Source organism: Anabaena sp. UHCC 0204 (genome assembly GCF_009711975.1).
Taxonomy (GTDB): domain Bacteria; phylum Cyanobacteriota; class Cyanobacteriia; order Cyanobacteriales; family Nostocaceae; genus Dolichospermum.
Window position 1 is genome coordinate 222167 of the sequence record NZ_VIKW01000001.1, and the last position, 57671, is coordinate 279837.

At 36.6% G+C, this 57671-nt stretch carries 47 protein-coding genes (2 of these 47 running past the window's edge); 27 read left to right on the plus strand and 20 right to left on the minus strand.

The annotated features are described in order from the left end of the window. Positions 1-1135, minus strand: the 5' portion of a protein-coding gene (locus FJR04_RS01030; protein WP_168490964.1) for a Coenzyme F420 hydrogenase/dehydrogenase, beta subunit C-terminal domain. It extends 59 nt beyond the left edge of the window; 1135 of the gene's 1194 nt are visible here — the first part of the coding sequence; the start codon lies at positions 1133-1135; the stop codon falls past the left edge of the window. A 313-nt stretch (positions 1136-1448) separates the two neighbouring features. On the opposite strand from FJR04_RS01030, the gene FJR04_RS01035 reads away from it, so the two are divergent. The 3 genes from FJR04_RS01035 to FJR04_RS01050 all read left to right on the plus strand — a co-directional run bounded on the left by FJR04_RS01035 (position 1449) and on the right by FJR04_RS01050 (position 5064). Continuing rightward, the gene (locus FJR04_RS01035; protein ID WP_168490966.1) at positions 1449-2189 is read left to right on the plus strand and encodes a THxN family PEP-CTERM protein; all 741 of its coding nucleotides are present in this window, start codon (positions 1449-1451) and stop codon (positions 2187-2189) included. Positions 2190-3150: 961 nt separating this feature from the next. Then, on the plus strand, positions 3151-4161 hold the full coding sequence (locus FJR04_RS01045) for an LD-carboxypeptidase (protein WP_168490968.1): 1011 nt from the start codon (positions 3151-3153) through the stop codon (positions 4159-4161). 534 nt (positions 4162-4695) lie between these two features. Next, positions 4696-5064, plus strand: coding sequence for a pentapeptide repeat-containing protein (locus tag FJR04_RS01050; RefSeq protein WP_168490969.1), 369 nt, complete (start codon positions 4696-4698; stop codon positions 5062-5064). Positions 5065-5297: 233 nt separating this feature from the next. Here the strand turns inward: FJR04_RS01050 and FJR04_RS01055 are convergent, their stop codons facing one another. The 5 genes from FJR04_RS01055 to FJR04_RS01075 all read right to left on the minus strand — a co-directional run bounded on the left by FJR04_RS01055 (position 5298) and on the right by FJR04_RS01075 (position 13418). Beyond that, positions 5298-6113, minus strand: a complete 816-nt coding sequence (locus FJR04_RS01055; protein WP_168490970.1) for a DUF1838 domain-containing protein — start codon at positions 6111-6113, stop codon at positions 5298-5300. 173 nt (positions 6114-6286) lie between these two features. Further along, the gene (locus FJR04_RS01060; RefSeq protein WP_168490972.1) at positions 6287-7093 is read right to left on the minus strand and encodes an ADP-ribosylglycohydrolase family protein; all 807 of its coding nucleotides are present in this window, start codon (positions 7091-7093) and stop codon (positions 6287-6289) included. Positions 7094-7340: 247 nt separating this feature from the next. Then, complete coding sequence (prmC, locus tag FJR04_RS01065; RefSeq protein WP_168491170.1) at positions 7341-8252, minus strand: peptide chain release factor N(5)-glutamine methyltransferase; 912 nt, start codon at positions 8250-8252, stop codon at positions 7341-7343. A gap of 162 nt (positions 8253-8414) precedes the next feature. After that, on the minus strand, positions 8415-9179 hold the full coding sequence (locus FJR04_RS01070) for a Tic22 family protein (RefSeq protein ID WP_168490974.1): 765 nt from the start codon (positions 9177-9179) through the stop codon (positions 8415-8417). A 498-nt stretch (positions 9180-9677) separates the two neighbouring features. Then, positions 9678-13418, minus strand: coding sequence for a hypothetical protein (locus tag FJR04_RS01075; RefSeq protein ID WP_168490976.1), 3741 nt, complete (start codon positions 13416-13418; stop codon positions 9678-9680). A 455-nt stretch (positions 13419-13873) separates the two neighbouring features. Here FJR04_RS01075 and FJR04_RS01080 point away from each other — a divergent pair, with 455 nt between their 5' ends. From FJR04_RS01080 to cobT, 3 genes are all read left to right on the plus strand, one after another. Beyond that, a complete protein-coding gene (locus FJR04_RS01080) occupies positions 13874-14572 on the plus strand; it encodes a Crp/Fnr family transcriptional regulator (RefSeq protein ID WP_168490978.1) in 699 nt (232 codons plus the stop codon). A 275-nt stretch (positions 14573-14847) separates the two neighbouring features. After that, complete coding sequence (locus FJR04_RS01085; RefSeq protein WP_168490980.1) at positions 14848-15558, plus strand: DUF2232 domain-containing protein; 711 nt, start codon at positions 14848-14850, stop codon at positions 15556-15558. After that, positions 15551-16654, plus strand: coding sequence for a nicotinate mononucleotide-dependent phosphoribosyltransferase CobT (cobT, locus tag FJR04_RS01090; protein WP_168490982.1), 1104 nt, complete (start codon positions 15551-15553; stop codon positions 16652-16654). Before FJR04_RS01085 ends, cobT begins: the two co-directional genes overlap by 8 nt. Here cobT and FJR04_RS01095 read toward each other — a convergent pair. Beyond that, positions 16651-17028, minus strand: a complete 378-nt coding sequence (locus tag FJR04_RS01095) for a hypothetical protein (protein WP_168490984.1) — start codon at positions 17026-17028, stop codon at positions 16651-16653. The two genes, cobT and FJR04_RS01095, sit on opposite strands and share 4 nt — an antisense overlap. Positions 17029-17426: 398 nt before the next feature. Here FJR04_RS01095 and FJR04_RS01100 point away from each other — a divergent pair, with 398 nt between their 5' ends. Next, on the plus strand, positions 17427-18575 hold the full coding sequence (locus FJR04_RS01100; protein ID WP_168490985.1) for an extracellular solute-binding protein: 1149 nt from the start codon (positions 17427-17429) through the stop codon (positions 18573-18575). Between the two features lie 2 nt (positions 18576-18577). Here the strand turns inward: FJR04_RS01100 and FJR04_RS01105 are convergent, their stop codons facing one another. After that, positions 18578-19108, minus strand: coding sequence for a hypothetical protein (locus FJR04_RS01105; protein WP_168490987.1), 531 nt, complete (start codon positions 19106-19108; stop codon positions 18578-18580). Positions 19109-19181: 73 nt separating this feature from the next. On the opposite strand from FJR04_RS01105, the gene FJR04_RS01110 reads away from it, so the two are divergent. Both FJR04_RS01110 and FJR04_RS01115 read left to right on the plus strand, forming a co-directional pair. Next, entirely contained in the window at positions 19182-20585 is a 1404-nt protein-coding gene (locus tag FJR04_RS01110; RefSeq protein WP_168490989.1) for an amidase, read from the plus strand. 285 nt (positions 20586-20870) lie between these two features. After that, complete coding sequence (locus FJR04_RS01115; protein WP_168490991.1) at positions 20871-21509, plus strand: histidine phosphatase family protein; 639 nt, start codon at positions 20871-20873, stop codon at positions 21507-21509. 211 nt (positions 21510-21720) lie between these two features. Here FJR04_RS01115 and FJR04_RS01120 read toward each other — a convergent pair whose 3' ends face one another. Continuing rightward, a complete protein-coding gene (locus tag FJR04_RS01120; protein ID WP_168490992.1) occupies positions 21721-23208 on the minus strand; it encodes a glycosyl hydrolase family 57 in 1488 nt (495 codons plus the stop codon). Positions 23209-23454: 246 nt separating this feature from the next. Between FJR04_RS01120 and leuS the strand changes: the two genes are divergently transcribed. The 4 genes from leuS to FJR04_RS01140 all read left to right on the plus strand — a co-directional run bounded on the left by leuS (position 23455) and on the right by FJR04_RS01140 (position 28803). Further along, the gene (gene leuS, locus FJR04_RS01125) at positions 23455-26034 is read left to right on the plus strand and encodes a leucine--tRNA ligase (protein WP_168490994.1); all 2580 of its coding nucleotides are present in this window, start codon (positions 23455-23457) and stop codon (positions 26032-26034) included. 216 nt (positions 26035-26250) lie between these two features. Continuing rightward, positions 26251-27444, plus strand: a complete 1194-nt coding sequence (locus tag FJR04_RS01130; protein WP_168490996.1) for an AAA family ATPase — start codon at positions 26251-26253, stop codon at positions 27442-27444. 17 nt (positions 27445-27461) lie between these two features. Next, on the plus strand, positions 27462-28415 hold the full coding sequence (locus tag FJR04_RS01135) for a hypothetical protein (RefSeq protein WP_168490998.1): 954 nt from the start codon (positions 27462-27464) through the stop codon (positions 28413-28415). A gap of 157 nt (positions 28416-28572) precedes the next feature. Beyond that, complete coding sequence (locus FJR04_RS01140; RefSeq protein ID WP_168490999.1) at positions 28573-28803, plus strand: hypothetical protein; 231 nt, start codon at positions 28573-28575, stop codon at positions 28801-28803. Between the two features lie 46 nt (positions 28804-28849). Here the strand turns inward: FJR04_RS01140 and FJR04_RS01145 are convergent, their stop codons facing one another. Next, the gene (locus FJR04_RS01145) at positions 28850-29875 is read right to left on the minus strand and encodes an ABC transporter permease (protein ID WP_168491001.1); all 1026 of its coding nucleotides are present in this window, start codon (positions 29873-29875) and stop codon (positions 28850-28852) included. Between the two features lie 386 nt (positions 29876-30261). Then, positions 30262-31875, minus strand: a complete 1614-nt coding sequence (locus FJR04_RS01150; protein ID WP_254445174.1) for an ABC transporter substrate-binding protein — start codon at positions 31873-31875, stop codon at positions 30262-30264. Positions 31876-32099: 224 nt separating this feature from the next. Between FJR04_RS01150 and FJR04_RS01155 the strand changes: the two genes are divergently transcribed. Beyond that, a complete protein-coding gene (locus FJR04_RS01155) occupies positions 32100-32675 on the plus strand; it encodes a thioredoxin family protein (RefSeq protein ID WP_168491005.1) in 576 nt (191 codons plus the stop codon). Between the two features lie 158 nt (positions 32676-32833). On the opposite strand, the gene FJR04_RS01160 is transcribed toward FJR04_RS01155, so the two are convergent. After that, positions 32834-33346: a hypothetical protein gene (locus FJR04_RS01160; protein WP_168491006.1), complete on the minus strand. Its 513-nt coding sequence runs from the start codon at positions 33344-33346 to the stop codon at positions 32834-32836. A gap of 359 nt (positions 33347-33705) precedes the next feature. Between FJR04_RS01160 and aroA the strand changes: the two genes are divergently transcribed. The 3 genes from aroA (at position 33706) to FJR04_RS01175 (ending at position 35902) form a co-directional block, all read left to right on the plus strand. Then, complete coding sequence (gene aroA / locus FJR04_RS01165) at positions 33706-35055, plus strand: 3-phosphoshikimate 1-carboxyvinyltransferase (RefSeq protein WP_168491008.1); 1350 nt, start codon at positions 33706-33708, stop codon at positions 35053-35055. 68 nt (positions 35056-35123) lie between these two features. Next, complete coding sequence (locus FJR04_RS01170; protein WP_168491010.1) at positions 35124-35504, plus strand: papain fold toxin domain-containing protein; 381 nt, start codon at positions 35124-35126, stop codon at positions 35502-35504. A gap of 20 nt (positions 35505-35524) precedes the next feature. Next, the gene (locus tag FJR04_RS01175; RefSeq protein ID WP_168491012.1) at positions 35525-35902 is read left to right on the plus strand and encodes a hypothetical protein; all 378 of its coding nucleotides are present in this window, start codon (positions 35525-35527) and stop codon (positions 35900-35902) included. Between the two features lie 2 nt (positions 35903-35904). On the opposite strand, the gene FJR04_RS01180 is transcribed toward FJR04_RS01175, so the two are convergent. Together FJR04_RS01180 and FJR04_RS01185 are read right to left on the minus strand one after the other, a co-directional pair. Continuing rightward, positions 35905-37500, minus strand: coding sequence for a WD40 repeat domain-containing protein (locus FJR04_RS01180; protein WP_168491014.1), 1596 nt, complete (start codon positions 37498-37500; stop codon positions 35905-35907). 30 nt (positions 37501-37530) lie between these two features. Beyond that, entirely contained in the window at positions 37531-38706 is a 1176-nt protein-coding gene (locus FJR04_RS01185; RefSeq protein WP_168491016.1) for a hypothetical protein, read from the minus strand. Positions 38707-38929: 223 nt separating this feature from the next. Between FJR04_RS01185 and FJR04_RS01190 the strand changes: the two genes are divergently transcribed. Continuing rightward, complete coding sequence (locus FJR04_RS01190; RefSeq protein ID WP_168491018.1) at positions 38930-40264, plus strand: NB-ARC domain-containing protein; 1335 nt, start codon at positions 38930-38932, stop codon at positions 40262-40264. Between the two features lie 94 nt (positions 40265-40358). On the opposite strand, the gene fetB is transcribed toward FJR04_RS01190, so the two are convergent. Beyond that, positions 40359-41135, minus strand: a complete 777-nt coding sequence (fetB, locus tag FJR04_RS01195; RefSeq protein WP_168491020.1) for an iron export ABC transporter permease subunit FetB — start codon at positions 41133-41135, stop codon at positions 40359-40361. Positions 41136-41207: 72 nt separating this feature from the next. Between fetB and FJR04_RS01200 the strand changes: the two genes are divergently transcribed. Continuing rightward, on the plus strand, positions 41208-42356 hold the full coding sequence (locus tag FJR04_RS01200; protein ID WP_168491022.1) for a DegT/DnrJ/EryC1/StrS aminotransferase family protein: 1149 nt from the start codon (positions 41208-41210) through the stop codon (positions 42354-42356). 86 nt (positions 42357-42442) lie between these two features. Here the strand turns inward: FJR04_RS01200 and FJR04_RS01205 are convergent, their stop codons facing one another. Continuing rightward, positions 42443-43186 (minus strand): DUF561 domain-containing protein, encoded by a 744-nt coding sequence (locus tag FJR04_RS01205; protein ID WP_168491023.1) that lies wholly within the window; start codon positions 43184-43186, stop codon positions 42443-42445. Positions 43187-43445: 259 nt separating this feature from the next. Here FJR04_RS01205 and FJR04_RS01210 point away from each other — a divergent pair, with 259 nt between their 5' ends. From FJR04_RS01210 to FJR04_RS01225, 4 genes are all read left to right on the plus strand, one after another. Then, positions 43446-46403: an S-layer family protein gene (locus FJR04_RS01210; protein WP_168491025.1), complete on the plus strand. Its 2958-nt coding sequence runs from the start codon at positions 43446-43448 to the stop codon at positions 46401-46403. 710 nt (positions 46404-47113) lie between these two features. Continuing rightward, positions 47114-48838, plus strand: coding sequence for a ShlB/FhaC/HecB family hemolysin secretion/activation protein (locus tag FJR04_RS01215; protein WP_168491027.1), 1725 nt, complete (start codon positions 47114-47116; stop codon positions 48836-48838). Positions 48839-48846: 8 nt separating this feature from the next. After that, positions 48847-49671, plus strand: coding sequence for a CemA family protein (locus FJR04_RS01220; RefSeq protein ID WP_371418243.1), 825 nt, complete (start codon positions 48847-48849; stop codon positions 49669-49671). A gap of 176 nt (positions 49672-49847) precedes the next feature. Further along, entirely contained in the window at positions 49848-51119 is a 1272-nt protein-coding gene (locus FJR04_RS01225; protein ID WP_168491029.1) for a hypothetical protein, read from the plus strand. A gap of 115 nt (positions 51120-51234) precedes the next feature. Here FJR04_RS01225 and FJR04_RS01230 read toward each other — a convergent pair whose 3' ends face one another. After that, complete coding sequence (locus FJR04_RS01230; protein WP_168491031.1) at positions 51235-51942, minus strand: molybdopterin-dependent oxidoreductase; 708 nt, start codon at positions 51940-51942, stop codon at positions 51235-51237. Positions 51943-52002: 60 nt separating this feature from the next. Continuing rightward, positions 52003-52596 (minus strand): cytochrome b/b6 domain-containing protein, encoded by a 594-nt coding sequence (locus FJR04_RS01235; protein WP_168491032.1) that lies wholly within the window; start codon positions 52594-52596, stop codon positions 52003-52005. A gap of 340 nt (positions 52597-52936) precedes the next feature. Here FJR04_RS01235 and nblS point away from each other — a divergent pair, with 340 nt between their 5' ends. Further along, the gene (gene nblS / locus FJR04_RS01240; RefSeq protein ID WP_168491033.1) at positions 52937-54901 is read left to right on the plus strand and encodes a two-component system sensor histidine kinase NblS; all 1965 of its coding nucleotides are present in this window, start codon (positions 52937-52939) and stop codon (positions 54899-54901) included. A gap of 116 nt (positions 54902-55017) precedes the next feature. On the opposite strand, the gene FJR04_RS01245 is transcribed toward nblS, so the two are convergent. After that, positions 55018-55389 carry a zinc ribbon domain-containing protein gene (locus FJR04_RS01245; RefSeq protein WP_168491034.1) on the minus strand — a complete coding sequence of 124 codons (372 nt, stop codon included), beginning with the start codon at positions 55387-55389 and terminating at the stop codon, positions 55018-55020. A 124-nt stretch (positions 55390-55513) separates the two neighbouring features. Between FJR04_RS01245 and FJR04_RS01250 the strand changes: the two genes are divergently transcribed. Continuing rightward, the gene (locus FJR04_RS01250) at positions 55514-56077 is read left to right on the plus strand and encodes a hypothetical protein (RefSeq protein ID WP_168491035.1); all 564 of its coding nucleotides are present in this window, start codon (positions 55514-55516) and stop codon (positions 56075-56077) included. Positions 56078-56146: 69 nt separating this feature from the next. Here the strand turns inward: FJR04_RS01250 and FJR04_RS01255 are convergent, their stop codons facing one another. Beyond that, on the minus strand, positions 56147-57055 hold the full coding sequence (locus tag FJR04_RS01255; protein WP_168491036.1) for an alpha/beta fold hydrolase: 909 nt from the start codon (positions 57053-57055) through the stop codon (positions 56147-56149). Positions 57056-57197: 142 nt separating this feature from the next. On the opposite strand from FJR04_RS01255, the gene FJR04_RS01260 reads away from it, so the two are divergent. Both FJR04_RS01260 and FJR04_RS01265 read left to right on the plus strand, forming a co-directional pair. After that, a complete protein-coding gene (locus FJR04_RS01260) occupies positions 57198-57509 on the plus strand; it encodes a carbon dioxide-concentrating mechanism protein CcmK (RefSeq protein ID WP_168491037.1) in 312 nt (103 codons plus the stop codon). A 92-nt stretch (positions 57510-57601) separates the two neighbouring features. Next, positions 57602-57671, plus strand: the beginning of a protein-coding gene (locus tag FJR04_RS01265) for a carbon dioxide-concentrating mechanism protein CcmK (RefSeq protein ID WP_168491038.1). 278 nt of this gene lie beyond the right edge of the window; only the first 70 of its 348 coding nucleotides appear in the window; its start codon is at positions 57602-57604; the stop codon falls past the right edge of the window.

Here is a 57671-nt window from a genome sequence, read left to right on the forward strand (position 1 = left end):
CCAACTTCTCCCCATGATTCCGCTTCACATACAAGTAATTTCTCGCAAAGTGGGAATCTATGGAAAATCTCGCATATTCCAGTCCTTTGGGTCCGATTTTATCTATGACGACTCCCATTAATTTCGCCGCCCACATGGGTAAAGTAACTGCTTGATCGTAAGCTGGGATGCTTTGCTGTACGGCGGGTTTCCGGTTTCCTTGGGACATGACGGGCTGGGTGTGGAGTTGGTCTTTGACGAGTTCGAGCATTTCTTTGCCTGTATCATTTCTGACTACTATCCATTGCCATTGGTAGGGTGCGCCCATATACCCGACGACGATATCAGCTAGGGAGTTGACGTAATCAAAGCAACTCATACAGGATGGGGCAAAGATGTCTTTGAGGACGTTGGTTTTTAAACCGAAGAAGGGGACTGTTTCTTCTGATCCGTCTTCGTGTTTAAAATGTACTCGGAAATCTTGCATGAATTCGTAACTGACTACTGTTTCGGGTGATCTGCTGGTGGTTTCTAGGAATTTTTGCAGCCCAGCGCGGGTAACGTTATCTACGCATGGTGTTCCGAGTACGTAGAGTTTTTCTAGTCCGAGTTTTTTCTCGACGGCTCGTAATGCTTGGATTTGACACCCTACTCCGATCACTAATAACCGTTTCATTCCTGATTTTTCGATTTCTTCTAATACGGATAGGTTGGGGGATAAGGTAGGTTTATTTACTTTTGCCGCTAGTATTTCTTCGGGGGTACGGGCGATGATGGGCATGGGTTGAAAGCGGTCTTCTTTGGTGTTTTGGACACAAACTACGCCTTCAACTAAGCCACGATTGAGCATTTCTATGGCTATGCTGCTAACTATTCCTGTCCATTGTGCGCCTTCTATGGGTTGTTGTTTTCTGGCGGACATCATTTCTTGATGAACTCCAAAGTAGAGTTCGTTTTCGTCTTCGAGGTTACGGGGGCGTTTATGGGTGGTGGTTTCTAGTTCGTCTATTCTTTGGGTAATGAAGGCGCAGGCTTCTTTGACGTAGTGGATATAGTAGGTGTCGCATAGTCCGCATTCGCTACAAAGTTCTTTGGCGGGGCGCACGCTTCCGGGTTTGAGGGCTTTGGCTTTTTTGTGGGATTCTATGGATGTCATTTATTTTGTTTATTTTTACTAAATATGGCTTTTATTACCTTACCGTTAGGGGTTGTGATGTGGGTGGTTTGATTTGGATAAGAGGTTTTTTCACGCAGAGACGCAGAGGCGCAAAGAAGAGCGCGGAAGAAGTAATTTTTGACTTATCTGAACAGTGGTAATTAAGTTTAGTTATTTGATTTCTTTATCTAAACTTCATAAAACTTTTATCTAAACTTTATGAATTGATTCAGTAAATATACAGATATGTGAAGTTATAATATAATTAAGCTTAAATTTTTTCACATTTCAACTAAAACGGAGAATAAAAGTGATGATAATTGAACATTTACTCAAAAACATCTCTTTAGTTGCTACTGCCACAGCAACAATAGGTATTTTTGCAAACTCAGCCAGTGCTTTAACTTTAAATAGTTCTTCTGGTACTTGGAGTAATACAGTAGGAGGTTCAGGTATAGTTACTCAGACGGTAGCTGGTGAAAATCAAGTTCGTTGGGGGACTCCACTAACAAATGATGGTAAATCTGGTTTAGGATTTACTGGGGTTGGTACTACAACTTTTAATCCTGGCGACACTTTTTTACTAGGTACACTTCGCCATTTCAATAATGCCCTTTTCGCGGGAACTGCTGCAAGTCAAACAAAACTGAATGTTAACTTAAATTTTAGCTCCCCTCTTACTACTGAAGCATTTGGTTTTGATTTAGGTATTGATGAAACACTCAACGTAGGACTTGCAAGTAATTGTCCTTATACCAGCACGACTCCTTGTTCTGATAAAATTTCTTTCCCTAATGCTTTCCCAGGAAACACTTTCAATCTTGATGGTACAGATTATACACTCGAATTACTAGGTTTTAGTAATACTCTTGGTGGTAATTTAGTCCAGGACTTCATTTCTCAAGAAGGTGGTACAAATAGTACTTATCTGTATGGAAAACTTACATCTGTAACACCTATATCAGTTCCTGAGCCTAGTAGTGCTGTGGCAGTTTTGGCTTTGGGTGCTTTGGGTGCTGGACAAGCCATCAAACGTAAAAAAGTAATCGCTTAATAGTCTGGTGTTGATAACAGCTAATTAAGAGAATGTTTTCAAAGTCACGGAAAGTATAATTTTGTTGTTATCTTGGTCTAATAACGTTTTTGGATGATATATTGCGTGGGAAAATAGGAAGTAAACAAAGCTCAAAGTAGATTTGAGTAGGTTTTATATAACGGTATGCAAACCATGAAATAAATTATCAAATCTTTATTAATAACCCTTCGGTTAATTTATCGAGGGGTTTTTTGCTGTTAAAATACATTTTCCATTATCCCACAAAACCGACTGAGAATTAATTCTCAGTCTCATAGCAAAAGTCTGTTTTAACAGACTGAATAAATATCAATCTTCATTCAGATTTAGCTAAATTTTGCTATTAGCCAAGAAATGAATTTGTTGGTGGTGGTAATATCATGATGATTGTGGAAGATGTTAGATGAAAAAAGAGCGATCGCTATTTCAATAAATATGCTATTTTTAGCATAAATAGGATATAAGTTAAGACAATTGCAAACAGAACCAATAAAACCACTGCAATGGGTAGAAAGTTCCCTAGAAGACCTCAAAAAGTTTCCTGAAGAGGTACAAGGGGAAATAGGATATGCGTTCAAGCTGTAGTTAATAAAAAAGTAAAAAATGAAATTTTACTTATGATTCAATCTCAAATTCAGCAGCATGAAGCAACGATAAATCTACTTGTACAAAATCTGATGGTTTTAGAACAACTAAAGAAAATGTTATGTACAATACAAAATCAAAATTCAATACCCAATACTCAACCAACAATAGATTTTAATTCAAATACAGAGTTAATAAGTAGGTGAACAGAAAAATTTAAAGGTATATAACGGTATGTAAAGTTGTCTCAATGCGATATTATGATTGAGTTTCAGCCATTTTACAAAGAAAAGTTCTAGACTGAATAAAATAATCTTACCAGAGTTACCCTGTAATTATTCAGCATATACTTTCCATGCACATCAACCGTCGTCAATTTCTCACCACATTGGGATTAACCACCATAGCTACCCAAATCCCTCCAGGTATAGCCCAAAATCCCCTTACTAACCTTAAACCACCACGATTAAAAATAGGCGATACTGTCGGCTTAGTTTCCCCAGCAAGTATCATTGAAACCCAAGATATAGAAGATGCAAAACAAGTCTTAAAAAAATTAGGTTTACAAATCAAAATTGGTACACATATTTTAGATCGTTATGGTTATTTAGCTGGAAAAGATACAGACCGCGCTCACGATATTAATACCATGTTTGCTGACCAATCTGTAAAAGCAATTATCGCCATGCGTGGCGGTTGGGGTTGTAATCGAATTTTACCATTACTTAATTATCCGTTGATTAGTAGGAATCCAAAGATTATTATGGGTTACAGTGATATCACTTCTTTGTTATTAGCTATTAATGCTCGCAGTCAATTAATTACTTTTCATGGTGCAGTTGCTACATCAACTTGGAATCAATTTACAGTTGATTACCTTAAACGTATCCTTTTTTATGGGGAATTAGTCACCATGGAAAATTCCGCCATACCCACGGGAAAAATAGCAGTAATTACCCCTGGAATAGCGAGAGGAAAATTAATAGGTGGTAATCTATCAGTTGTGTCAGCAATGCTAGGTTCATCTTATCTACCATCATGGCGCAAAAATATTTTATTTGTAGAAGATATTGGTGAAGATATTTATCGCATTGACAGAATGCTAACCCAGCTAAAAAATGCTGGTATTCTCAATCAAATTTCGGGTTTTATCTTTGGACAATGTACTAATTGCAAAGTTGATGATCAACCTGCATTTACATTAATGCAAGTATTAAAACAGCATATCACACCATTAGGAATTCCCGCTTGGTACGGTTCTATGATTGGTCATATTTCAGACAAATTTACAATCCCTGTCGGTGTAGTAGTAGAAATAGATGCTGATTATGGCCGAATCACGATGTTAGAAGCTGCTGTCATTTAACCGCTTCTTTGTCCCTAAAATCATGGCTAAAATTCTACTCTAATATTGATAGCTTCACTACCAACCCTAACGTCTTTATACTAAACGACTGCGCTATTTACTATTCAGCACTGTTTTGTTAGCTACTAACTGCTTGGAGTCATTTTTAACTAGTGTCAGTTAAGAAAGTGTCACTCTCTACACTAGCCATTTGGTGTTAAAAGAGATATCGTTAGTGAATGCAAGGAGTGATACCACTTCATCTTATATTTGTTACAAGTTCCCTCGCGCTGCTAATACTTTCTGTTATTTGAGTTGCGGGTTTCAGATGTCACAAAGATAGTGAGTTGGTAGAAAGTTATACGGGGAAACGCTTGAGTTAGAAAAAACTCAGGCGTTTTTCATGTGTAAAATAGTTATGTAAGTATAAGCGGTATGAATATAGTCGTAATTAATGATACTACTTCCCCTATCAACTGCCACCTGTCATCAATCACCTTTCCCCTGCTATATTCTAGAAATAGAGGTTTTGTTGCTCAAGTAGGTTAACAAGATATGGATACTGAGGAACTAAAACGGCGTTATGTTGCAGGAGAAAGATATTTTGTTTCTGCTAAATTAGTCAAAGCTAAACTAATTAATGCTTATTTACCTGGAATTAATTTGTGGGGAGCAGATTTAAGTGGAGCTAATTTGGCTAAATCTAAACTCTGGGGAGCAGATTTGAGTAGCGCAAATTTAGCTAAAGCGAATTTGACTAAAGCGAATTTATCTGGTGTTAATCTCACTGAAGCAAATCTTCGAGGCGCTAGGCTGCACTATACTAAGTTGTATGGAGCGAATTTACATGGTGCATATTATGACGAAAGCACCAAATTTCCTAGAAATTTTAATCCTCTTAGCCACAAGATGCAAAAGCTGTAATTAGGAGTCAGGAGTTGTAAGGGCGAAGCCCTGACGGGATTGGAAGCATTAGTATTCGGTGTAAGGGTAAGGGCGAAGCATTCGGACGATAAATTATCGGTTTTTTTCCATGTTTATTTTCCGAATGCTGATGCTTCCAGCACGCTTCGCGAACGCCCCTACAGGAGTCAGGAGAAGAAAGAAGAAGAAAGAAGAAGAAGGAACAAGAAGAGGGAAGAAGAGGAGTTTAATAACTAAGCTTCTTCTGGTGCTGTTATGGGGAATGTTTCTCCAGCTAAATAGGCGGAAAAATGCTTTTGAAAATAAAGCCAAGATGTCATGTCTTCTCCTTCCATATATGTTTTGGGTGCTTCTTTATATAAGGGAAGGCGGGTGTTGATTTCTTGTTGTAAAATTGGGTGTAATTCTGTTAAATTGCTGACTTTATTACCTATAGCACTGTAGATTAAATAACCAGGAAGTTTACCCATTTTCATCCAGGGCAACCATTGACCAATTCTATCCCAAGATAGACTTAATTGTGTGACTGAATTTAAGTCTGAGTTAACTAAATCAGCAGTGGGAACAGAGATTTTAAATAATTCTGCTGCTTGGTAGATTTCCCCTGGACAATAATCAGTAAATTCGGGATTTTCTGCTAAAGGGTTGGGATAATTAGGAAAGATATCAAATACAAAATTGGTTTTTTCTCCTTCTATCTGCACAGGTATTTTGCCTTTAAATTGACCTTGAACAGGACTATTGGCAACGTGCATGACTGGAACTATTTCATTTGTCCAAGGGTTTTCCCATTTATGTAAAATATCCTTTGTTTCTGGGTTGAGGTAATAAGTGAGTTCTCTAGAAGTAAAATCCCAGCTACCTTCACCAGTAGGAAAACAACGACTAACACTCATGCCGACAATTTTAAATAATAGTTGTCGTTTTTCTCCAGGAATAAAACTATAAATATTCCCAGTCCAAGTCAGGAAGTTAGACTCTTGAGAATCTAGGGAAGCACGAGTTTTAATCCATTGTTGAACATCTACTAATTGGGTTTGGCTTACCATACTAGGGGACTCCTATAGCTAAAAAATAATTGACAATTGAGAATTGATAATTGAAGGTTTAAAACCTCTTTATTAAAGAAAAAAAGGCTGAAAAATTCCTCTTTCTCAATTCTCACACTTGAGGACGAGGTAATTGTCAATTCTCGATCTGCTTTTTCCTGATCTTTGAGTTGTTAGGCGTAATACTGCAACATAAATTTATCAGTAACACGCCAAAGTCGTTCATCTAATTTTGATAATGCCCATTCGGCAATTTCTTGGGGTACACCACCATAAAAGGCTTCAGCGATACTGCCTGTAATACAAGCTATGGTGTCGCTATCACCACCAATGGAAATAGCATTACGAATTGCATCTTCAAAATCTGTAGATTCTAAAAAGGCGATAATGGCTTCGGGAACTGAATCTGGAGAGGAGTCGCTAAAGTTGTAGGTTGGTCTAACTTCATCTAAGGTAGGCTTTAAGTTATAGCCAAAGGAATTTTGAATGTAGGATTTGATTGTGGGTTTATCATAGCCAGTACGCGCCAAAAAGATGGCAGTAGCGGTAGCTTGTGCGCCTTTTATTCCTTCTGGATGGTTGTGAGTAACTTCTGCACTGCTTTGAGCTTCTTGTAAGACGGTGTTTAAGTCATCAAAGGCAGATGCTATGGGACTAACTCGCATTGATGAACCGTTACCCCAACTGTTGTAGGGTTCGGTGCTATTTGATTTTGCCCATTCTCGAAATCTATCACCATAACCAACTTCTGGATATTCGGAGTAGTATAATTTGAAGTTTTCGATATATTGAATTTGGTCAATATATTTGGTATTGTCGGGGAATGTGTCAGCGTTGAGAATGACTTCTGCCACGGCTACTGTTAGCACTGTGTCGTCTGTGAAAGTACATTCGTCACTAAACAGAGGAAAATCCTTAGTTTTGATATTGTGGAACTTATAGATAGAGCCAATGATATCACCAGCGATCGCACCCAGCATAATTATTTAAATTAAATTTGTTTTTCCAAGCTTATTACTGTGTTCTAGTGTGGCACAACTGTAAGCGATCGCTGACTTTATATTGCAATTGACACTAAATAGGGTTTACTGCAAAAGTTGTCGGTGACGACAGGGAACAGGGAACAGGGAACAGGGAATAGGGAATAGGGAAAACTTCTTAACAACTGACAACTGACAACTGACAACTGACAACTGACAACTGACTCCTTTAAAAGTCTTTGTGTGTCTAAGTTTTACCACTTTTCTTATACGCAATGGCAAAACGTTCAATCCCGGCTAAATCAGCATGAATAGAAATATGACAATAATTACCGTTATTTTCCAATAATTCTTTGACTATATCGGCTTGTCCCGCCATCATTTCAATTAACCACACCCCACCAGGACGCAAATAAGCAGGGGAAACTGCAATTAAATAACGAATATCATCTAACCCATCTGCACCACCATCTAAGGCTAAATGGGGTTCATGTTTAACAACTTCTGGTTGTAACGTCAAAACAGTATCGCTAGGTATATAGGGCGGATTTGATACCATGCCACTAAACTGACCTTTCAGTGATTCTAAGGGTTGCCACCAAGAACCCTGATAAAATTTAATCCGTTCCTCAAAACCCAAATTTTCAGCATTGGTTTGAGCAACTGCTAATGCGGCTGGACTAATATCTACTGCATGAATTGTGGTATTTGTCAATACTTCTGCTAATCCCAGAGCGATCGCTCCACTACCTGTTCCCAAATCTGCCCAATGTCCTGCTTTCATCTCACTGTTAGCAGCCGCAACAGCCAAATCAATCAAAATCTCTGTTTCTGGTCTGGGAATTAAAACTGCATTGGAAACTGTAAGTTGAAACTTCCGCCAAGATGTCATTCCCGCAATATACTGAACCGGTAAACGGTCATGTAATCGCCTTTGCCACAATTGCTCTAATTCTATAAGAGACAATTGTATGGGGATGTAATTTTCTATTTTATAAGATTCTAAACGCAGTGCTAAACGGTCTAAATTAGTTATTATTTGTAATAGCCAATCTACCTCAATAGGAGATATATCCGCAGCGATCGCAGCTTGAATTGCCGCATTTCGCCACTGCCAAATTTCTAAACCAGAAACTATATGATTTGGCTTTAACATCATAGAAGAAGGAGTCAAAAAGAAGGAGTCAAAAAGAAGGAGTCGTAGGGGCGAAGCATTCGGGCGATAAATTATCGGTTTTTTCCCAAGTTTATTTTCCGAATGCTTCGCCCTTACACTGAATGCTTCGCCCTTACACTTACACCGAATGCTAGTCAAGATTAACTATTTTTTTGGTGAATTTGGAACTAGAGAACGAATAAAGTCTATTGACTCCCGTGATGGAAACAAGAAGATTTTACTAGTGCTGGGATCATTGCTGCTATTGAGTGTGTCAATCACTCCATACAAATCTACTACCTGAATTTCTGTATTTGCAGCTTCTTGTGGTTTTGCTTTTTTGAAGGCTTCTAAAAGAGCAACTGCTTGTTCTTTTTCAAAATAGAAAGGAATAAAACGCTCATTTCCTTGGGGAATTGTCAAATAGCTATTCCCTTGTTTAAATTTCGGCACAAATAAAGGAATACCATTAAATTGCTGACCTGGTTTACCACCAGAAGTCAAAATAGTTCTAGCCGAATCAACCTGTTGTTTTGCAGGGACTAAGGTAAAAACTACCCCAGAATCTTTTTTCTTGTTATTTTCTACTACTAATTTATAGTAATCTGCCAAAGAAACAGGTCTAACTTGGATAGTGCTTGCTAATTGGGGATTTTCTTTTTTCAGCCGCCCATCTAGGAAACCTTGAGCATCTTTTTTACTAATAAAAAAGCCTATTTGGGAAATAGTCTTAGATTCATTTTTTCTGGAGATAACTACAAATTCTCCTTTAGGATTTGTCAGGGTAAAAACAGGTACTTCCTGTAAAGTTTTTACCACTTGCTCCTGTGGTAAAGCTATTGCTTGCAGATTATTCATACCCGAAATTCCTGCAAACATTACACTTCCTGCAAGACCTAATGTTACGCCCCAACGTACTAATAATTTCATAATTACTCCTCGTGTCGCTAATTTAATTAATGCCCGTAACTAGACAAATTGTGAGATTTATGGACTAATAGCTGGTTTTAGTTATATAGCAATCCATTGAATTTTTGAAAAACGGATGGTAGCTATTTAGGATCAACTATCAATTGTCAAAATGCAGTTTTTTCAATTCTTTTGGTAGTGATGATATTATCGCCTCTAAAAACTGAATATACCCATTAAAGTTATTTTATTTTTATTTTTGCTTTGATCGTCATTTTCATTACCCCACCTAAAAGCCTGAAAATCCCATTATATGGCCGTCCCTAGTACGGTGAGGACATCAAAGATGATGAAACTCTATCCACAAGAGGGTTTTACTCCAGCAATTCTGACTCTTGCTATATGTCTTCTCCCTGGAGAAGACATATCCTGATATTTTGAAATTGAATTCTATCTTAATGACGCTCTAATTAAATTTAACGTTCCAATAACTTTGCATCTCCAATAGCTACGTCATTTTTAGAAAGAAACAGGTTGACTTGGCAACAGATAACTATATGGTTCTTCTAGGGATTGAACGGTACTAGATTTAATGGCATCTAAATAACGTAGTAATAACTGGACTTGTTGAGAATTGGGACGATAGGAGAGATTACCTTGTTTTTCAAATAGGGGTGAAGAAACTGTACCTGCTGTGAGTGGCGCGATCGCTTTGTAGTCAGGATTTTCTTGGGAATTATGGGTAAGCCAAAGGTAATCTGAAGCCGCAGGAATTAAACCTGGTGGTAGTTCACCTTCCAAGAAAGCTAATAATCGCTGTTGGCAGATGCGGGTATTAATACCACGACTTTCAAATAATTGCAAGACTTCACCAAAGGATAGAGAACGGTTAGGTAATAATTTCAACAGTTCCCAAAAGAGGAAATAATCTGTGTATTGTTGTTTAGGTATGTCTAAAACTTGGGAATGCAAAGGTAACATAGTTAAACCTAATGCTACTCGACTACAATTGGGAGCGCCATTTTCACCAAGATATAAATCTTGAATAATCTTGGCGTTCGGCAGTTTTTGGCGTAACCAACGGTTAATAGTGCCGACTGAAGCCACACCACCGCTAAGGACTGCTTGATTAATCGCTTCGGTGGGAATACCACGGGCTACTAATAATTTATTGAGTTCTCGATTTAGACGACGGACAAAGGGGACAAAAACTTGACTTTCTAAATCTCGGCGTTGTAGTACCCAACGTTGATCAGCGAATTCTAGAGTAAAGGTTTCTTGATGCTGGAGAATCAACTTCAAAGCTAAAGCAGCATCTAATAAAGCTTGTCCTAGAAGAGAACTTTCTAGACGTTGTTGGAGACGAATACGGGCTTGTGTATCTGGTTCTCCCACTTTAGGTAGTGTCAAAGCTTCCAATCCTAAACTAGAAAATTGCATTTGGTCTAAACCAGGAATTGAAGGTTGCCAATGCCAAGGATTAGTATTAGCAGATTCATTAGGTTGACCAGGTTCACGGGGTTGGCGGGATTTTGGCGGTAGTAATAACTGACAGATAATATCCTGTTCAATGCCTTTACCAGAGTAGGCAAAATTGTGCAGCATGAAGTCTTTATGTGTCAATTCTCCCAAATTTGCGGGAATATCTACTAAAGTCATTTCTGTAGCGATCGCCCCAATATTGATGGCTAAGGTGTTACCGACAAGGGGATAATCGCTAGTTTTTAAAGGTTGTAAACCCTGATTTTGACTAATTTGAATAGATTGGCCATTAGCACTGTCTAATTCTGGCAGCAAACTAGCGATCGCTTCTTCAACAAAAAAGATTTGCTGGGGATGAGAGACAAGTTGACTGCTAAGAATCGCTTCCCGGACATTAAAACGATATTGTTCTGTCCAACTAGAGGGACAACTACAAATCACACCCGCGATGTTATTAATCACCCTAGAAAAAGTTGGGATATTCATCCCCACTGCATTAGCAATTAAAGCCGGTGTGGTGCTAGTTTGACTGGATCTGAGTGTTAATAGGAGTTTAGAGAGCGATCGCACTACCCAAATCAAGGGACCTGATGAAAATTCATTTAATTGCAACATTGGTTCCCATTTTTGTCTTTCTTGTTGATAGGGAACTGCTATTTGTAAATAAGGCTTTAATTGTGCTGAGTAAAGATGATGAGGCACGGATGATTGAGAAAACTCTGATCCTCCACTTTTTACCTGATGAGCGGCTGAATTAGTCGGTAAATAAACCTCGGCTGGTAAACGGAAAGATTGCTGAAAAGACGCATTACTAGTTTGATTTTCTGATGACCAATAAATGGGATAAACTACCAATTGAGATTGATTCAATAAAGCCGCAGAAATTCCCGTTGTTCCTAAATCAATTCCTAAATACCAAGTCCCATTTAAAGTATCTCTAGGAATAAGATCATTATTTTCCTCCTTGGGAACTGAGATTTGAGGAACAGTAATTGGAGGTTGTTCAATGGTGATTGGCGATGGTTGAATTGTGCTTACTGACGGGGAAACATTTTCTTCTATTTTTGCTTGTGGTTGAGGAGTATCTACTTTTTCATTAGTAAGTATAGTAACCGCATCAGCCTGACTTGTCGGTTCTGTCAATGTAGTTAATGGTTGATCAAAATTAGCTAAATCTTGATCTAATTGTTGCCGTTGTTTGTCATCTAATATAATCTCTGGAATACCAGAAATATCATCATCTGTCAAAGCTAGTAAATTTTCCTCTGAAGCAGCAATAACGTACTGTTCTGGTGTTGATGTCCTAACTTCTGAATTCACCTTTTCTGATAATACTTCCAATGCCGGTTGTTCATGGTTAGTATCAACCAATAAATCAGTCAGCACTGTAATTGTATTCTCACTACTTGGCTCTTCCAGCGATTTCTCTCCTATGACAACTTCTGTGACTGGGATTGTCTCTTCTGGTAAAGATGTAGTTTCAAGTTCTGGTGATTCACCCCAAAGACTTGGTAATAGCAGCGCATCTTCTGGCGGTTCTGCTGAAGTTGTAGAGGGAGCGATTTCCGGCAGATCAGAAGTAGTCAAATGGCTATTTTCTGGTGTTGATAACTCCTGATTAACAACTTTCTCTGCTTCTGGGAGTATGCTGTTACTAGAAAAAGATAAATTTAATTGGCTAACACTTTCCGCATTAAAGAAAGTCGCATAAAGTTCATCTACTTCATCTGTACTTTCTAACTGTAATTCACTGGCTAATTGTGGTTGATTTTGTGATAAATCTGTCTCCAAACTAATTGATTCTATTTCCGCAGGAGGAATTTCTGTTTGCACATCTTCTAAATGTGTTACTGCTTCCACCGGAGGAGACTGAGTTAATAATGGTGAGGCTGTTATTATCTCAGTATTTACATTCACAAGATCATGCTCATTAATTAGAGATTGCTGTTGTAAATATTGAGTCAAATTATTTAAAAAATTCGCCATCAACTGTTCACCTTGCATTCCCTGACTGTGCATTTTTGCTAGTGCTTGGGATAAGGACTGATAATAGGTGTTAATATTCCGTTCTAGGGCTTCAAAAACAATATTTACAGTTCCATCTAAAGAAAGCAAGCGTTGATCTAAATTCCGAGCTAAATTTGCTAACTGTTCTACCCGTTCGGCTGATTCTAAAATAGGTTGAATTGCCGAAGTAACTGCTTCTAAATTTTGCTGAGTAGGGTTAAATATGGGACTATTATTTGATTTTAAATGTGGCACTAACCGACCCATCAAGACTTCTAAAAATTCAGAAATCATCTGTTCTTGGTTTGCTAACTGCTGGTTTAAGGAATAGTTTTGCAGTCGCTTTTGTTCTAGTTGTCTAATTTCTTGAATCAGATTTGCTCTTTCTGCCAATAGCTTGGACAACTCTGCTTGCAAAGGCTGAAGCAAAATGTTAAATTCTTGTTTTAGTTGTGAAGCTTCTAGATTAGTTGGTTCTGGTGGAGATGGAGAAGACTGCAAAACTGGTTGGAGATCACCCTGTTGGGTGAATTGTGTCAACAGAGAGGAGAATGGTTGTGAGGGTGATGGATTAGTTGTTTCTACGGGCATTTCCGCTTCTGGAACTTTATCCTCGCCCAATTGAACCAAAAAGTCACGCACTCGTTGTAAAACCTCTTTTTCCTGTGGTGCTTGGTTAGACAGGAATTTAGAAAGACCTTTACCACTGTAGGATAGTAAGTGATCAATGTCTGCAATTAGTTGGTTAATTTCATCTGGATGGAAAGTCACGTTAAATTACCTTAGTAAGAAATGTACGTTGATTTGTCAAGGCTTGACAATTACAGCAACTTTGAGAGTTATTTGGAATTAAGGTATGGAAAACTTGGCTGATTCTATAACCATTTGTGGTAAATTATTGCTTAACTTATCTTTATCTGAGATGATGAATGAGAGGAAAAGTACATAGAATATACGGATATTCTCTTTATTAGTTGTCTAGTACATATAATTTCACATCTAAATGTATTTAGCGATATTAATTGTTAGGTTAATCATGTAGTAGTTCATTCATACTGAGAGAGTAATATTTGTGATAAAAACCCCCAGGTTGACTTTTTTGTGTAACATAGTTGAGTTTGATCTCGAAAAACCTCTGTTAAAAGCGGTTGTAGTTTGATAGCGTCAGTTTAAAATAACGATCTTATTGTTGTGATGATAGCAGCTTTAATAATCAAGATGTCCTAATGGAAGAACGATATAATACAAACAATACGGCTCACACATGGATGGTTTCATCTCCCTTTTTTCAAGGGTTGCCAGAATCAGGTGTGGAAAAAGCTCTTGTTCATCTTGTTACGCGCACTCACCCAGCCAATCAAGTAATTTTACTAGAAAATGACTGGGGTGGTTCAGTGTATTTTATTGTAGATGGATGGGTAAAAATCCGTACATACAATTTAGATGGGAAAGAAGTAACGCTGAATATTATTGGCAAAGGGGAATTATTTGGGGAAATGGCTGCACTAGATGAAGTTCCCCGTTCTACTGATGTCATTACTCTGACTCCGACGATGATTGCGAGTATGCCTGCTCAAGATTTTGTGAATTTGCTGCAAACAGAACCATTAGCGGGGCTGAGATTGGCACAGTTAATGGCTAGAAGGTTGCGACAAGTTAATAGAAGATTACGGCTGCGAGAATCGGATAGTCAATCACGGGTGGCGGATACATTGCTATTTTTGGCTGAGGGACAAGGAAAACAAGGTAATACGGGAACAGAAATCCCTAATTTACCTCATCGGGAATTAAGCAGTTTAAGTGGACTGGCACGGGAAACTGTGACAAGAGTGCTGACAAGACTAGAAAAAAAAGGTTTGATTGTGAAGGATCAAGATAGAATTTGTATTCCCGATTGGTCTGCTTTGGAAAAAACCATAGTTTAATTTAAGTAGGTGAACAAAAAAATTTGGCATTGCTGATAGCCTGCGTGGCGATAGCCATATTAGGGTATGAAATTGAAAAATCAATGATTTCAAACTCGTACTCTCTGCGCCTCTGCGTGAAACAAAATCATACTCTTAATCAGCAACACCAAAAATTTAAAGGTATGTGAAGAAAAGCAAAGCAAGCTGAAACTCTTTCCCCCTGCGCCCTGCGCCCTGCTCCCCTGCCTTATCCCCACGACAATTTTTAACACTCACCTACTTAGTGGTCTTGCATGAGTATTGTTGATTCCCTACCAGAAGAACCAGAGAAAGATCCATCTCCTGAATCTTCTCCTCAAACTCAATTACAGTCTCAACCTCTGAAAATTGAGAGTACCTTGAGGCTGGTGGAAACGGCGTTTTTAGCCAGTACGGCTAGTTTGATTTGGTTTATCAACTTTTATTTTCCTTTGGGTCCGGTATTGCGGGTATTTTTTCCTATTCCCATCGCTTTGGTATATTTGCGTTGGGGTAAACGTGCAGCTTGGATGGCAGCGGTGACTTCTGGGTTGCTGTTGGCTGTGTTAATGGGACCTGTTCGCAGTTTGTTATTTATCATGCCATTTGGCTTGATGGGTGTGCTGTTAGGGGCAACTTGGTATCGCCGCGTCTCCTGGATTGTTTCTATATCTTTAGGGACCTTGTTAGGCACTCTGGGGGTATTTTTTAGACTGTGGTTTTTGTCTGTGTTATCGAGTGAAGACTTATGGGTTTATGTGATTAACCAGGTAACGGAAATTATTGAATGGTTTTTCTTGAAGTTGGAATTGTTGACTACTCCCAATATGTTATTAATTCAACTAGGAGCGATCGCTCTAATTGTGATTAATAATTTTATTTATTTGTTTATAGTTCATCTGACTGCTTGGTTACTTTTGGATCGATTAGGAAATCCCATTCCTCGTCCACCTCGTTGGGTGCAAGTGTTGATGGATTATGATTAATATTTACACCCAAGTTCTCCAGGGGGAAGCATGGTTAAACCGCTATCGCGGTAGTTTACCAATATTTGCTTGTATTTTAGGATTTACAGAAACTGGTTTAATTCCTGGTATTTCTGCGGCTGGTTTGACTCCAGAAGATCGCCAATATACGGCTTGTGCTGATGGGGAATTTTTATATTATGGTGCTAAACATCAATTTCAGTATTCTCTCCCCCCTTTGACTTCTGGGGCTTCTCCAGTGCTGATTTCTCGGTCTGTGGTGGCGAATCTCAACATCCCTATTTATTTGTTTAATGCGGGTTTGGTAAAAACTCCACCTGTACCATTAATTGATTTGGGTGGTGCGCCGGCTAGGTGTTTAAGTCTGGGGGCGGCAATGGATATAAATACGGTTAAACATTTATTAGAACAAGGATTGCTTTGGGGTGATCAATTAAGTTCTCAAATCAGTTCACATGGATATTTAATTTTAAGCGAGTGCGTTGTCGGTGGCACAACAACAGCTTTGGCAGTTTTAACAGGTTTGGGGATTGATGCTGTCGGTAAAGTTAACAGTAGTCATCCTGTCTGTAATCATCAGCAAAAATGGGATTTGGTGCAAGCTGGGTTGGCAAAAATGCCCCCGTCAGTTAATCCTTTAGAACTTGTGGCCGCAGTAGGTGATCCCATGCAGGTTGTAGTAGCAGGAATGGCGATCGCCGCTAGTCGGCGTTGTGGGGTATTATTAGGTGGAGGTACGCAAATGTTAGCAGTTTATGCTTTAATTCAAGCGATCGCTCACACTTATTCTTTATCTTGGCAACCCGCAGAAATTGTCATTGGTACAACTCGTTGGGTAGCTGAAGATCCTACCGGAGCGACGGTTGATTTAGCCCTGAATCTCGGCAAAAATAATCTTCCTCCTCTGTTAGGGACACAATTGAGTTTTGCTAATTCTCGATATCCCCAACTTCGAGCTTATGAACAGGGTTTTGTCAAGGAAGGTGTTGGTGCAGGAGCAGCTTGTATTGCTGCCTCTTTAAGTCAAAATTGGCAGCAAAATCAACTTTTGGCAGTTATTGAAGCTCAACTAGAACAACTTAGCAGCAAGCCCTAATTAACTCTTTGTCTGAGTAATTGTTCTTCTAATGCAGCAATCCGATGATATGCGGCAGTTAATTGAGTTGTTAGGCGTTGAATTTGGATTTCTGGCGTTATTTGTCTATCTCTAACTTGATAATTTATTTCTGGATAAACAATACCATCCATGAGGATATCTTTATGCTCCATTACGGCATTGATATTTATTTGCTCCGTTAAATCATATACTTGGCTCTGTTTGGTTTCTAGATAGTTTTCTCTGACTGGTAATTTCTCTAAAGATGAATCTGATAAAGCTTCTGATAGCCTCATATCCAGCCTTTCAATTACTTGATAGATAGCTTCAACTTTCTGGCTTAATGTGAGGATTTGTTTTTCTAATGATTCCATTTAATACCTGCATCGAAAAATATTTACTCTATGTTATTCACTTTACTGACTATCTTCGCTATCCTTCTGGATTATTTAACTTTTTATGAATTTTTTGCTCCCGCGATTGTTGTTAAATTTTCAGTTATAGATATAAATCAATATTATTCATAAGTTAAGCTAGACTTATAATTTGTAGTTATACCTGTAGGAATTACGCAGAAGTCACGAAAGAACGTTCGTAAAGCGTGTCGAAGACATATCAAGAAGAAACGAACCACGAAGGAACGAAGGACACAAAGAAAAGAGGGTTTAAGAGATATTTTGCGTCAGTCTTCATCTGTATTTGAAAAATATGTAAATCTCTATTTTCGCTAAAAATGATTTAGGATTGCTATGTTCACTAAATTTCAAAATCAATGGATCGACGATCTTTTTTATTAGGTACAAGTACGTTAGCACTTTCTCAAGTCATAACTGGCTGCGGAACAAAACAGCAACCATCTCTGAGTGTACAGCTATTAAAAGGTTCTATCCCTAGTCAGGTAGTTAATCAGTTTCAGAAAACTTTAAACTCAGGAGAAAAGTTAAAATTCACCCCTGTTAATCAAATTCAGGATTTATTTAAACTCTTACAAACTTGGCAAAAACCGCAAACTAATAGTCAGCAAGAATGGACTCGTTATTTACCATTCAATCAAAATCAAAAATCATCTCCAGCAAATTTAGTGACACTGGGAGATTATTGGTTACAAGCAGCAATTACCCAAAAACTAATTCAACCGCTGGAAACAGCAAAGATCAAAAATTTATCTAATTTAAATGAAAATTGGCAACAACTCGTTAAACGAGATGAAACAGGCCAGATTAATCCCCAAGGTCAAATTTGGGGTATACCTTATCGGTGGGGAAATACAGTAATTATTTATAATCAAGAAAAGTTTAAACAGTTAGGTTGGTTTCCCACAGATTGGAGTGATTTATGGCGGAGTGAATTGCAAAATCGGATCTCTTTACTGAATCATCCAAGGGAAGTTATTGGTTTGGTTTTGAAGAAATTAGGAAAATCTTATAATACAGAAAATATCAACCAAATCTCTGAACTGGAAACAGAATTACAAAAATTAAATAAACAAGTGAAATTTTATGATTCTACAAAATATCTAGAACCCTTAATTACTGGGGATACTTGGTTAGCTGTAGGTTGGTCAAATGATATCATGCCCGTCATTAGTCGTTATCAAAGATTGACAGCAGTTGTTCCCCAATCAGGAACAGCAATTTGGGCTGATTTATGGGTAAGTCCTCAAGGTGTTGTTAATGATAATTTGCCATATCAATGGCTAGATTTTTCTTTGCAACCCAATACAGCTAAAAAAATTGTTTCATTAACTAAAAGCAATTCCCCTGTTGATAATAATATTGTTCCTGGAGATATCCCCAAGCCGGTACAGAACTTATTATTAACTAATGCGGAAGTTTTCGCCAAAAGTGAATTTATATTACCCTTAGCGCCTGAAGTCATGCAAAATTATGAAGCTTTATTTAGCAAGATGAAAAAATCGTGATTTCATAAAGAATAACGTAACCCGGCTTTGTTTTGATTATTCATCTGAATCCTACATAAAAAAGGACTTTTCGCAAAATTACAGGTGTAAGTTGCTAAAATTTCTCTTTGATAACTAAAAACTCGGATGTTGTAACCGGAATTGCTGGCTAAATTACCTAATTGATTGACAAAAACATATCTTTCTAAATAGTCTAGTAAACTCCAAATTTGCTGATTGACAATTAAATCTACTCGTGGTGATTCTGTTTCTGATTTTGGGTAAGCTATCCAATTAGATAAAAGTTTGTTTTCTGAATTTTCCTTAGCCCACCATAAACTAGGAACTGTCAACTTTTCGGGATGAATAGTTTTAGCGGTGATGATATTATCTTTTGGTTGGTTTAGTAAATATAACTCTAAAGGTGCATCTGAAGGTAAGGGGATATTTTCGGCATTTGATGGTAAGATAGGGAGAAAAGAACAAGTAGAAAAACTCAGAGTTAATAACAGTGGCAGTGATTTTTTGGGAATCCAGAAATTACCTTGCATCATACCTTCTCCTATGAAAATTTCTCGTCAATGTCTAACATTAAAAGTAACAAATCCGATTTGAAAATTTTTATCTATGAATAAAATTGATTTAGCATTTACCCCAGCTTTAGAGTTAGCAAAATTAATCCGGGTTCGGGAAGTTTCACCTCTAGAGTTAGTAGAAGTATATTTAGAACGAATTGAACGCTTAAATCCCCAATTAGGAAGCTATTTTACAGTCACAGCAGATTTAGCTGTTACAGATGCGATCGCTAAAACAGAATTACTGACGACGACTTCAGAGTTACCGCCATTTTTTGGTGTCCCCATTTCGATTAAAGACCTCAATGTTGTCGCAGGTGTCACTTGTACTTATGGAAATCCGGCATTATTAAATAATATCCCTAATTATGATGATGGGGTAGTAACGCGAATTAAACAAGCTGGGTTTATTATTCTTGGTAAAACTGCAACTCCGGAATTAGGTTCTTTTCCTTACACTGAACCTGTGGGATTTACACCTGCTAGAAACCCTTGGAATTTAGAATATACTCCTGGTGGTTCTAGTGGTGGTGCAGCATCATCTGTAGCGGCGGGATTAAGTGCGATCGCTCAAGGTTCAGATGGAGGTGGTTCAATTCGTGGTCCTGCGGCTTGTTGTGGATTAGTAGGTATCAAACCAGCGCGAGGAAGAGTCACTAAAGCACCTGTAGGCGATCGCTTGGGGGGCATCGCTGTTAATGGTCCAATTGCCCGCACAGTGGCTGATGCAGCGGCTATGTTAGATGTCATCTCTGGCTATTTCACCGGTGATCCTTATTGGCTACCAGATCCACAACCGTCATTTCTCGCATCAACTCAAGTCAAATTAGAAAATCTGAATATTGCTTTTAGTACAAATATCTTTCCTTTTGGAGAAGCAGATGCTAACTGTCAACAAGGGGTAATCAAAACCATTCAGTTACTAGAACAGTTTGGCCACCAAATTACCGAAAAATCCCCAGATTTGAGTAATTTAATTGAACCATTTAAAATTGTCTGGCAAGCTGGAGTAGCAGCAGCAGGAATTCCCTCGGAAGCATTACAACCTTTAAACCGCTGGTTATTAGCAAAAAGTGGTTCTGTGGCTGAATATCTGCAAGCACTTGCCCAAATGCAGATCGTGTCACGGCAAATTATCGCCTTTTTTGATACTGTAGATGTCTTAGTATTACCAGTTTATCTCCATTCCCCAATTCCCGTAGGTGCATGGGCTGATTTGAGTCCAGAAGAGACATTTGCCAAGATTGTGCATTGGGTTTCTCCTTGTCCTGTAGCAAATGCGACTGGATTACCAGCGATCGCCCTTCCTGTTGGTTTTGATAGCAATGGTTTACCCCTCAGCGTGCAATTAATTGGTAAACCGGCGGCTGAATCTACTCTCATTAGCCTAGCAGCGCAATTAGAAGCCGCTAATCCTTGGATTCAATATCGTCCAGCCTTTGCAACTATATCGTAGGAGTCAGGAGGTAGGGGTGAAGCATTCGGTGTAAGGGCGAAGCATTCGGAAAATAAACTTGGGAAAAAACCGAGAATTTATCGCCCGAATGCTTCGCCCCTACAGAAATTCATAAAAAAGAATGAAGAATATTTTTCTCTTCTCCCTGTCACCTGTCAACTTCTTCACCTGTGTTGTGAGGGAATTGACCTTTTTGGCCAATTACTTTGTCCTGGTTTCACATACTCAATTCGAGATTGATGATAATTTATTTTTGCACAAACTCTTTTATCCCCATCCCCAGCTATGACACTGAATTTATATTTACTGCGACATGGCGAAACAACTTTTAGTCAAACTGGTAATTTCTGCGGTAAAACTGATGCAGAATTGACAAAAGAAGGAATGCAAATGGCATCCAGTTTTGCCGATGTTTATAAAAAATTGCAGTGGGAAGCGGTTTATGCTAGTCCAATGAAGCGCACAGTTGCAACTGCTAAACCATTTTGTGATGCTATTGGTATGGAAATGCAGTTGCGGGAAGGACTTAGAGAAGGTAGTTATGGTGAATGGGAAGCTAAGAGTAAATCCTTTGCTCAGGAAAATTACTCAGAAAACTATGTAAAATGGTTAACAGAACCCGCTTGGAATGCACCACTAGGTGGAGAAACTGCGGTAGATATTGCTAACCGTTCTATGCCTGTAATTGCAGAAATTCAAGAAAAACATCCCCAAGGTAATGTTTTAGTCGTCTCCCATAAAGCCACAATTCGGATTATGCTTTGCAGTTTACTGGGAATTGATTTGGGACGCTACCGTTATCGGGTAAATATTTTGGTCGCATCGGTAAGTATGGTTAAATTTGACGTAAATGGTCCCTTATTAGAAACATTAGGCGATCGCCATCATATACCAGATCATCTTCGCTTTCGTGCAGGAACATAATAACAATTGACAATTGACAATTGACAATTGACAATTGGTAATTGGTAATTGGGAGGAGAAGAGGAAAATGTTCTTCTTTCTTCTTTATTAATTCCTGTAGGGGCGAAGCATTCGGGCGATAAATTCTCGGTTTTTTCCCAAGTTTATTTTCCGAATGCTTCGCCCTTACACCGACTGCTTCGCCCCTACGACTCCTACCTCCTAGCCCTAATTAAAGTAATTTCTCTCCACGTCGGTAAATTTCTTGGGCGTAATCTGTCCAAGTCCCTTGTCCCCAATAACGAAAACAGCTAGTTTGTAATAAGAGATTATGTAATAGCAGTTGGCGATATTGACTGTCTTGAGTCATATTTACACCTGCTTGATCAGATAATAAATAGTCGCATTTCTGATGAAATAAATTGCTTAATTGGTACATGGGAGATAAAACATTTTCGTATCCTTGCACCCAACTAATATGATTAGTCCATGATGCCCCATCAATATGAAAATTGGGTTGATTTTTTTTCAATTCTTGAATAGCATTTTCTATAGCATCTGGTTGATAATTATCTTCAGTAATTTGCGCCCAAATTTGATGTTGTCCAATTGCTTGACAGGTAGGAAAGTCTTCCGGTTGACAACCTGCTGCTGCTAATAATTCTAAATATTCTGTACCGCAAACACCAACAACCCCAGTTTTACCTCCTCCATTTTGCAACATATCCCCCCAAGCTTGTTGAAAACCGCCGGGAAATTCATTCATCATTACACCACCGTTTTCACCATCACCTATTTGACTAACTATGGGAGGTACGAAAACATCACCTAATTTTTGTTTAGATAAAGTTTTTGCTTCATAGTATGGCTGCATTTGGGCGACTAATTTAGTATCTGAACCTTGGGTTTTTATCAATGCAGTAATACTAATTTCTTCTCCTTGGGAATTGCGAGCTATTAACCGATGTGGTAAATGTTTATAATGTAAAGGCTGACCATTAATTGTTTCTACAGTATGTTCTTGTACCAATAACCAACGATAACCACATTCTTTCAAGGCTTTGATAAATGCAAATAGGATATCTGGATGGTTTGGTAAGTGCATTTCTGGAGGAGAAAATCCTTTCACTCTTGCTAATGCTTCCCAGCCAAAAATTGCTGCAAAATAATGTTGCCAAGCGATAATGTGTAGTTTAATATCTGCTATGGGTGTGGAAGGAATGACAGCATGACTCCACATACTCCCCAACCATTCTACATAAGGCTGGTAAGTAGAATTGCAAGTGATCCGTTTAAGATTATCTATAATATCACTTCTGCCCATTTGTACCAGTCCCCATAAAAGATTACCAGAATAATCCAACATCACACGAGGATTACAACCTTGTGCAACTAATTCAGGAATAAAATCTCCCATGCGACTATAACAATTAGCAAAAGGGGCAGCATTGTGATTATCTCCTTCTTGCTGATGTGCAAACATATATTGTAAATTGCTGATCAATGAACCATTATTTCCCGCTGGAATAGTGGGTTGGTGCATATGTAGAGCGATCGCAAATACTGCATTAATATCTGCTAATTTAAGATTAGTAGTTGGTAAAAAAATAGGCTCATTGTGGTTAACTACAGCCAACACTTCATTTTCCCAACCGCAAATATTTGGTAGATCATCAATAATTTCGGGTAACGTAGGTAGATTATCTGGTAATTTAAACATTTATCGTGCCTCAAAAATATTGATGCTGCTGCTAACATTTCCGCACTTTATCAATTAAAAACAATTGTGCGGCATCTCCGTATCATAGCAGATACGGAATTTATTTCTGTTAATAAAAAGGCACTGACTACAGTTTGGAAATATAAAATACAACAACAAACCTAATGAGGCTAAATGGCTTGAGATGTACTATAGATGTGGCACAATAGCGAAGAGCGATCGCTAACAGCATTAGGAGTTTGAGTTGTGGAGTCCCCCCAAAAAACATTATACCAGCCAGCCGCAATTGAGGAAAAATGGCAAAAAACATGGTCAGAACTTGGCTTAGATAAAACACCTCAAGATCAAAATAAGCCAAAATTCTACGCGCTTTCCATGTTCCCTTACCCATCCGGCAGCTTGCACATGGGTCACGTCCGTAATTATACAATTACAGATGTAATTGCCCGCCTCAAACGAATGCAAGGGTATCGGGTATTACATCCAATGGGCTGGGATGCTTTTGGACTACCCGCAGAAAACGCCGCCATTGATAGAGGTGTACCCCCTGCTAAATGGACATATCAAAATATCGCCCAAATGCGGCAACAATTACAACGTCTGGGTTTATCCTTAGATTGGGAATGCGAAGTTGCTACCTGTTCTCCAGATTATTACAAATGGACACAGTGGATTTTTCTGCAATTTTTACAAGCCGGTTTAGCCTATCAGAGAGAAGCCGCAGTTAATTGGGACCCCATAGACCAAACTGTATTAGCAAATGAACAAGTAGATAACGAAGGACGTTCTTGGCGCAGTGGAGCAATAGTAGAACGTAAATTACTACGTCAATGGTTTTTCAAAATTACCGACTACGCCGAAGAATTATTAAATGACTTGGATAAACTCACAGGTTGGCCGGAACGGGTAAAATTAATGCAAGCCAACTGGATTGGAAAATCCACAGGTGCATATTTAGAATTTCCCATTGTCGGATCAGAAGAAAAAATCGGCGTTTATACCACTCGTCCCGACACTATTTATGGTGTTAGCTACGTCGTATTAGCCCCAGAACACCCCTTAACTCAAGTTGTCACCACTTCAGAACAAAAAGCAGCAGTAGAAGCCTTTATTAAGGAAGTTTCTAACCAAAGCGAGTTAGAACGAACTGCGGAAGATAAACCCAAACGCGGTATTCCTACAGGTGGTCAAGTTATTAACCCCTTCACCGGCGAAGAAGTACCCGTATGGATTGCAGATTATGTACTCTATGAATATGGTACAGGTGCGGTGATGGGTGTACCTGCCCATGATGTGCGAGATTTCAAATTTGCCAAAGAACAGAATTTAGCTATTAAAGTTGTAATTGTCCCAGAAGTTGGTGCAGAGGAAACTTTAAAATCAGCTTATACAGAAGCAGGAATTTTAGTTAATTCCGGTGACTTCAATGGCATGAATTCTGTAGATGCGAAAAAAGCCATTATCGAATTTGCAGAAAAACAAAACTTTGGTAAATTAAGAGTACAATATCGCCTTAGAGATTGGTTGATTTCTCGACAACGTTATTGGGGCGCACCTATCCCTGTTATTCATTGTCCTAATTGTGGAATTGTGCCTGTACCAGATGCAGATTTACCTGTACAATTACCAGAAGAAATTGAATTAAGTGGCCGTGGTGGTTCACCTTTAGCACAATTGGAAAGTTGGGTAAATGTGCCTTGTCCAACCTGTGGTACTCCTGCGAAACGGGAAACCGACACAATGGATACTTTTATTGATTCTTCCTGGTATTTCTTGCGTTATCCAGATGCGAAGAATGAAGAAAAGATTTTTGATTCCAGTAAAGTAAATGATTGGATGCCTGTAGATCAATATGTGGGGGGAATTGAACACGCCATTTTACATTTATTGTATTCGCGTTTCTTCACCAAAGTATTGAGAGATAGGGGTTTATTTAACTTTGATGAACCATTTCAAAAGTTATTAACTCAGGGAATGGTACAGGGTTTAACTTACATGAACCCGAATAAAGGTGGTAAGGATAAATGGATTTCTTCACATTTAGTTGATGCTAATAATCCTGTAGATCCGCAAACTGGAGAACCTTTGCAACGTCTCTATGCTACCATGTCCAAATCAAAAGGAAATGGTGTAGCACCAGAAGATGTGATTAATAAATATGGCATTGATACGGCGCGGATGTTCATTTTATTTAAAGCACCTCCTGAAAAAGATTTGGAATGGGATGAGGCTGATGTTGAGGGACAATTCCGCTTTTTAAATCGTGTTTGGCGGTTGGTTACTGATTATGCTGCTGCGGGAGTTTGTAAGCAAAAAGCTGATTTGGAAAAGTTAAGTAAAGCGGAAAAAGATTTACGTCGCGCAATTCATATTGCAATTCAAGCCATTACGGAAGATGTTGGAGATGAATATCAATTCAATACCGCGATTTCTGAATTAATGAAGTTAAGTAATGCTTTGACTGATGCTAAATGCAATAATTCGCCAATTTACGCGGAAGGTATTCTAACTTTGGTGATTATGTTAGCGCCTTTTGCACCGCATATTGGTGATGAATTATGGCAATTGTTGGGGAATAAAAATTCTGTGCATACCCAAACTTGGCCAAGTTTTGATCCTGGGGCTTTGATAGCTGATGAGATTACTTTGGTAATTCAAATTATGGGTAAAACTCGCGGTTCTATTCAAGTTCCTTCCCAAGCTGATAAAGCGGAGTTGGAAAAATATGCCCGTGAGTCGGAAGTTGCACAACGTTATATTGAAGGGAAGGAAGTTAAGAAGGTGATTGTTGTTCCTCGTAAGTTGGTGAATTTCGTTTTGGGTTAATATTTGTTTCTCGCAGAGACGCAGAGGCACAGAGAGTAAGATGTAAGGTGGGTTAACGATTATTTAACCCACTTTTATTGCTGGAATAAGAGTGAATGAACCACGAAGGGACGAAGAACACGAAGGAAGAAAGAAGAAGAAGATAAGTAATATTGCATTGGGAAGGGAGTATAATGGGTGTGGTATACTTGTGAAGTTAAAACACTATATTTATTTATGCACTTACAAAGAATTCAAGTACCTGATTTTCGGGCTTTAAAAAATGTAGATATTAGTTTTGAGAAGGAATTTACTCCGCGTATTTTTCCCCTTGGTAGTCAAAATGGTGGTGGTAAAAGTACATTATTACAATTGATTTTTGTGCTGTTACATTGTGCTGGTAATGCTGACAGAGTAGAATTTATACAAAATTTATTACATGGTTTTCAAGTTAATGATGAATCAGGTAAAAGAACATTAGCTATTGTTGATATTTGGGATGGTAGTAAAACTGTAAAACTTGATTTTTTTATTTGTAGTGAATCTTATATTTTAAATCTGTCAAATGGTGAGTATATGGAATCTTCTATTGTTAATTTATTCAATCAAGATAATGAAATTAAATTAATGAGTTTTTATGAAGAAAAATCAGAAAAACATATTACTTTATCCTTTAAACATATTACTTTATCCTTTATCTGTAATTTTAAATCTGCTCAAAACGAGGCATTGTTTTTTCAATTTGATGGAATAGATATAGATGAAGTGAATAAGTTTGTAATTGAATTATCAAATAAAATATTTCTAACTGCTCATATTTCACAAATATTTCTATTTCTACAACCAAATAATAGAAAATCACTATTTAAGGCTCAAGTAAACAATCAAACTAACTATTACCAACAAATTAAAGCAGCTAATTCTAAATTACCTGGATTTTTTACCTATGACTTCCTATCAATAGATATTTTGATTGAAGCCTTTAAAAAAGCACGAAATGATGATTTTGCACAGGCTGTAAAACAAAAAGGAAATTATGGTAATAATTATGTAAAACTATTAGATGAACTCAACAATCTTTTGAGTAACAAAAAGATTAATGTACAACCTGATTTATCTGGAATCAATTTCAAAATTAATGGTGATGAAACAGAACTTTATCCAGAAGATTTAAGTCATGGAGAATTAAAAAGATTATGTATATATATGTGGCTAAAACATAATAAAATAGAAGATGCAATTGTTCTTATGGATGAATTAGAAATATCATTTCATCCAGATTGGCAATATCAAATAGTTAGGGATTTAGAAGAATGGGGTGCAACTAATCAATATATTCTTGCAACTCATTCCTATGAAATTTGTCAAGCAGTTACACCTGCTCATGTTAAGGAATTAGATCCAAAATTACAAGCAAGAACAATTCAATAATCAACCTAGTCAAGAATATGAGTTTTAATGAGCAGGAACTAAAAGAACATTGTTTAAAGATTATTCAAGATAGCAGAATTAGAAATAAAATTGTCATTCTCTGCGAAGGTCTGATTCCATCAAAAGTAGAAGGTAGACGCTCACCTCAATTATATAAGCAAATGGAACAAATGCCAGATGCTAATTTTTATAATGCTTGTGTACCAACATGGTGGAAGCAATATAGACCAGTTTTTTTTAATTGTGGAGATAGAAATGATGTTTTAAATACATTTTTTGGGATTTTGGATTTACATAATTCTGATAATAGTAAATCATTTTTAAGTCCTGATAAACTTTTTGCTATTGTAGATTTAGATATTCAATTGGCAAATATTAAAGAAAACTATAAATTTAAAAATACCGATGATATTTTCTATAGTATTTATAATGTAACAAAGATTAATGAAACTGATCTAAACCATCATCGGATATGGATTACTGGTTTAATTCATAAGGAAGCTTATTTTTTAAAACCTGATATTCAAGCAGTTTTTGATAATCATATTAATTGCTCTTTATATAAAGAAATTCCTGTTAATTTAGAAAATATTTATTTAGATATGGTGAACAATATGACTAATGATGCTGATTTACAAATTCATTGGTCAAGGGTAATTAAGAGAATTAGTCACCTTCCTAATTTTGATAGTATGGAAATAGATAAATTTCAATATTCTTGGCAAGAAGAGTATGAAAATAATCAAAATTTACACAATAAAAATCAATTAATAAATGCGTTATTAATGCTGGTTAAATCTAAAGAATATTGGAAGCAAATTTTACCTGATGATAATTGGACTCATTCACCATATAAATTTAGAGAACAATTATCTTTAGAAATTGGTAAATTTTATTCAAAACAAGATTGTATTGTTGAAAATCATATTCCTTTTTTCTTTAAGACGCTATATAAATTAATTGAAGAATAAACAATTACGTAGGTTGGGTTGACGCAAGGAAACCCAACATTAATTATAATATATCTGTGGGTGGTGTTGGGTTTCACTTCGTTCTACCCAACCTACGAAGGTTGCAGTGTCAATATATCCTACATTAAAATAGAAGCTAGTAACAATTGCCAGAATTATGATTAACCCGCAAATTTTAGAAGCTATCAAAAAAATGCCTAATGTCGAAAGACTAGAAATGATTGAATTTGCATTAAAACTCATGCGTGAAGAAATGCAAAATTCTAAAAAACTTAGCTTAACTACTGCTGCGGAAATTATGCGTTCTTATTACGAAACAGAAAGCAGTTTAACAGAATTTGTTGATACTTGTAATGAAGATTTTTATGGGTATCATGATTATGCGTAGAGGTGAAATTGCGGGAATTGAATATTAAGTTTTCAAAGTTGGTTTTCTAATATCTAATTCTCGGATCTATATAAGCATTGAGAATATCAATCAAAATACTCGCAGTCACAACGATCGCTCCAAAAAATACTAATACTCCCTGCACTGTGGGATAATCTCGGTCAGAAATGGCTTGATATAAACGATTTGCTAACCCTGGCCAGGAAAATGTTACTTCAGTTAAAATCGCACCACCTAACAAGGAAGCAAATGTTAACCCTAAGACCGTAATTACAGGGATTAAGGCATTCTTTAAGGCATGAGAGACTAATATCTTATTTTCAGAAATTCCTCGCGCTCTTGCTGCTTCTACATAATCAGCTTTTAAAGTTTGTTTTAAATTAACTCTGACAATGCGCTCAAAAATGCCACTCAGCAAAATTCCTAAAGTTAAACTTGGTAAAGCTAGATGATGTAAAGCCGTTAGAAAATGACTGAAATTACCACTTAATAAACTATCAATTGTATATAAACCAGTAATATTTGCCGGTGCGGGAAGATTAGGAGGAAACCGATTAGAATTAGGAAACCAACCTAATTGCACTGAGAAAATTAATTGTAATAACATACCTGCCCAAAACATGGGTAGTGCATAGGTAATAATCCCGAATAAACGCCCACCAATATCAAAAGCAGTTCCCGGACGAGATGCAGAAATAGTACCCACTAAAACGCCAACAATCAGTGCCACAGCCATACTAGCAAATGCTAATTCTACTGTTGCTGGAAAATATTGACTAATTATTTCACCTACATTTTGTCCGCGACTTGTTAAGGAAGTTCCCAAATCAAAGCGGAGTAAATTACCTAAATAATTGAGGTATTGTAACCAAATAGGTAAATCTAAACCAAGCTGTTTTCTTAATTCTTCTTTGGCACTTTCTGGTGCGCGTCCTCCCAGGATTGCATCTGCGGGATCTCCTGGTGTTGCTCTTAGTAATAAAAAAACAATGGTGATAATAGTTAACAGTTGCAATGGTGCAAAAAGTAACCGGGAAACAATGTAATACTGTAAGGCTTTTGAACGGGACATATTTATGAAGGAGGAGTCAGGAGGTAGGAGTTGTAGGGGTGTATCCCTGATGGGATCTGGAAGTAAGGGCGTATCCCTGGCGGAGGCTGGAAGCATCAGCATTCGGTATAAGGGCGTTCGCGAAGCGTGCTGGAAGCATCAGCATTCGGTGTAAGGGCGAAGCATTCGGAAAATAAACTTGGGAAAAAACCGATAATTAATCGCCCGAATGCTTCGCCCCTACTTGGGAAAAAACCGATAATTTGTCGCCCGAATGCTTCGCCCCTACTGGGGAAAAACCGATGATTTATCGTCCTAATGCTTCGCCCCTACAGGAGTTTGGAAGAAGAAAGACAATTTTCTGCCTATTTCTTCTTAATTGTCATTTGTCAAGTGTTACCTATTTTTTACTTTTTAATGTTTTTATAAATCAGGTTTTGGGTAGGATCTAGGTTGACGTTATTTACACCTTTTTGAGCAAAGACATAATCTTTGTTTTGCCATAAAGGTATGTAGGGAACATCAGTTAAAACTTGAGTTTGAATGTCTACAAATATTTTTTTTCTGGCTTCGGGATTTTGTTCTTTACGTTGTTGATCTATGAGTTTATTCATAGCTTCACTATAATAGAATGAACCCTGAGTTTGACTGCCTCCATCTTGGCAACCGGTGGTAACTGAACCTTTTTCACAAGCTAAAAATGGCTGAACATAGTTATCTGGATCTAAAAAGTCTGGATACCAATCCAGTAAAGCGGCTGGATATAAACCTTTAGAAATTTCTTTAAAAAAGGTAGCACCTTCTACAGTTTTAACTTCCAGTTCTAAAATGCCATCCATTTTAGTATCAGCCAGGGATTTTAGGGTTTGTGCTGCTAAACTGCGAGTGGGTGAACTTGCAGGATACCAAATTTGCACTTTAGCAGGATTTTCTTTAGAAAAACCAGCCGCAATTAAGGCTGTTTTCGCTTGTTCAAATTTACCATCACCATATTTATCTTTAAATAATGGTTGGGAAACATTGAAGGTTGTGGGAATCATGCTGTAAAGAGGATCAGCTTGAGAAAATAATACCCGATCATTTAATAATGGCCGATCAATTAATGAGGCGATCGCACTTCTTACTTCTACTTGATCTAAAGGTTTCTGATTACGATTTAACACCATATAACTAACTACACTACCTTGTGCGGTAATTGCTTGCCAATCTCCTTTTTTAGCACTTGCTTCTAAACTGCGAATTTGATCTGGTTGTAATGATAGATAAGCAACATCTACAGCACCAGTTTTAAAGGCATTAAATAAATTGACTGGACTGGTTTGAATCTGCACATTCACACCTTTATTTTCTGGTTTTGTCCCCCAATATTTATCAAATACATCAAATCTCAAAGAATCAGTTCCATAGCTGGCTAATTTGTAAGCACCAGTTCCTACAAAGATGTTAGGTTTGAATTTCCCAGCCCCAATTTCATAAGCTGTTGGAGAAACTGCACATACTCCCGAAAATGCTAATAATGAAGGAAAAGCTGCAAAGGGTTTTTTGAGTTTAATTGTTAACTCATATTCTCCTGTCGCTTTAACTGAAGCTATGGTATCAGAAAGCAGGAAAGATGGTTTACCTTTGTTTTCGATAAAACGCTGAATACTAAACTCCATGGCTTTAGCATTGAAAGGAGTTTCATCGTGAAATACTACTCCTTGTCGAATCGGAATAGTATAGGTTAAACCATCTGCGCTGACTTTAGGTAATGCTGTCGCTAATTGTGGTTTAATTTCTGTGTTACCAGGTTCATAATTGTACAAGCGATCGCTCATATTAAATACTAAACCCAAGGATGCTAATTCATACGCATCAGCAGGGTCAAGAGTTCTTGGTTTTGCTGTTGTTCCTATGGTAATTCGACCATCACCCGCAGACGTATTCGCAACACCTGCTCCTGGTGTATTAGTTTGTTGCTTAGGAGTACAACTAACAGCCAATAATAGACATAGACAGAACAGAGATAGGAACTTTGTCATCCTACCCCACTGTTTCATTAACAGGGAACACCAAGTGATCATTTATTTAAATCTTTTCAATTAGCAAGTCAGTTATTATAGCAGGGAAAAGGGTATAGACAAGAGTTTTATTCTCAGAAGATGTTCTTGCCTACCTAGTAACTGCTGTATTATATATATATGTTTTTTATAGTGTAAATGATCATACAATTATAAATAAGCATAATCAAAGCATTAAATAAATTATGGTTTTAACAGCTTCAACAATGTTGCCTCTAGGCACAAAAGCCCCAGATTTTCATCTACCAGAAGTAGTATCTGGAAAAACAATTTCTCTGGATAATTTTGTTGATAAAAAAGCATTACTAATTATGTTTATTTGTCGTCATTGTCCATTTGTCAAGCACATTCAACAAGAATTAACCAGATTAGACCAAGATTATAGCAACAGTGATTTAGGGATTCTGGCTATTAGTGCTAATGATGCTGAAAATTACCCCAATGATGCACCGGAATCATTAAAAGAAATGGTCATAGAAATGGGATTTGATTTTCCCTTTTGTTACGACGAAACCCAAGAAATAGCCAAAGCTTATACAGCAGCTTGTACACCGGATTTCTTTCTTTTTGATAGCGATCGCCAACTCGTTTATCGTGGACAATTAGATGATAGTCGTCCTAGCAATAATAAACCTGTAACAGGTAAGGATTTAAGAGCAGCTATTACCGCAGTCTTAGATAACCAACCTGTAACAAGTGAACAACTGCCAAGTGTGGGTTGTAATATCAAATGGAAACCAGGGAACGAACCGACTTATTAATGGTGAGTTGTCAGTTGTCAGTTGTCAGTTGTCAGTTGTCAGTTGTCAGTTGTCAGTTGTCAGTTGCAAAAGAATTTTTTTCTCCCCTACTCCCCTGCTCCCCTGCACCCCTGCACCTCTGCTCCCCTACTCCCCTGCTCCCCTACTCCCTATTCCCTTCAATTCTGAACTTCCAAATTGAGAATATAACGCCCTAACTGTAATTTTCCTGCCCACAGTTCGTACTCTAAACGCAGATGATTGGGGAAAGGGTGTCCGCTAATTATAAAACTTTTGGTAAAATTGCGTAAACGAATGGGTTCATGTCGTTGTAATGATTCATCAGGCAACCAAAAACGACTAATACCATATACACCTAACTCCCAAAAGTGACGGTAACTAACTTGGCCATTACCTTGCATCGTCATAATTACCCGATGAGGAGAAATTTCCAACCATAATACTCTCGGACTACTAGGAGGAAAAAAATTATTTTTAGGTTGAGAAAGAGTATCTTCTGGATGTAAATAATTTCCTACTTCACAACTAATCAAAGGTGGTGCAGTTAACACTAAATGAAATTTATCTGTATCCCTTTGATACAAAGTTCCGGCAGTTTCCACCACAGACCAAATTGGTAAGTCGGTAGAAATCATTGATAAACATACGGGTTTGCGGTGGTGAGTTAGCATGAGAGCGTGAGGGATAAGAATGAAGAATAAAATTTTAGATTATGATCGTTTATTTACAGCAATTCTCATCTACTTATGTATTCCTTTCTTCCTTTGCGCCTTCGCGCCTTCGCGTGAGATATAAAAATGTTAATTTATCTATAAATAATAATACCTTTACCGCTGACATTTATGGTTAAAAAAACAGCTAATAAGTTTCATAGTAACGAAACAACTCCCTATGGTATTACCTGTCACCTATTTCCTATCTTGAGAAATATTATAGTGACCAAAAAGCGGTAGGATACTAAATTGCCAGTGGATAGTGACAATCAAGTCGCTGTTTCGCTGCTATTCTATTCAAAAGTCATTGTATCCTAATGTCGGCTATTGTTATTACCTTAGAAACTCAAGCAAACTCTTCTGATCACTTAATTATTCAGCGTCCTCCGGCTGGATTATCTTTACAGGGACGTATCCGAGTTCCTGGAGATAAATCTATTTCCCATCGCGCTTTAATGTTAGGGGCGATCGCTGACGGTGAAACTCAGATTCAAGGATTGCTGTTAGGAGAAGATCCCCGTAGCACTGCTGCTTGTTTTCGGGCGTTAGGGGCGGAAATTTCGGAATTAAATACAGAATTGGTCAAAGTTAAAGGCATCGGTTTGGGCAATTTTCAAGAACCTATAGATGTCTTAGATGCTGGTAATTCTGGGACAACGATGAGGTTGATGTTGGGCTTATTAGCATCCCATCCAGGGCGATTTTTCACGGTAACAGGTGATAGTTCTTTGCGATCGCGTCCCATGTCCCGTGTCGTCAAACCGCTGCAACAAATGGGAGCGCAAATTTGGGGACGCAAGGGTAACACCTTAGCCCCTCTAGCCATTCAAGGACAAGCCCTGCAACCGATTCATTATCATTCTCCCATCGCTTCGGCTCAGGTTAAATCCTGTATCCTCCTCGCGGGTTTAAACACCGAAGGACAAACTACCGTCACCGAACCCGCTTTATCACGGGATCACAGTGAACGAATGTTAAGGGCTTACGGTGCAGAATTGAGTATAGATCCAGACACAAACAGCGTCACGATCACAGGTGGGGCGAAACTCTATGGACAAACCGTAATTGTCCCTGGTGACATCAGTTCAGCGGCTTTTTGGTTAGTGGCTGGGGCGATCGTTCCCGGTTCAGATTTGGTAGTCGAAAATGTCGGTGTCAATCCTACCCGCACGGGGATTTTAGAAGCATTGGAACTCATGGGGGCAGATATTCAACTAGAAAACCAGCGGGAAGTTGCGGGAGAACCGGTGGCTGATATTCGTGTCCGTTCCGGTGGTTTAAAAAGCTGTACTATCGCCGGTGATATTATTCCCAGATTAATTGATGAAATTCCCATTTTGGCAGTTGCAGCGACTTTTGCTAAGGGGACAACAATTATTCGGGATGCGGAGGAGTTAAGAGTCAAAGAGAGCGATCGCATTACTGTAATGGCGCAACAACTCAATAAAATGGGTGCAAAAATCACCGAATTACCCGACGGAATGGAAATAATCGGCGGTACTCCCTTGGTAGGTACGGAAGTGGATAGCCATACAGATCATCGCATTGCTATGAGTTTAGCGATCGCAGCCCTCAACGCCTCTGGTACAACTACCATTCATCGCGCTGAAGCCGCAGCTATTTCTTATCCCAATTTCATAAACACACTACGGGAAGTTTGTCAATAGTTTTTAGGGACAGGGTAAGGGGGGATAGATTGGCAAAAGGAGAAATTAAGTAGTAAATTTAAAAATGAATGAAGTATTTAACACTAAAACAAAGACAAGATTTAGCAGAAATCGCTGATACTTATACTAATTTACAATGTATTCAATGTGCTTTAGCTATAAAAAACTATTTACAATTGGTAGGAATCCAAGGCAAACTAATTACAATTAATACACAAGCTGATTTAGATTATCGTAATTGTTTTCTTTATGATGATAGTATTGGAGGTGATGCCATTTCAGAAACAGGATATCATGAAGGAGTTATGGTTATAATAGATGGGATAGAAATTGTTTTTGACAATCATCATCCTCAAGGAATAGCAAAGGTAGAATGGTTAGCTAATTTTCAATTTTTTGGTAAGATTCATTTAGGACAAGAGCTAGTAGTCATTGAAGAAAACTTTTAATCAATATTCAGGAGAAAATTATGCTAGATGTAACTATCACTAATGGTAATAAAAATAGTCAAGAATATCTTTATGAGTTATTAACCAGAATTAAACAACGCCCAGGAATGTATTTAGGAAAAGTATCTATAACTCGGCTAAAAATGTTATTGATGGGTTACAGTATGTCCAGAGGTGAGTTAGGGTTACAACTAACACAACAAGAAAAACAATTTGCTCAATTTCAGAAATGGATACAAGGAAAATATCAAATTAATTCTACTGAAGGTTGGGAAAGTATTATTTTGTCTCAAGTAGAAGATGAAAAATTAGCTTGTGATTTATTTTTTCAATTATTGGAACAATTTAAGAATGAAATTTTAGAGTTGGATAAACTGACTGTAACAGTCGGAAAATAATACTATCTCTGTTTCCAAAATTTAATAGTTTTGTCTTTGCTACCGCTAATTAATATTTTTTCATTTGGAATAAAAGCAAGAGATGTAACAGCACTATCATGTTGCTTTATTTCATCAAAAGGAAGTAACTTTTTATTAGTGAAATCCCAAATTTTAATATAACCTTTATCGTCACCACTGGCTAATAAATTACCATCTGAACTGAATGTAATTGTGTTAATTATATCATTACCTAGATCACTAGAATTTTCTTCTTTCAAAATACTCCCTTCCTCATCAAGAAGATTCCATAATTTTATTTTATAATCATCCTCACCCACACTTGCTAAAATTTTACCATCAGGATTAAATGCTAAAGAATTAATCTTAAAGCCATTTTTTATTTTGTGAGCATTCAAAATTTCACGTTTTTCACATATAGTTAAATCTACTATTTCCCAAAAATATATATTTCCTCCACTATCGGAACTCGCAAAAGTTTTATTATCGCTACTAATTGCAATTGATGTTATTTGGTTACCACTCCAGTGCTTTTTATTATCATTTTCTTCTTGTGTTTTCCAATTAAACAATTTTATACTTCCATCTTTACAACCGCAAATAATTAAATCTTTATTGATAAATGATAAAGAAGTAATTCTATTATGATTACTACTTTCTATTAATATTGAATATATTTCTTTGCAATTATGATCATATATTTTAATGTAGTTACTGTTTGTTTCTACTATCCCCGTTGCTATATAATCGTTTTGACTAATTGATATAGGACTTTGATTATAAATATCTGGTATTACTTGTTGTCCAAATTCTAATATTTTTCCTCCAACAACAGGAATGTTATTGATTAGTTTTGAGGGAAAAATTTGATGTTTTTTTTCTAATTTAAATTTATTATTGTACTTTATATCTTCTCCATTTGTAACATCAAACGGAACTATAGCTAATGTTTGCCAAGTATCATCAAATCTTACAGCCAAAAAAGTACCTTGAGTAGAAATATCAAAATCATATATTTCGTGATCAAGATTTATTTTATGTAATAGATCCCATTTTTTCTGAGAAATGTCATCAATTTTTGGAGAATTTGTGTAAGGTTCTTGAATAATTAATTCAAAATATTCTGATTCTGATGGTTTTTCAAAACTTTGTAATTTTGAAGAAATTGTTGCTTGTGGATTACGCCATTGCCAAAATGTTTGATAAGGCTGTTTAATGTCATTATGAATTTTAGCAAAAATGTCTTCAGAAACTTTGATTTCTGTTAATGTACCCCTAAAAACAATACCTTCAATAAATTTAATTTCTCTACCAAAGGAATCTTTAATTTTACCATTTCCTTCTATTTCAATATCTTCATAAGTTGTTTCAACCACACGAAATACTAGCGTTAAATTACCCACAGCAGAATTATGGATTTGACGATATATTGCTTTTTTAGCTTCTGTGGTCTTTCCTCCTGCAACAGACTCAATTAAACTAGATACTCTAGCATCACACATAAAATCAGGAGCAACTATTGTTCTAAATCCGAGATTTTTACTACGACTAACTAGAAAAACCCAACCTTCTATTTTTTCCATACTATATTTTGTCATAATTTAATCTCTTGATTTAATCTAATTAATTTAATTGGTTAACTTAGAATATGGATGTTCATATTCTAATTTATTTACAAGCAACAAAAAACAACGAGTAGAATATTCTAAAGCAGTTTTTTCATTTTCAATTTTTACTAAAGCTTCTGCTTTTTTAGCTTTTAATTGTTCTGTTCTTTCTTTAGCTGCGGTTTCTTTATTGTATACAGATGTTTGCAAGTCTTGATCAATAAAATCAATAATATCTGTAAGTATTTCCTTTGAAAATTGAAATTGGGGAGGTAATTTAGGTGCTACTTTTTCCAGTATTGTTTTAGCAGTTGTACCAAAATATTTTTTTAGTTTATCCCATAAAGTTAAATTAGCTTTGACTTCTTGAATCTGTTCTTGAGATTTTTTGTTTTCCTCATTAATCATTTTTCTTAACTCTTCTTTTAGCTTATCAGGTAGAATACAAGCTATAGGTAATTCTATATTATAAGGTTTAGGTAGTTTTCCTGTTTTTTTCATACTACCATCGGTTTGTTGTTCTGCAAAACCTTTACCAACTGAACTAACAGGAATTAATCGAACAACACCTTTACCATGATCATTTCTATGATTTTCATTATTAATATCACTGTTATTACTCCGAGTCATAATAATATTGCGAAATTGATCTATTTCCAGCAAATGATTTCTAACTTCTTCTAGGGTGTATTCACCTTCTATTAAATCCCATTTACTAATAATAAAATGAATAGATTTATCTGTATTTTGCATTAAACTCAATACATTTCCTAATTCTTTAATTACCCATTTTCTAGCTGAATTTTCACCCTTAATATATGAAAGTAACTTTGAACCATCTATTAAACCTAATAAAACATCTGCGTTTTTTATTGTCTCATTAAATTTTTCAATATATGTAGTATCATCTTTACGATCTGTTAGTATTTCACCTGAATAATCTGTATACTGAAATTGACAAGCTGAATAAATACCTTTCGGAGTCTGTATTTTACAAGTAAATTTCAAGTTAGATATATCTACAATTTGTGTTGGTTCTGGCCATGTTTCGTCGGTAGCAACTTCAGTATAAATCTGATTTAGAATTATTCGTTGAGCATCATCTACCGCTAAAAAAAATCCTGATTCTCCCTGTGTTGAGAGTTTATGATACATACTCCCTAAAAACACAGTTTTACCTGAACCAGATGGACCCAAAATAACTACATTATAAATTGGTAGCATAAATTGTCTCTAAGTATTAATACAGTAATTCTTCGATTTTTTACCCCACGTTATATCTATCATCTTTTTTTATTATCTAAAAGACTGTTTAATACTGTGTTTTGTAATGAACTGTTAAGTAAATGTATTAAAATAGCTTAGAATGATGCGTAAAAATACGCTATAATTGCTGAAAACCTTATCATAATTTGATTTTATGGATGTTACAGAAATTTTACAATTTGCAGATCAATTGATCTTAAATGAAACAGGAAAACGTTTAGATGATCTGCAAAAAACTGTAATTACAGGAGTTTATGATGGAAAAACTTATGAAACAATAGCAGATGAATATCATCGCAGCGAAAGTCGCGTTAGAAGTGTTGGACGTAAACTATGGCAAATTTTATCGGAATCTTTAGGAGAAGATGTTAATAAGCATAATTTTTGTTGGACTATAGAAAGGGTTATTAATTCTCAGCTTGTTAATATTATTAATGGTAATATTCATTATTGCCATAATAATAAAGAATCTTCTGAAAATGCAGAACAAGGTATTAAAAATCAACTCTATCACGATTTAACCCTAGCACCCCAAATCATCAACTTTCATAACAGAGAAACCGAACTACAAACCCTTTCCTCCTGGATATTAAATCAAAATGCTCATTTAATTTCAATCTTAGGATTATCCGGTATTGGTAAAACCACACTGGTTAAAAGATTTATAGACTTACATCAACAAAAGTTTGATGCTATAGTTTGGAGAAGTTTAAAATTTCCTCAATCTCTAGAGTTATTACTTGATGATTTACTAAAACATCACAAATTAGACTCATTACCAACAATAAATGATAAATTAAAACAATTATTTGATCTTCTCACAAATAAAAAATGTTTAATTATCCTTGATGATTTACATAATATATTTATTCCTAGTCAATTCGCGGGAAAATATCAACCAGAATATCAAGATTATCAAACCTTATTCAAAATGATTATAGAAATACAACATCAAAGTCATGTGATTTTAATTAGTCAAGAACAATGTCCAGAAATGGAATGTTTAGATGAAGAATTATATCCTATTAAATCCTTAGAATTATCAGGAATAGAAAATATAGATATTCTCAAAAATACCGGATTAAAAAATGAGGATATTTGGTTCAAATTAATCAAATTATATGAAGGTAATTTACTTTATTTAAAAAGCATTAGTATATTAATCCATAAAAACTATGATAATCAAGTTGCTGATTTTTTAGCTGAAAATACTTTACATATTACCAATCAAATGCAGTCTCATTTTCAAGAGACATTTCACCACCTATCACCCCAAGAACAACAAATAGTATTAGAAATAAGTAAATTTGAAACCCTTATTTCCAGAGAAGAATTAAGACAAAGTTTAAATTTATCCTCAGTTGATTTTAATAATGGTTTACAGTCCTTACAACAACGGTATTTAATCACGAAAATCAAAGAAGATAAAATCCTGTTTAAATTGTCTCCAGTTTTTCAAGAATATGTGAGAAATTCATTGTTAACATGAAAAGCTAATAACTCAAGTTGCTTCCCTATTTTTATCCTGTTCATCCTTTAATCCTGGACATCCTGATTCAGACAATTTATTCACCAATTACCAATTACCTCACTAATTGCATAGCAGAATTAAAAAACTGCCGACATAAGCCTTTGGTAATTAAAATGATGGTTAACAAATTGGTAGCTGCAACCATAAAAATAAGTAAAATCTCGTAAGATACAGCCTCTAGTGGTGCGACACCAGCTAATAATTGTCCATTGGTAAAGGTTGGTATTGTTACCATCCCAATTAACATCATTTGGTTTAAAGTGGGAAGAAAGGCAGCACGAATGGCTTCTTTGCGGTAGGATTTAATAGCCTGTTGAGGAGTTGCACCCAAGCTTAGATGGGTTTCTATTTCTGTGGGAAATTGGTTAATGGTAGTAACTAGACGTTCTCCGGCTATTGCTGCTGCATTCATGGCATTACCTAGCAATATGCCAGCTAAAGGAATGATATAACGCGGTTCATACCATCTTTCCGGTTGAATAATTAAAAAATTGGTGTAAAGCAATGTTAAGGCAGTGCTGACAAAAATAGCTATCCATACTAAAGGTAAGACTTGAGGAATTTTTTGACTGATGCGGTTGCGAGTAATAATTGCAGTAATTGTCAGAATTATTGCTAAAATCCCCACTACTGCCCAAATATTATTAACTGCAAAAATGAAGTCAAAAATGTATCCTAATACAAGTAGTTGGAGGATAGTTCTACCAGTAGCTACGCTTAAATTTAATTCTAGTCCTAATTGCTCCCATGCTGATATCCCAATGGCGATCACCATTAAGCCAATAGCTAAAGCCAAATCTACCATATCCAGTTTGATTAGCTCTGGCATAGTTTGTCTACCTCTTTACAATTAAGAACTTTACAAACATAACTTTTGTATCTACAAATAAAATCAAAACTCATGATTAAAAGTGTAAATTCAATTCCTGCCTTTGATATTAAACAACAATACACCACCATTGAAGCGGAAGTAAGTGCTGCTGTGTTAGCGGTTCTGGCTTCTGGGCGTTATATTGGTGGTCCAGCAATTACAGATTTTGAACAACAGTTTGCAGCTTATCATGGTGTAAGTGAATGCGTAGCTTGTAACTCCGGTACTGATGCTTTATATTTAGCATTACGGGCTTTAGGAATTGGTGCTGGTGATGAAGTTATTACCACTCCATTTACTTTTTTTGCAACGACAGAAGTAATTAGTGCGGTAGGAGCAATACCAGTATTTGTAGATATTGATGCGACTACGTTTAATTTAGATGTAGAAAAAGTAGCAGCAGCAATTACACCAAAAACCAAAGCCATTATCCCAGTGCATTTGTTTGGACTACCTGTAGATATGACAGGATTAATGGAAATTGCGACATCTCATAATTTAGCAGTAATTGAAGATTGCGCTCAAGCTACCGGTGCAAGTTGGGAAAATAAAAAAGTTGGAAGTATTGGCCATGTCGGGTGCTTTAGTTTCTACCCTACCAAAAATCTCGGTGGTTGCGGTGATGGTGGGGCAATTACCACAAATGATCCAGCGATCGCTACTCAATTACGAGTTTTGCGAGAACATGGTAGTAAGGTGAGATATGTTCATGAAGAAATTGGTGTCAATAGTCGGTTAGATGCTATTCAAGCCGTAATTCTGCAAATTAAACTCCGCTATCTGGATTTTTGGAATTCTAGACGCAAGCAAATCGCTGAATATTATTATCAACACCTCAGCCAAGTTACCGACATCATCGTTCCTCAAGAATTTCCTGGTGGTATTGGTGTCTGGAATCAATACACTATTCGGATTTCTGGAGAAAGACGTAATGGTGCAAGTGGTAAATATCGAGATTCGGTAAAAAACCAAATGCAGGAACAAGGGGTTAGTTCCATGATTTACTATCCCTTACCCATTCATTTGCAACCAGTGTATGAAAACTTAGGTTATCACGCAGGACAATTCCCAGTATCAGAACAAGCAAGTCAAGAAGTTTTATCTTTACCCATGTTCCCCGAATTGGAACAGGAACAACTCGATAAAGTTATTGATACTTTAAAAAATTGTTTATCCTGAATAACTGGGGAGCAGGGGTGCAGCGGAGCAGAGGGGCAGGGGTGCAGGGGAGAAAAATATTAATCCTCCCTCTTGCCTCTTGCTTCTTACGCAAATGTCCGACTATTTGCAGTAGCTAAAGCTTCTACTAAACTACGCACAGCAGCAATCATCGCTATTTCGCTATTGAGTTGGTTAATAGCCGAACCGACACCAACACCAGCCGCACCGGAGGCGATCGCTAAAGGTGCAGTAACATTAGAAATACCAGAAGCACATAATACAGGCACAGAAACCGCACGGGCAATTTCATAAGCTGCGGCTAAAGTGGGAGCAGCTTTTTCAATTAATCCCAAAGTTCCAGGGTGAATAGGATTGCTGCTAGTACCACCTTCAGTTTGAATAATGTCAGCACCAGCTTTTACTAAATCTTCAGCTAGTTGTACCTGTTGGTCTAAAGTGAGAATATGAGGAACAGTCACAGACAGGGTAATTTCTGGCAACAAAGTCCGAGTTTGGCGAGTTAGTTCTAAAACCTCAGCCGCCTCAAATCTGCGTCCTTGGGCATAAAAAGAATCAAAATTACCAATTTCAATCAAATCAGCACCAGCAGCCACAGCAGTTACAAACTTTTCTGGTTCAACCGCAGATACACAAACAGGTAATTTGGTCAATCTTTTCGCCAACTTCACCAAATCCACATCAGCAGCAATATCCACAAAAGTAGCACCACCCAAATCAGCCGCTTTTACAGTCGCAGCCACACTAGCAGCATTGAAATTATTCAAACCACTAATTACCTTGAGTACAGGATGAGCGAATGCACGTTTGAGGCTAGGATACATAGTCATAATTTTTCTTTTGCAGCTTATTTCAGTAGGAACATTTTTACACGAAATATAGCAATCCTCCTTTGATTAGAAACATATATTAAGATTTGTTGACAAAATCTAGTTTTCATAGGTGAGAAAATCAAGGTTTTTTCTGATACTTGCCATTTATGCAAAATTCACGTGGATTTACCATTAAATTCTAGATTTAATCTGCTAAATGATGTATATTTTCTAGTAAATGTATTTTTGCGTATATAAGTTTAAAGTTTCTGAACCGATGAAATCTCAAAAACAATTACTACCTCGTCTCTTAGGACTTACTAGTTTACTACTAGGAGTTATCACAAACACAAATCAAAGTGTTTTTGCTCAACTTACTCCTGATGATACATTAAAAGTAGAAAATTCCGTTGTTAATCCTATTGATTCACTTCATAATCAAATCAATGGTGGTGCAACTAGAGGTACTAATCTATTTCACAGTTTTTCAGAATTTAATGTAGATGCAGGAAAAAGCGTTTATTTTGCCAATCCTGTAAATATTGAAAATATCTTAACTCGCGTTACTGGTGGTAATGTTTCCAATATTTTAGGGAGACTAGGAGTAGAAGGAACAGCGAATTTATTTTTACTAAATCCTCATGGTATTATCTTTGGACAAAATGCCAGTTTGGATATTCGGGGTTCATTTACTGCTACTACAGCCAACAGCATCAAATTTGCAGATGGTACACAGTTTAGTACCCAAACTCCTCAAAATACACCTCTATTAACTATCACTGCACCTATCGGGTTACAATTTGGCAGCAATCAGGGAAAAATTCAGGTACAGGCTAAAAATGGACTACAGGTACAACCAAATCAAACCTTGGCTTTAGTTGGTGGTGATATCAGCTTAGAAGGGACAAAATTAGGGACTGCTGGGGGAAGAGTAGAATTAGGTAGTGTTGCCGAAGCAAGTTTAGTTAACCTTAACTCCATTAACCAAGGATTTTATTTTGGTTATGATGGCATAAATAACTTTGGTGATATTCAACTTTCGGATGGTACAAATATTGATATCAGTAGTATAAATGGGGGAGGTGAAATCAGAGTAAATACCCGCAATTTACGAATGATTGAGGGTTCAAGGATAACATCTTTAAACTTAGGTGTATTATCTGGTGGATCAATGACTATTAATGCAACTGATACTGTAGAAGTCATTGGTACAGGGGAATTTGAACAAGCTTTTGGACAAGTGATCAATCCCGCAGCAAATCCCGCAGATCGTCGCAATGGCTTTTTTGCCATTAGTGTGGGGACTGGAAGTGGTGGGAATTTTGAGATGAATACTGATAAATTAATCCTTAAAAATGGAGCATTTATACTCATTTCTGCTTTTGGTAAAGGCAAAGGTGGGAATGTTGATGTTAATGCCTCTGGGTCAGTGGAAGTAAATGACTCTTTATTAGCAACAGGAAATCTTGCTGGTAGTAGTGGAGATGCTGGGAATATCAAGCTTAATACACAAAATTTGATTCTTGAGAATCGAGGACTAATAGGAACAACTTCCTTTGGCAGTGGTAAAGCAGGAGATATTACCATCAACGCTGTTGACTCAATAGACATGACAGGAGGTGAAACTTTTTCACAAATAATTATTGGTGCAGGTATCAACACTAGTATAAGCTCTTATACCTTTGGTGCTTCAGATGCTGGTGATTTCGAGATTAATACCAGGCAATTAAATTTACGAAATAAAGCACAAATTGGTAGTGCCACTTTTGCCGGAGGGAATGGGGGAAATTTGACAGTAAATGCCCACTCTATAAAATTGATTGGGACAAATCCTGTTCGTGATGTTCTACTTCAAACTGCCATTGCTACCTCAGCTGATCGAGGTTCACTAGGAAATTCCGGAAATTTAACAATTAATACTCACAGCTTGGAAATTCTAGACGGCGGATCTGTCGGTGCTGGTACACTTAGTTCAGGAAATGCTGGAAATTTAACAGTAAATGCCTCTGATATCCAAATAATTGGTACTAATAGCATTAGTTTTAGTAGTGGGTTATATGCTAACTCTACTTTGCTTGCCACAGGGGCAGCAGGAGATATAAAAATTAGCACTAATACCTTAAACATCCAGGATAGTGGTGTAATAACAACTACCACTGCTAATGGTAAAAGTGGTAATATTAATGTTAATGCTAACACTTTCACTGCTATCGGTGGTGGACAAATTCTCACCACTACATCAGGGAGTGCTAAAGCTGGAAACATCATCATGCAAGTAAGAGATAATATTACCTTAGATGGTGAAAAAACCGGACTATTTGCCAATACAGCACCAGGTTCAACAGGTGATAGTGGTAGTATTGATATTGACCCGAAAATATTTATAATTAGAAACGGTGCAGGAATAGGTGTAAATAGTCAAGGTAGCGGTAAAGGTGGAAATATTTCTCTGCAAGCTGGGACTCTGACATTAGATAATAAAGCCTTTATTACCGCCGAAACTATTAGTAATCAAGGAGGAGAAATAAATCTCCAAATTCAAGATTTATTATGGTTACGTCATGGGAGTAATATAACCGCTACCGCAGGTACAGCCGGGGCGGGAGGAGATGGCGGAAATATTAATATTAATGCTCCTTTTATTATTGGTTTTGCTAGTGAAAATAGTGATATCACCGCAAATGCTTTTCAAGGAAATGGGGGAAACATTAACATTACAACTAATACAATCTTTGGCTTAAAATTCAATCCCCAATTAACTGAATTTAGTGATATTACCGCATCTTCCCAATTTGGATTAAGTGGTCAAGTCACTATTAATAGATTAGATGTTGATCCTGCTAGTGGTTTAGCATCTTTACCTGTTAATTTACTTAATGCTTCTAATCAAATTTCTCAACGTTGTAAAAGGGGAAGATTAGCACGTCAATTAAATAACTTTAGCATTGTCGGACGAGGTGGATTACCATCTAATCCTCATAATTTATTGACTGATACAACTCCTTTAGTAGATTTGGTCGATGTATCTAGTGATAATGAAAAAAATAAACAAGATATAACACCAGTTGTTCTTAATAATCAATCTGTTAATATAACAAATCGGGTAATTCAGCAAGCACAAGGATGGACTATATCAGATGATGGTAAAGTAATTCTTACAGCAGAAGCACCCAACGCAATACTGCAAAGTTCTGTGTTAAATAAACCAGGTTGTCAAGTTTCTACTACAAGATAGGGATAATCAGTTTTGTGATCCATATTTTCACCAAATTGAAAAAATTTAATTTGACATTATTAGGACTTACGCAAAACAGAACGGAAGTAGGGGTAATTCATGAATTACCCCTACGCAAGAATCAGGTTTTGAGTTCAATCTTGCGTAAGTAGGTAGGTGGGAAAACTTATAACTATGTCATTGCGAGTGGAACGGAGTGGAACGCAGCAATCCCAAGAGTTTTGGGTAATTTACAGTTCGTTACATAGTTGGGTTGATTAGCATCTACCTACTTAAGTCCTAATTATATAAATATATTGCTGAGTTACGCTTTTAACGTATGCTTACGTACACATGACACATCCTCAGTACATGAAGTACACCCTCCTCATAAACCTAAAATTTGCTGTATATATAGAAAATTAGGATTTTGCAGTTAATTATCAATAAGTTTGTCTTGATAATTAACTGCAATAGTGCTAGTATCTGTATGTAAAATTACTGAACTATCTTAATCATTCTTTTACAGTTTGATTAGTATGTATTTTCACAAAGAAGAATATACAGCACTTCCCGGTGTTATGTGGTACTAGTAATTCTATAGATTGGTAATTGAGTAAGTATTCCGAATTATTTTGGATTCTTTCTCCTGTATTTTTTGATGTGTTTCCGTCTATTAAAAAAAATAAAGGTGTTTGACAAAAATGAAAAATCAACTAAATTCAAAAAGAATGAAAAAGTTAAATTACAGAATATTTAATGCCTTATTTTTTTCTATAGATTTGATAATTTTTATTCCTAATCTGTTATTACCAACCTATGCCCAAATAATTACACCCACAGAACCGACAGTATTACCAACTCCTCAACCTTTACCAGAAATCCAGCCCTTACCACCTCTAGAAGAATTATTGCCAACACCAGGGCAAATTCCATCAATTCCTCAACCATCATTAGAGGAAATTCCTGGAACAATAACAGTTACACAATTTGAAGTTATTGGTAGCACTGTTTTCAGTCAAACAGAATTAGCAAAAGTATTAGAACCTTTTACTAAAAAACCTATTTCCTTTGCTGAATTGCTCAAAGCTCAGGAAGCTATTGGCCAACTATATGTACAATCTGGATATATTACATCTGGAGCATTTATACCTCCCCAGGAATTAAAAGATGGGGTAGTAAAAATTGAAGTGATTGAAGGTGAAGTTGAATCAATTAATATTACAGGTTTACAAAGATTAAAAGCTGGTTATCTTCGCAGTAGATTAGGATTAGCAACCAAAGCTCCTTTAAATCAAAATCGGTTGCTCCAGTCTTTACAAATGCTACAACTTGATCCTTTAATTGCTAATTTATCAGCAGAATTAGCAGCAGGTTCTCGTCCGGGAATAAGTACATTAGAAATTAAAGTCCGAGAGGCTAAAGCGTTTTCTACTCAGCTAAGTATTGATAATCAGCGATCGCCTAGTGTTGGTACTATCCGTCGTCAATTGCAAATTAATCATAATAATCTTTTAGGATTTGGCGATCGCTTCCATATCGGCTATGTTAATACCGATGGTAGTAACTCCCTCGATGATCTTAGTTATTCATTCCCTATCAATCCCGCCAATGGAACTATTAGTTTAAGCTATAGTCAGACTAATAGTAATATCATCGAACAGCCTTTTAATACATTAGATATTCAATCAGAATCTCGCAACTATCAACTCACCTATCGTCAACCCCTCAAGCAAACACCCAATGAAGAAATTAGCATAGGTTTAACAGCATCTCGACAAGAATCTCAAACCTCGCTTTTAAATATTCCTTTTCCTTTATCTATCGGTGCAAATGAGCAAGGTGAAACTAAAATTTCTGCTCTCCGATTTTTTCAAGAATATACTCAAAGAAACAGTCAACAAGTATTTGCTCTCCGTTCCCAATTTAGTCTAGGAATTAATGCTTTCAATTCCACTATTAATGATCAAGCACCTGATAGTCAATTTATAACATGGCGTGGACAAACTCAATATTTACGTTTATTAACACCAGATACAACCCTATTATTGCGTTCTGATTTACAATTAGCTGATCGTCCTCTAGTCCCCCTCGAACAATTAAGTATTGGTGGACAACAAAGCGTCAGAGGTTATCGGCAGGATCAACTATTGGCAGATAATGGCCTATTTGCATCCGCAGAGCTACGTACACCAATCCTGAAAATTCCTCAGTGGCAAACTACAGTTCAATTATCTCCCTTTTTCGATTTTGGTACAATTTGGAATCACTCTAATTCTGAAGTTGAAATTCTCAAAAAAACCTTATCATCTGTAGGTTTAGGTTTACGCTTCTTAGTTGGTAACAACTTTAACGCTAGAATTGATTGGGGTATACCTTTAGTTAATCTAAATACAACTGGAAATACATTACAAGAAAATGGTATTTATTTCACAGTTGAATATAAACCTTTTTAATTATTACTGTGAAGAAAAAACCACAACTATTTACATTCTTAAAAACTGGAATATTTCCTAAATCAATTGGTAGAACACTCAATAAAATTTTAGGCGATATATCTTGGAATGCAGACGAAGAATTTATCAAAAAAAATAAAATCTCTCGACAAGAAACAAGTATCGCCGTCAAATTTTTATTAATGCTGATTATTATTCCCCTTTTGACTCACCAATTATCTAAACGTATACTCATCATCCCCATACTAGAAGGAATTAGAAGTGAAAATACGACTCAAGTTTTTCTGAATAATGAAATGGAAGAAAAAGCAATTCATGACTTGAAAATCTTTGCAGCAAAACTAAAATTTAAAAGTCTTTTAACTTCAGCACCACAAATTTCTCCAGAATATATAGAATTGGAGATTAAAAATAAAGCTCTGTCACTGGCATCAGAATTTACCAAAAAAAGCACTAATGCTATTAGTAATATATTTGCTGATATCATATCATCAATTAGTTTTGCCTTAGTAATTTTCTTTAGTAAAAAAGATATTATTGCCGTTCAGAACTTTATTGATAAAATTGTTTATGGCTTAAGTGATAGTGCTAAAGCTTTTTTGATTATCTTATTTACAGATATATTTGTGGGTTTTCACTCACCACACGGGTGGGAAATTATTCTCGAAGGATTCGCAACCCACTTAGGTTTACCAGCTAGTAGAAATTACATATTTATCTTTATCGCTACATTTCCTGTAATTTTAGACACCATATTTAAATACTGGATATTCCGTTATCTTAGTCGCTTGTCACCTTCTGCATTAGCTACTTTGAAACAAATGGATGATTAATACTTTAAAAAAGCAGTCAGGAGTCAGAATTAATTAGCCATGGATTTTAATCCCCTACTAATTAAAGATCCCTGAATAATGATTTATTATCATCATCTAAATTGAGCATATTTCCCATTGTCACAAATTCTGAGAATGCTAGAATAGGGGATAATCTCTGTCGCTTTTGATAAACAATGCGTATCCTATCCAACAAAAAATTCCAAACTACAGTATTTATCACGCTCTTATTAGTGATTAGTTTTTTTCATAAACAGCCAATTCAACAACACCAGATTATAGATAATTTATCATTATCCCAAATTCAAAAACCTATTACATCCCCAATAGTAAATTCTCCAGTTGCAGAGTCTGATCATAAATTTACACAAGAACTAGCTAATATCAATACTAAAAATAATGAAAAATCAATATTTTATTCAGTCATTAATGAGTGGCAAAAATATCAATATAGTATCAAGTCTAATCAAGTATTAACTTCAAGTAAATTACCGAAGAGTCCAATAAATTTCAATCAAGCTGATTTATTAACTGTACTCACAAATACGAAAAACTATTTCCAACAATATTCTACAGAAGATCCGAATCTCCAACGGACAGGAATATTAGTAACTCAAGGAATCACTGTTAAAGATATTCTGAAAACATTAGATTTTATGATCACTGTTTTAGGAGAAGACATTGCTAATAATCGGACAACTCGGTTACAAGATCCCAATTTTATTAATGCCAATTTCCGCGTTATTAAATGGACTGCTCATAACCCAGAAAATACTAAACAAAAACAAGTACGAATTACAAAATATGCGGCTTTCATTCATTCTGGTTCTCGACAAAAAACCGCTAAATATAATATACCAATCTATGCTCTCAATGAAGAATTGAGCCAGGACAAATTTTACACCCAATATACTAAACAAGATGTTCTATCAGGTATTTATGAACCTGGAGGTAAAGAGTTTGGTAAAGTTAAACCTATTGCTTATGTAACTCGCAATGGTTTAGAAGCTGCACTCATGCAGGGAACAGTATTAGTTAATTTTACTGATGGAACTCAAGAGTTTTTGAATGTAGATAGAAATAATGGCATATCTTATGTTCGGGGATTAAAAGCAACTGCACAAAAACGTTACTGGTATTTTAAAAAGGTTGATGCAATTAAAGGCTATGGATATAAAATAGATGCAAAAATATCTATTAAACCAGGAGTAACTTTTGCTGGAGATGTTCTCAATGTTGGTTTAGGTAGAATAATTGTCATTGAAGATAATCAAGGTAGACAAAAACGTTTAAAAATGGGCGTAATTGCCGATACAGGTGGAGCATTTTTACCCAATCTTTATCAACTTGATTATTTAGCAGGAACTTTTGCTAGTGAAAGAGATTTTAATCGGTATATTCGGAAATTACCTGAATACACAAATGCTTACATTTTAGTGAAAAAATAAAAATTATATATCGCCTTCTTCTTCCTTCTCCTGACTCTTGTAGGGGCGAAGCATTCGGGCGATTAATTATCAATTTTTGTTCAAGACTATTTTCCGAATGCTTCGCCCCTAAGACTTACAATCCTGCAAACCATTCATAACCCTGATCTTCCCAATAACCTTTAAAAATGGATAACTGGCTAGTTAGAGTAATTTGGATCACCCATTTACTTTGTTTATAACCAAGTTTAATGGGTGACGCTAAACGTAAAGGCGCACCATTTTCTATAGGCAAAGGTTCACCATTTTTCTGATAGGCTAATAGAGTTTGAGGGTGTAGGGCTGAAGCTATATCCCAACTTTCATAATAACCATCTGCTGATTGAAAAGAAGCATATTTAACCTGATTGTGAGGTTGAGCAAGGGTGATAATTTCCCGGAGACGAATGCCATGCCATTGAACAATAGCCGCCCATCCTTCTACACAAACATGACGAATAATCATAGAAGTAAGAGGTAAGGCTTGAATATCTGCCATACTCAAACTAAGGGGATTATTTACCTCACCATCAACAATTAAACGATATTTTTCTAGATCAATAATCGGCGTAGATCGAAAGCTATTAATTATTAAATTATTGGGTTCTATTTGACTTGGTAAAAATTCTGGAACTAGTTTTTGGGGTTGAAATATTAATTCTTGGAATTTCTGATTTAGCGGTTCAGAAAGTGTCCCTACCAAATCTGCCAATGCCGGTGTACCACAACCACCAAGCAAAAAACTCAGACTCGATAAACCAGAAAGTTGTAAAAATTTTCTGCGTGTGAATTCATTATTATCCATTGTAACTCCTCAATTTCAGATACAAAAATACTTGATCACTCCTATTTACTGAGATATCATTTACCAAAACATAGATTCTGTAAGTGCATCTCCTCCTACTTTCTGTCCTAACTTCCAGTGAATTAAAACAAATATTACCACCATAGGTACAGAAGCAAAGTGAACAATTCTTAATGCTTGCCAACTGCCAAAAATATCAACTATCCAGGGAAATTGAGCAGGTTTATACATTCCTATGCCTGTAAATATTGCTAGTAATAAAATAGGAATAATTGCTGTATAGATAATTCGATGCCAAGCATAGTTTAAACGTTGGTTATTTTGAGTTTTTTGTAATGCCTTGATGTCATTTGTCCCCACAAATCTATTTTTCCAGCGTCGGGTTACAAAAATATAAATTCCATAACAGAAGAGATTTATAGAAAATAGCCACATGGCCGCAAAATGCCAATGCCTCCCTCCAGCCAACCAACCACCTAAAGTAAAGAGGGGAAAAATATGTAGCCCATCACGTCCACCAAAAACAGGATTAGCATTATAAATTTGCAATCCACTGGTGAGCATAATAAATAAGCTGATCAGATTACAATAGTGGAAGATTTTTGCCCCGATGGCTTGGGTGGGTAACTTGCGTGGTGTTTCAGGATAAGTCATAGATAGATAGAATCAGAAAAACTTAATTAAGTTATCAGTGTTTTGGGGAAAATTTACGCAGTTAGAACCTTGTTTACATTACAAAAGTAATAATATATTTGTAATTCAGTATTTCTGATTATTACGTATTTTACATTGTCATAGCCCCATTCCATGACCTTTATTTCAACCGAGTTTTCACGATTACTCCAAAAACATAGTTAAATTAGGAGAGAAGAGGTAAAGGAAAAACTATATTCTGTCACCTATTCCCTGTCCCCAGTCCCCAATCCTTGTACTTTTGGGAAATTAACTGTTTTTGGGATAGAAAAAAACGAACTACTAACAACTGTATTTTAAGATGCTGGCTCTTTTTGCAAATTTCCGAGATGAATTCGCTGCTGGTGCGTCAAAAGCGATCGCCAATTGGTGGTCCGAGTTCACCCTACAGACCAAACTCCTAGCCGTTGCTACCTTGATGGTTTCCTTGGTGATGAGTGGTCTGACTTTCTGGGCTATCAATACCATTCAGCAAGATGCCCGTCTCAATGACACTCGCTTTGGTCGTGATTTAGGATTGTTACTAGCTGCTAATGTGGCCCCCTTGATTGCCGATCACAATCTGACTGAAGTTGCTCAATTTTCCCAACGCTTTTACAGCAGCACATCTAGTGTGCGTTACATACTTTACGCTGATGAAACTGGGCAAATCTTTTTTGGTATCCCTTTTTGGGAAGCAGAGGTGGAAAACTCCCTCACTATTAAGCGCCGCATCCAACTACCAGAAGATTACCCTGGTAATGAAGATCAGCCAATGGTTAGGCAACACATGACCCCAGATGGGGCAGTTACCGATGTATTTGTTCCCTTAATAGTCAATAAAAAATATTTAGGTGTTTTAGCGGTTGGTATTAATCCCAACCAAACCGCAGTTATATCTACTAATTTCACCCGTGATGTGACGATCGCTGTCTTTATCACAATTTGGGTTATGGTGATTTTAGCCGGAGTAATTAATGCTTTAACTATTACTAAACCCATTAAAGAATTGTTAGTAGGTGTCAAACAAATTGCTGCCGGTAATTTTAAGCAACGGATAGATATACCTCTAGGTGGTGAACTAGGAGAACTAATTCTCAGCTTTAATGAAATGGCAGAACGTCTAGAACGTTATGAAGAACAAAATATTGAAGAATTAACCGCCGAAAAAGCTAAATTAGAAACCTTAGTTTCCACTATTGCTGATGGTGCAGTCTTGATTGATAATAATATGCAAGTAATATTAGTCAATCCCACAGCCAGACGCATTTTTGGTTGGGAAGGAGTTGATGTTGTGGGTGGTAACATCTTGCACCATTTACCCCAAAGTGTACAAATGGAAATCTCCCGCACTTTATATGAAATGGCCGCAGGTGAAAGTGAAAGTGCCGAGTTTCGTCTCCCACTTAAACAACCCACTCAACGGACAATTCGCATCCTTTTAACCACTGTCTTAAATCTACAACGGGAAAGTATTAAAGGCATAGCTATTACTGTCCAAGATATTACTCGTGAAGTCGAACTAAATGAAGCAAAAAGTCAATTTATCAGCAATATTTCTCACGAATTACGCACACCATTATTTAATATTAAAACCTATATTGAAACCTTACATGATTATGGTGAAGATTTAGATATTGAAGAACGCCAGGAATTTCTGCAAACAGTCAATCATGAAACTGATCGACTTACCCGTTTAGTTAATGACGTTCTGGATTTATCAAAATTAGAATCTGGTCGGACTTACAGTTTTGATAAAGTAGATTTACCACAAGCAATAGAACAAACATTACGCACCTATCAGCTTAATGCTAAAGACAAAGGTATTGAACTATTACAGGAACTTACTCCGAACTTACCTTTAGTTTTAGGAAATTATGATTTATTACTGCAAGTGTTTGGTAATTTAATTGGTAATGCTCTCAAATTCACTCCAGCCGGTGGTAAGGTTGTGATCCGTGCTTATCAACTAGATTTTAATTCTCGTCATGAAGCAGGTAAAGTGAGAATTGAAATTAGTGATACGGGAATTGGCATTGCCACAGAAGATCAACAAGCAATTTTTGACCGCTTCTTTCGAGTAGAAAATAGAGTTCATACTCTCGAAGGAACGGGTCTAGGTTTATCAATTGTCAGAAACATCATTGATAGACATCACAGCCAAGTTAATTTGGTGAGTGAGGTTGGTATTGGTACTACTTTTTGGTTTGATTTGGAGTTATTTGAGGAAGAAATTTTAGCAAAGGTGGAAACCATACCAGAAAATCTAGAGGTGAAGACAGTTTGAGAGGATGTTTGAACAGTTTTGAATCCACGAGGGTGGGTTTTGTCTGTGTAGCCGCGTTCACGTAGTGTGCCGTAGGTATCTTTCTAATCGCTTTTCTAACTTTCCTGTTCTTTACCTCAAGAATTAAACAAGGTTATTAATAAACAAACTAATAGCAAAGCTAGTATTAATAATAAAGTCTGATTGCGTTTTATCCAATTATTAACCTTTGTATTCAGACTCTGATTAAAACTTTGTGTTTGCAATTCTAATTTGCTTTCTTCTATATTTTGATAGAGAGTACAGTCCTTCGCATAGGGACGCTGGGGAAAGTTACAGGTATTATCAAAGTGATAGTTACAACTGTCGCATAAATTATCATTTCCTTGAGCGCGGTGCAAGGGAATGCCAGGATGCCCGTAAGCTTTCAGCAATAATTGACACTTTGGACAAGTAATTACTTGACTATCAATGAGTTGACGACAACGAGGACAATGTACAGTAGCCACAACATCACAAGAATAAATGGGTAAACATTTTAATTTTAGCTAAGAAATTGGAGATTTTGATCTTTTATTGCTACTTCCAGACTTATACTATAAGAGTGATGGCTTAATTGGAGTTCATAATATAATGCCTAAAAAAAATCTCTCTAATTTAATACAAGAAGAAGCACAAAAATTTACCCCTCTTCAAGGTGAATCGGTAATTGAAGTTTCAGCAGAAGCAGTTCTAGAGATACCAGTTCCCACAACAACTACTGCTGCTGCTACTTCCATCAATAATCATCAGCTAGAATTGGCAGCAAATATTCAGGAATTGCAACAAACTGTTGGTAAATTAACACAAAAAGAATCTAATCTCAAAAAGCAAATTAGTGATTTACAAATAGTTGTCTCTGAAAAGGAAGCATTAGTAGAACGCTTAACTAAGGAACTTTCTGAAACTAAACAAACAGCATTACAACTAGCAGATTCTAATTCTCAGTTGCTAGAAGAACTCAAGGCTTTTAAACAACCTCATCAACAAGTCAGTCAACAATCTCATCAACAATCTAGTAAACAACCTAGTTCACAAGCTAGTCAGATTTCTAAATCTATTCAGTACAAAAAATCCCATAGATCAATAGAACGACTTCAGGAGAAACCAAGTCAAGACAGTGAGGATTTTTCTGCTAATACTTGGTTATATGATTGATTGGTGAAAATGATTTCTTTAGATCCCCAGCTTTTTGAAGAAGTCGGGGATTTTGTTAATTAAAGGAGCTTAATTGCGAAATTCTAATATATGTTGGGCGACAATTTGGGGTTGTTCTAAATGGGGAATATGACCACAATCTTTAATCCAAATTAGCTTACTTTTGGGAATGGCTTTAGCAAACTTTGGAGCATCCCCAGTTCCCAAAATTTTATCACTATCGCCCCATAAAATTAAAGTTGGTTGCTCAATTTTGGCAAGTTGCGGAAATTTAAAAGCACTATAACCACCACTTTTGGTAAAAGCAATTAACGCTTGAGTCCAATTAGGCATTTGTAGGTGTAGTTCTCCGCAGCATAAAGCATCTTGGGAGATCAAATTGGGGTTTTTATATGCAGTTCGACAAATGCGATCGCGCACTTTCGGATTTCGCAAAAATTCTGTCGCCCAATAATCCAAAGGCGGAAATATATATTTACTTAATGGGGAATTACCTTTCAACCCTGCACTATCCATTAATACCAGTTGCTTTACCGCTTCTGGATAAGTAAGGGTAAAATCTATAGCCGCAGCACCACCCATGGAAGCACCAACCAAAATCACAGGTTGATTAATCAGGTTTTGCCAAAAAGAGTAAAGATGAGCCTTAATTGCTTGAGAACTGTAAGCAATCCCCGGTAATCTATCTGTAAAGCCAAATCCCAATAAATCTACTGCCCAAACTTCATTTTTTTCAGCAAGTAACGGTAAAAGTCGCCGATATTCTAGTACCGAACTATCAAAACCGTGAATTAATAAAATCGGTGTACCACCCTGTCCTTGATGGACATAAGTAGTATTAACTAGTTCCTTGGCAGCATCATTACTAATGCCTTTAGCTACTAAGGGTATCGCCTGACTTTGGATATTTTGAGCCAAAGCGATCGATGTTGGTTCTGTCAATTGCCCAACTGCGGCAGGAAGAAAACTTAAAAACATAACCCTCAGTTTACATCACGGCGTATCATCTCAAGCAATGGCCAAAGACTAATTGCAAAAGAAAATTTCCTCAAAATTTAAAATAGGTACAAAATCCTCGTAAAATAAATATCACTCATCCCTAACGTAGGAGATTCAAGCCATGCCAATGGCAGTTGGCGCAATTGAAACATTAGGTTTTCCCGCTGTTCTAGCATCAGCCGACGCAATGGTTAAAGCCGCTGGCGTTACCATTGTCTATTACGGTATCGCTGAAAGTGGCCGCTTGATAGTTGCTGTCAGAGGACACGTTTCGGAAGTGCAAACAGCCGTAGCCGCTGGAATAGCTGCGGGAGAGGAAGTTTTTGGTGGTGAGGTTGTTACCCACTACATTATTCCCAATCCCCCGGAAAATGTGGAAACTATCTTACCTATCCACTTCACCGCCAAGTCCGAACCTTTCCGTATTTTCTAATGTAAGTTCGCTATCAAAAATTGAAGCCTCGCTTCATAAACATAATTTGTAGCAACCTATAACTTTTTATATTCATAACCAGGAGATTAAAAATGTCACTACAGGCTGTCGGATCATTAGAAACCAAGGGTTTTCCCGCCGTACTCGCAGCAGCAGATGCAA

Bases quoted from the DNA above. Each gene is read 5' to 3' on its own strand.
- FJR04_RS01180 (WP_168491014.1), bottom strand. From the start codon at position 37,500: ATGACAAAATATAGTATGGAAAAAATAGAAGGTTGGGTTTTTCTAGTT.
- FJR04_RS01170 (WP_168491010.1), top strand. From the start codon at position 35,124: ATGAAGTATTTAACACTAAAACAAAGACAAGATTTAGCAGAAATCGCT.
- FJR04_RS01070 (WP_168490974.1), bottom strand. From the start codon at position 9,179: ATGAAATTATTAGTACGTTGGGGCGTAACATTAGGTCTTGCAGGAAGT.
- FJR04_RS01210 (WP_168491025.1), top strand. From the start codon at position 43,446: ATGAAATCTCAAAAACAATTACTACCTCGTCTCTTAGGACTTACTAGT.
- FJR04_RS01175 (WP_168491012.1), top strand. From the start codon at position 35,525: ATGCTAGATGTAACTATCACTAATGGTAATAAAAATAGTCAAGAATAT.
- FJR04_RS01080 (WP_168490978.1), top strand. From the start codon at position 13,874: ATGGAAGAACGATATAATACAAACAATACGGCTCACACATGGATGGTT.
- FJR04_RS01155 (WP_168491005.1), top strand. From the start codon at position 32,100: ATGGTTTTAACAGCTTCAACAATGTTGCCTCTAGGCACAAAAGCCCCA.
- FJR04_RS01140 (WP_168490999.1), top strand. From the start codon at position 28,573: ATGATTAACCCGCAAATTTTAGAAGCTATCAAAAAAATGCCTAATGTC.
- FJR04_RS01060 (WP_168490972.1), bottom strand. From the start codon at position 7,093: ATGCTGGGTGCGATCGCTGGTGATATCATTGGCTCTATCTATAAGTTC.
- FJR04_RS01190 (WP_168491018.1), top strand. From the start codon at position 38,930: ATGGATGTTACAGAAATTTTACAATTTGCAGATCAATTGATCTTAAAT.
- FJR04_RS01255 (WP_168491036.1), bottom strand. From the start codon at position 57,055: ATGTTTTTAAGTTTTCTTCCTGCCGCAGTTGGGCAATTGACAGAACCA.
- FJR04_RS01135 (WP_168490998.1), top strand. From the start codon at position 27,462: ATGAGTTTTAATGAGCAGGAACTAAAAGAACATTGTTTAAAGATTATT.
- cobT (WP_168490982.1), top strand. From the start codon at position 15,551: ATGATTAATATTTACACCCAAGTTCTCCAGGGGGAAGCATGGTTAAAC.
- nblS (WP_168491033.1), top strand. From the start codon at position 52,937: ATGCTGGCTCTTTTTGCAAATTTCCGAGATGAATTCGCTGCTGGTGCG.
- FJR04_RS01215 (WP_168491027.1), top strand. From the start codon at position 47,114: ATGAAAAAGTTAAATTACAGAATATTTAATGCCTTATTTTTTTCTATA.
- FJR04_RS01055 (WP_168490970.1), bottom strand. From the start codon at position 6,113: ATGGTAAGCCAAACCCAATTAGTAGATGTTCAACAATGGATTAAAACT.
- FJR04_RS01105 (WP_168490987.1), bottom strand. From the start codon at position 19,108: ATGATGCAAGGTAATTTCTGGATTCCCAAAAAATCACTGCCACTGTTA.
- FJR04_RS01045 (WP_168490968.1), top strand. From the start codon at position 3,151: ATGCACATCAACCGTCGTCAATTTCTCACCACATTGGGATTAACCACC.
- FJR04_RS01085 (WP_168490980.1), top strand. From the start codon at position 14,848: ATGAGTATTGTTGATTCCCTACCAGAAGAACCAGAGAAAGATCCATCT.
- FJR04_RS01200 (WP_168491022.1), top strand. From the start codon at position 41,208: ATGATTAAAAGTGTAAATTCAATTCCTGCCTTTGATATTAAACAACAA.
- FJR04_RS01050 (WP_168490969.1), top strand. From the start codon at position 4,696: ATGGATACTGAGGAACTAAAACGGCGTTATGTTGCAGGAGAAAGATAT.
- FJR04_RS01035 (WP_168490966.1), top strand. From the start codon at position 1,449: ATGATAATTGAACATTTACTCAAAAACATCTCTTTAGTTGCTACTGCC.
- fetB (WP_168491020.1), bottom strand. From the start codon at position 41,135: ATGCCAGAGCTAATCAAACTGGATATGGTAGATTTGGCTTTAGCTATT.
- FJR04_RS01095 (WP_168490984.1), bottom strand. From the start codon at position 17,028: ATGGAATCATTAGAAAAACAAATCCTCACATTAAGCCAGAAAGTTGAA.
- FJR04_RS01115 (WP_168490991.1), top strand. From the start codon at position 20,871: ATGACACTGAATTTATATTTACTGCGACATGGCGAAACAACTTTTAGT.
- FJR04_RS01225 (WP_168491029.1), top strand. From the start codon at position 49,848: ATGCGTATCCTATCCAACAAAAAATTCCAAACTACAGTATTTATCACG.
- FJR04_RS01230 (WP_168491031.1), bottom strand. From the start codon at position 51,942: ATGGATAATAATGAATTCACACGCAGAAAATTTTTACAACTTTCTGGT.
- FJR04_RS01250 (WP_168491035.1), top strand. From the start codon at position 55,514: ATGCCTAAAAAAAATCTCTCTAATTTAATACAAGAAGAAGCACAAAAA.
- FJR04_RS01120 (WP_168490992.1), bottom strand. From the start codon at position 23,208: ATGTTTAAATTACCAGATAATCTACCTACGTTACCCGAAATTATTGAT.
- FJR04_RS01100 (WP_168490985.1), top strand. From the start codon at position 17,427: ATGGATCGACGATCTTTTTTATTAGGTACAAGTACGTTAGCACTTTCT.
- FJR04_RS01110 (WP_168490989.1), top strand. From the start codon at position 19,182: ATGAATAAAATTGATTTAGCATTTACCCCAGCTTTAGAGTTAGCAAAA.
- FJR04_RS01130 (WP_168490996.1), top strand. From the start codon at position 26,251: ATGCACTTACAAAGAATTCAAGTACCTGATTTTCGGGCTTTAAAAAAT.
- FJR04_RS01260 (WP_168491037.1), top strand. From the start codon at position 57,198: ATGCCAATGGCAGTTGGCGCAATTGAAACATTAGGTTTTCCCGCTGTT.
- FJR04_RS01160 (WP_168491006.1), bottom strand. From the start codon at position 33,346: ATGCTAACTCACCACCGCAAACCCGTATGTTTATCAATGATTTCTACC.
- FJR04_RS01235 (WP_168491032.1), bottom strand. From the start codon at position 52,596: ATGACTTATCCTGAAACACCACGCAAGTTACCCACCCAAGCCATCGGG.
- aroA (WP_168491008.1), top strand. From the start codon at position 33,706: ATGTCGGCTATTGTTATTACCTTAGAAACTCAAGCAAACTCTTCTGAT.
- FJR04_RS01205 (WP_168491023.1), bottom strand. From the start codon at position 43,186: ATGACTATGTATCCTAGCCTCAAACGTGCATTCGCTCATCCTGTACTC.
- prmC (WP_168491170.1), bottom strand. From the start codon at position 8,252: ATGATGTTAAAGCCAAATCATATAGTTTCTGGTTTAGAAATTTGGCAG.
- FJR04_RS01150 (WP_254445174.1), bottom strand. From the start codon at position 31,875: ATGACAAAGTTCCTATCTCTGTTCTGTCTATGTCTATTATTGGCTGTT.
- FJR04_RS01145 (WP_168491001.1), bottom strand. From the start codon at position 29,875: ATGTCCCGTTCAAAAGCCTTACAGTATTACATTGTTTCCCGGTTACTT.